Source organism: Ktedonobacter sp. SOSP1-85 (assembly GCF_016587415.1).
Taxonomy (GTDB): Bacteria; Chloroflexota; Ktedonobacteria; order Ktedonobacterales; family Ktedonobacteraceae; genus Ktedonobacter.
This window is the reverse complement of the sequence record NZ_BNJI01000001.1, coordinates 1-57671: the sequence shown is the minus strand read 5'-3', so window position 1 is coordinate 57671 and position 57671 is coordinate 1. Positions and strand designations below refer to the sequence as shown.

Here is a 57671-nt window from a genome sequence, read left to right as displayed (position 1 = left end):
GCGACGGGATGGGAGGCGCGGCGCCAAATTCGAGCGTTTCGTCCAGAGAACAACACCTATTTCTTGGAAGTGGTGGGAACGGAATTGCTGGATGATCCTTCGCCGGGCCTCATGTCAGAGCAGTTTCTCTGGTTTGGAGATGTGCTTCGCTATGATTTGTTGAGTGAAGGGCCCTGCTTAGGGACGCCAGAAGAGGTCAAGCGCAAGCAGGCGTATCTGCATTCATGGGGATATGAGATCGAGCGAAGGTGCAAGCCATTTAGTTCTGGGATTGCCGGTTTGCTGGCCTGGCCGTTTGAGCAAGCGAATTTTTTACGAAAAGCGCAAGCACGAGCGCAGGGACCGTTGTTGCTGGTGGAACCGCTCTTTGCCGCCGTGACCTTTGGCCTGGCGGCCCTCGATTTCTTTACCACGACCGGAGCGAGGATGAATGAACTTTTGCAGGTGCGATTGACAGCCGACTGTTTATATACCATGGTGGTTGAAGGGACGCAACGGCTCCTCGTGCGGCTTCTTCCCAAAGGGATGACTCGGCTTGCTGAGTATGTGGTGGGTCCAGAGACGCGTCGCCACTTTGAACGCGTGGCTCTGATGTTGCAGGATCACTATGGTTTACGGCCAGGGGAGCCAGTGCCTGCTGTGGCCTTCTGCAAGCATCATGGACGCGCAGCTCTGTTTCCGGGGCATCACCCCTATCTCTTTCAATATGGAGGGCAACATCTCTCCCCTTCGGCGATTACCGCCTGCCTCCGTTTTTTATGTCATGGGATGGTGTTTGAGACGGTGGAAGGAAAAGCTGTTGTGCTCAAGGCGCACTTGTTACGGCATGTGTTTGCGACGCATATCCATCATGTTGAGCAGGTTCCTCTCGATATTGTAGCAGTTCTGTTGCACCAGAAGAATACCCGCGTAACTGGGTATTATGCGGCTCCGCCCTGGCATCAGGTGTTGACATCGGCGAATGTGATCCTCGATCGTTTTGCCACGCATTTAGGATCGTTGGATGAGGCGTTTGTGCGTGCTCCTGCTGAATTGCAACGGCAATATGAAGAGGTCAAAGAGCGGGTGGGAACGTTGGCGAAGGTGCCTGGAGGTGATTGTACCTGCCACGGACAATGTCCCGTCTCATTTGCGTGTACCGGATGTGTCTTCAAAGTCCCTGACCCGCTGCGCCGAGAGGAGATTGAGGAACAGGAGCAGTGGGCGCTGATTCGACTTGAGCAGGTGAAGCGTCGTGGCCTTGGCCCTGAAATAGGAAAGATGCAAGCTTTACTGCAGCGATGCCACGTCGAAAAGGAAGAAATGCAGTTGATTGAAGCGTATCAAAAGGATGAGCACTATGAAGCAACCCTTCGAATTGAATCTTGACCATGCCACCCCTCGCCCGTGGCTGAAAACCTATCATGCGGCAAGAAAGCAGCGGACAGTCGACGTTGTGAGAGCGACGGTGGACCAACTGGTCCATGAAGGGTGTACCGTGACGATTGAGGCGATTTGTCGTCTAAGTGTGGAGGTTGATCCGCAAGGGAAAGGAGTGAGAAAGGCGGGGATCTTGGGGAATGAAGTCGCCTATGCCTATTATCGAGAGCATAGTCTATCTTACCAAAAGGCTCATCGACGAAAACATCCTTTGGCGAAAGGGAAGCAGAGAACGGCTTCCTCTGTATCTATCGATCCAAATCGCGATATCAGTCGTGCGCGTTCTCGATATCTATCGAGAACGAAGGTTGATCTTGTAGAGCGTCTTTTGATGGTGGAGCAGGCCTATGCAGAATGTCAACAGCAACTTGCTCGTCTTCAATTTGCGCTCGTTGATCTCCAACATGAGGCAAAAAAGCGATGAATGGGGAGAAAAAGAGAGATATCAGTTCTCACCGTGCGTTGTCGCCCATCTTACGTAAGATGACGTCAGTCTCAGAGATGGTGTCGTGGTGGTGTGCGAGAGGCGCGCTCCTGGTGAGCGCGAGAACGCCGGGAGCTGGTAGGAGGGGGCATTTGCGCGGGCAAGAGAGTGAGGTTGATGGTATGGATCTCCTGGGTGAGCTGTTGGCCTGAACTTCCTTCCCCATGGCAGAGTCTCTTCTCGCCGTATCATCTGTAAATTTGTATGTAAAAAGAAGGGGATAGTTGCGACTTATTGGGGCGGGCTATTTCTTATAGTCGTTAAAGAAAGGAAGAGGAGAGGCAGATCAGGGGGTGAAGGAGGAGTGTAGGGGAGGGAAAGACAGAGTGCATCGAGCAAAAAGCGTGCAAAAAAGAGAAGCAAAGAAAACGCATCGTGAGAGAGGGGAAGATATGGTATGAGATGTGCGAAATACTTGAATGAATTTTTTGCGAGGTAGATGCTAGGAAGTCCTAGAGCCATTGACAGGAATGGCTCTTTTTTTTCCGTTAGAGCAAAGAAGCCGACTGAGTAGCCTCCGACCAGCGTGATTCGAGCGAGGCCAGCGCGGAAGAACGCTTGTGACGGAAACGAAACCGCGTGAGCTGCTCCTGCTGGGCACGGGTGGTCTGCTGGCGCAGTTCTCTCCACCGGCCCCGGTCAAGCTGAGCAATCTGGCGCTGCAAGTGGTGGCGGTGGGTCTCATCTTGCTCCCACCAGGCCGCATAGGCCACACAGCGCCCATAGCGCAACAGATACGCATTCCAATTCTTGCGCCCGCTCACCCGGCGATACTGCGTTTTGAGCGCGCGAATGCTGCGCTCCATGTCATTGTTAGTGCGCGGAAAGTCCTCCCGCTCATAACACTGCGCCAGGTACGGGCGCAGATTCGAAAGCACCTGCAGCAGTTCCCGTAGGCTCTCCTGTTCCAACTCCGAGAGGGGGAACGTTTCCACAAGGTGGCCCATCTGCTCGCGCCACGCGTCCAGGCGCCGTCCCACGCTCTCATTGCTCATGGGTTCTGCGAGCGTGCGTGCCGCTTCTTTCGCCAGGATCGCTTCGACCTCACAAAGCCAGCCATACATCCGCTTGACCTGTGTCAGTTGCTCTGCCCAGGCTGCCCGTTCTGTCACAATTGCCTGCAGACGGGCGAGCTTCTGTTCACACCGCCGACTCACGGCGCCCCCTTTTTTACCAGCCGCTGGAGACTGGCTTCGATCTCCTCCAGCATCTGGCTTGCCTCGACCGTCGCAAAAGTCAGCGGCTGCACACCGTCGATATTGAGCGCGGTCAAGATCCCAGTGGCATACGCATCCAGCACGTGGAACTGCTCGGCCTCCTGAGGCGAGGCGCTCACGAGGGCCTTCTTGATCTGTTTGCGCACCTCACGAACCTTCGGCTGTAAGCGTTTGCGGATCGCCGTTTTTGCCGCTTTGTCTGCTTCAAAGGCGGTCTTGGAGGCATCACGCAGCGCATGGAACTGACACACCTGATGGGGTACCTCCGGCCAGAGCTCCTGGAGTGCCAGCAGCTCACTTTCCTGGGCATCGCTGATCGTCCCCAGCACCTTCACCCCCAGCTCAACCACCGGAGTCAAGAGCGCTTTCATGACAGCAGTCTCCGAGGAGAGCACATTCTCGGCTACCAGGACCCGCCCGGTCAGCGCATCGCGGACCAGGTACACTGTCTCATTGCCTTTGTCTGGTTGAATGCCGTCGATGGAGACAATGATGCCCCCGTTCTTCTCCACCTGGGTCAACCACTCCTGGTCCTTGTTGACCGCGCTTGCTGCCCGAAGCAACGTACAGTACGCGTCAAAGAGATAGAGCACTTCCCGCCGTGCGATCGTCACTCCTAGCGGGGCCAAGCAGGCCAGCAACTCCCGATGAATCTCATCGACCGTTCGGTGCTCGGTGAGCCGCAGTCGCCCCACCAACAAGACCACATCTATCCCATAGGTGAAGCGAGGCAGCGCAAGAGCGTCCGCACGTACACTGCGATACGTCCGTTGATGGCCCCCGCACTGTGCATCCGGGCAGCGGTAGCCTGCATGCACCAGTTTGATCACCTCCTGCAACGTGATCACGGTCCGCTCCGACAGGGTGACAGCCCGCTGCAGCCGCTTCTGGCAGTCAGCACAGTGATAGACCTCGGGACGGTAAAATCGTCGGGTGATTTGAGGATAGGTCCGGGCGGGTTTCATGCGCTTCTCTCCTGACTGTTTCTGAAGTCCTTTCCTGCTGGAGAGTGTACCACATGGGCTCAGTCGGCATCTCTGCCCCGACGGTTTTTTTTATCTTGTGCCAGCACCCAGGAGAGAAAGGAAAGGGAAAGGAAGCTGATGAGAACTCAGGCGAAGACGAGTGCGGAGTTGAGTGAAAGGCAACGGGAGCCGCGCATTGGAGCGGTTTGCGAAGATTCGGCCATGCGTGGAAGAAGGGGTGTCGCAAGCGGAGGTGGCGCGAGCGCATGGAGTGTCGTCCTCGACGGTGCAGCGGTGGATCAAGCGCTACCGAGAGCAGGGATTGGTGGGCCTGGCGCGAGAGGAACGAGCAGATCGTGGGCACAGTCGTGATTTGTCAAAGGAGGAGATCGAGCTGATCGAGGGATTCTATCTGAGCCGACCACGTCCGCAGCTGACGAGTGTGTATCGAAAGGTGTGTCGGGTGGCCAGGGAACAGGGATGGAAGGAGCCGAGCTATGATCAAGTGTATCGAATTGTGAGGAGGATGTCGCCAGCCTTGGAGACGCTGGCGCATGAGGGTGCGAAGGCGTATCGAGAGCAGTTTGAGGTCCTGACCCGTTTTGCGCGCGAGTCGAGGCAACGAGTTGTGGCAGGTGGATCATTGCCGATTGCATATCTGGCTGGTGAACGAGCGTGGAAGAGCGTGCAAACCGTATCTGACGATCGTGCTTGACGACTATAGTCGTTGTATTACCGGATATCGGCTGAGTTGGGGAGGGTTATCAGCCGCGCAAACGGCGTTGGCGTTACGGGGAGCGATTTGGTCGCGCGTGTGATGAGCGTTGGCCCATCTGCGGGATCCCCGAGAGCCTGTATAGTGATCATGGCAGTGACTTTACGTCGAATCATGTGCAAGCCCTGGCGGTTGATCTGAAGATTGAGTTGCTTTATTCCCAGCAGGGGCGACCCCGAGGGCGAGGAAAAATCGAGCGTTTTTTTCGGACGGTGGAACAAGAGTTGTTAGTGGATCTGCCCGGATATGCACGCGAGGGGTGGATTGGCGGTTGCAGGCGGAGAGTGACAGGCAGAGCAGACCAGGGGTGTGTCTGACGCTAGAGGAATTTGACGCGATATTTCGGACCTGGTTGCGCTCTGCGCTATCACACGCAGGTGCAGGAGGGGATAGGAGAGGCCCCGATGCGGCGCTGGGAGGCAGGAGGGGTGGTGCCAGTGATGCCCCCGTCGTTAGAACACCTTGATGTCTTGTTGCTGACGTTTTCCACGCGTCGAAGAGTCCAGCAAGATGGGATTGCGTTCCAGGGTCAGCGGTATTTCGATGTGGCATTAGCCGAGTATGTTGGGGAAGACGTGGTGGTGCGTTATGATCCGTCCAATCGTGAGGAGATTGCGGTGTATGTGCCAGAGCTCCCTCTGGCGAATGCATTGGAAGATGTACGAGAGCGGTTTGTGTGCCGAGCGAGGTGCTGGGAGGTGGGAAGAGAGGGGATTCGAGCACAGATCTGCCAAACGCTGGGCCGGGAGAGAGAAGCCTCACGTGCTCTGGAGAGCCTCGGACAGCAGGTAGAGGAAGCGTATCAGCGAACGGCAGCCCATGTTCCCAGCAACGCCGCCTTACAGATTGAGCAGAGGGATGGAGCGGATGTTCCCAATCTGGAACGTCTCGAACGAGTGGAGGAGCCGGAGAGCTTGCGAGGTTTGCGGGAGTATGTCGGAGCACGTTTGCCACCTGTCGATTTACCAGAAGTCATGCTCGAAGTGGCACAACAGACGGGCTTTTTCTCCCACTTTACCCATGTCAGTGACAGCAGTGCCTACGTGGAGGATTTGCCCTTTCCCTGAGTGCCGTCCTGCTGGCCGAGGCATGTAATATCGGCTTGAGGCCAGTCATTCGGCCAGAAATCCCGGCCCTCACGCGGGATCGGTTATCCTGGGTCCGGCATCATTTTGTCCGTGCCGAAACCATTACCCGCGCCAATGCCTGCCTGGTCCAGGCGCAGCGCACTATCCCGTTAGCACAGATGTGGGGTGGTGGATACGTTGCTTCTGTGGATGGTATCCGCTTTGTGGTCCCTATCCGATCCGCCAATACTGGCCCTAGCCCACACTACTTTGGACAAGGACGAGGCGTGACCTACCTCAACTACACCTCCGATCAATTTACGGGCCTGGGTGGATTAGTCATTCCAGGCACGATCCGAGATTCGGTCTACGTGCTCGAAGCCTTGCTCGAGCAGGAGAGCGGGCTGACGCCCACTGAAATCATGAGCGATTCCGGGTCGTACAGTGACTTAATGTTTGGGCTATTTTGGCTGCTTGGCTATCAGTTCAGCCCCAGACTTGCTGAGTTGAAAGAAGCTCGCTTCTGGCGTATAGACCCAACTGCCGATTATGGTCCCTTGAATAGTTTGGCGCGGCACAGGATTAATACGAATATCATCACCACCAACTGGGATGATATGCTGCGTGCCGCTGGATCTCTCAAAGTGGGAACGATCCATGCCTCCACGCTTGTGCAGGCATTACAGCGGGGAGGGCGCCCGACAACGCTGGGACGTGCTATTACAGAGCTCGGCCGCATTCCAAAAACGCTTCATTTACTCAACTATATTGACGATGACTATTATCGCCGACGTATTCAAACGCAGTTGAATCGCGGAGAGGGACGCCATAGTGTCGCTCGTCATGTCTTTCATGGACAGCGAGGAGAGCTTCGGCAGCGCTATCGCCAGGGTCAGGAGGACCAGTTAGGTGCGCTCGGGCTGGTTGTCAATATGATCGTTTTGTGGAACACCTGGTACGTACAAGATGCGTTGGATAAACTGCGCAACAGTGGGCAAGAGGTTCGATCAGAGGATGTGGAGCGGCTTGCTCCGCTTCGCTTCCAGCATATCAATGTCCACGGCACCTATCATTTCGTGCTTCCAGAAAGAGTGGCTCAAGGTCACCGCCGTCCCCTTTGTCCCCTGACCTCTTCTTCTGAAGAGCTTTTCTAATATGTTGTTGGGAAAAGCATAGTTCTTTTGGGCTGTTTTGCTATTCCAACTTTCTGTTCCAACGGTGGGCAAACCCCATTTTCGCCAGGATCCTAGAGTTATCTCAGGAACATGCTCCCGGTGGCTCATGGAGCATGGTAGGGGTCAGCGCATCCAAACCTGAAAACTGTACGCTAAGATTTGGATGCGCTGACCCCTCTATGACGAGATCTCAGTTTGATGTGGCGGGCAGATTATCCTTGGAAATGGTTCCTCCCAGCGAATAGGTAAAATCGTTATTGAGTTGCTGCGGATCGCGTTTGCGGAAATGCTGCATAGCGCTATCCGCCATTTCCTGCGTCATCTGGTTCGTGCTGACCAGCTTATCCAGCCCCGCCTGCATCGCGTCAAGCTCAAAGCTATGCAGTTGATCGGCGGAGAAGCCCTGTTGGGCCGCGATAGCGCTGATTTGCATATTTGACTGCAGCTTCGTTGTCAATTGCTCGGTTGAAAGATGGAGCGAAGTGGCAATCTTACTGCTCACCGTCGCGATAAAGTCCTGTTTGAGCCAGGGTGAGTCCGGTTTGGTGCTGGCATCCATTGTCGGCATGCTCTTCGCCTTGCCATTGTTCGCATTATTTGATGTGTTGGTGTTGGTTGAGGAAGCGTCGCTCATGTGCGAAAAGAATCGAAAGCCGAAGATGAGCAGTAGACCGACCACGAACAGGCCGCCCAGCGTTAGCAGAAGCGACGAGACATCTCTATTTGAAGCTCTCCTGCGACGGTTTCTGGCAGGATTGCGTGTCGCTCCTTCTGGTTTCTTTGTCGTCGGGGGATTCTGTTGCAGTACCTCTTTATTTATCCGCTGTGGCTCAACTTTACACTTATATTTTTTGTGTGCCATAGATGTTCCCTTTCCTTGCTATAGAGTGCGCATCATTTACTCGTAGCGCAGCGCCTCGGAAGGATAGACTCGTGCCGCCTGTCGGGCCGGGATGGCCGTCGCGGCAAAGGCGATCAGGTAGCAACCCAGCAGAATGAGCGCGATCAGCGACAGCGGAACCGAAAAATCCGCGCTCTGGGTGTTGGTAATCTTGTAGGCGGACCAGATGGCCAGCGCGGTTCCGACGAGCAGGCTGAGTGTGACAATAAAGCCTGCTTCTAGCAGGAACGACATCATCACCAGTCCACGCGAGAAGCCAAATGCGCGCATCATCCCTATGTGCTGGCGCCGCTCAATTACGGCCCTGCTCATGATGACGCCCAGCGCCAGCGTGCCAAAGATCAGTCCCAGGGTCAGGTAGCAGCTATAGAAAACGGTCAGATGGGACTGCGTGGCTGTTTGGATGCTGGAGGTGAGAGATTGCACCTGAAGGTTATAGGTCAAGCCAAAAGCGTGCATAAGATCCTGTGTGGCCCGCTCCTCGCTCACACCAGTTCTGAGACGCAGCAGACAGCTGTAGTGGTTGGTTAGCTGCGGATTCGCCCCATAAATGTCCGCCAGCGTGCGCTCAGAGACGTAGAGGTAGGGCCAGTTCGTTGTCGCAGAGACGATACCAATGATGCGTAAGGTGTGAGTGTGGCCAGAGCTATCGGGTACCTGAATAGTGAAGGGCTGGAAGTTGCCCTGATTGGGATTGAGGCCCGTTACAGTCGTCTCATAGCGCCAGACAGCGTAGCCTGGATGCGTCCGTACGGCATCCCATACAGCACTATTGGAGCCATAACCCTGCGCGCGTGCTTGCAGCGGCATTTTAGTATCGCTGAAGAAGTTATCGCTCATACCTGCCAGAGTGGCCTCTAGAGAGTAAGGTTGCTGACTAGGCAGCAGCAATTGCTTTTGCAGGACGTTGAGTTTGTTTGTTGAATTATTCATCGTGTGGATCGTGACGCTCTCTTGAATGTCTCGCTCAAGTGTCCTGTTGGCCTGGATTTGCTGTGAAAAATTTGCCGGTAGCGCCTGCGTGTTGACCTGCAGTTGAAACCCTCCTGTTGTTGTGGCAACATCTGCCTGCTGAATGGAACCAACATTAATCGTGACAACCAGCATAATGAGGAATACAATCATACCTAGTAGTGAAACCGTAACGGTCGTACGGAAGCGATAGGTGAGCGTATAAACGAGGCTTGTGCGGCTGATTGAGGCCAGGCCGCGTATGCGTGAAGTCAACGCCGTGATCATCGTTACCAGAACATCTCCATTCGCCATTATCAGTACGACTGCCCCGACTACCAGCAGCAAATTAGTGAGCACGATAGTCAAAGCACTTGTGCTCAGACTGTTTGAGCCAGCATTCCTGAAAAGCATTGTGCCTGTGGTGGGCTGGAAAATCGTGAACAGTGCTCCACCGGGCTGTATACTATATGCTAGCCAGCCTATGCCGATCAGGCTGAGGCTCAGCCGCGATGCCAGCACATTTGAAGGCACCTTGAGCGCACTGAGTACGCTGCGCACCAGCCAGCCCAATATCAAACCGGTTGCCGCAATGGCCAGGGCCATTCCTACCTGGCTGATCCACCCCAGGTTAGGGAGAGTTGCGACCCACAGTAGCAATCCCGCCATCAGTAAGCAGAGCGGACCCCGTGTGAAGAGGCCAAGAAGCAGCGCTCCCAGGGTCATACCACATCTACCCAGACGCTCCCAGGCCGAAGTACCGGTTGGTTTCAGCATGGCCTGTATCTCTCGCAGAAGTGGTCGCTGGTTCTTCGCTGGCTCGTCCAGATTGCGGATAGCGGTGACAATGTTCGTGTGGCTGATCCAGGTTGCCGTACACCCTACTACGACGATGGTGGTCAGGATGCTCAGACAGAAGGAGAGCAGCAGACTGTGCCAATCGATCCATACCTGAAGCGAGAGGTGCATGCTTGTCGTCGATGTCGATTCCAGATTGGTGGTTTGCAAAGGGATGGCGGAAAGCAACAGCAATTCCAACGCTACAAGTCCACTGCCAACCAGTACTCCAAGCAAGGACGCTATCAGTCCATAGCCGCCTCCCTCGATGAGCAGGGACTGTACAACGTGCGAACGCTGAAAGCCCAGAGCACGGCTGATTCCCAATTCGGTGCGGCGCTCGGTAGCCAGCAGGATGAACTGTAATGCTAGTAGCAGCATTCCTGTTCCGACGAGCAGAATTGTCAGAGCCGGTACGAGCTGCGTAAACTGGAGCGCTCCCTGCGCGCCGAGGCCATTCGTGAAGGATTGAGGTCCCAGGTAGTAGATAAGGTCGGGATTGAGAACATGTAACTGGCGTGTGATATAGTTGGGTGTGCTAGTGAGCTTCTTCCAGGTATCATCCCGCACGTGGAAAAGCTGCTGTAAAAAACGCGACATCTGGGGACTGTCGCTGGCCTGGTTAACGTTTCTGATTGCAAGTGTATTGACCGTCCCGCTTTGCTGCGTTATCTGCTGATAAGAGGAGAGAGGCATAACGATCAGGTTGGGATTGCCAAGGAGAATATCGTTCGCGTTCAGCGCTATATCGCTGCCAAGGATGGCTCGTACCCTTCCGGTTACTCGTCTCCCTGAAAGCGTGAGCGTGAGTTGATCGTCGACATTGGCCGCGAAGTTCTGTGCCAGTGTCGCACCTAGATAGATGTCGCCGTCTTGCAGATCGGCGAAGCGCACTGGTCGCCCAGTGCTGTCTTTGGCCTGTCCGAACACCTGGTCAAAGTCTTTTGGCACGGCAATGACGTTCAGGTGGTCCTGCGAAAAGCCGGTGAGTGGCGAGGCGATCGTAGTTGTTTGGTAGCTTTCCAGCAGCCCGGTGGCGGCCCGCACATGCTGATTTTGTCTGATCATGGCCAGATAGCTCGCGCTCTGTTCAGCGTTAAATGTGCCGGTAATGGTCTCATCGAGGCTGCCAAGGCTGTTGAGCAACCGCACATTGGAGGCGTTGGTGAGGCTGTCGTTGAGTCCCAGCGAAGCAGTAATAAAGGCTGAAGAGAGAACCAGGCCACTCATAAGCAGGGCACTCTGCTTGCGTCGGCGCAGCATATTGCGCAGCCCGATCTGGAGCAGCAAGCGCTGCCGAATTCCCAGGCCTATGATGATCAGCAGGAGCAGCGCCGTAACGGCTATCATCGCCAATTCTGTAGTTGGCCCAAAGACAATTGGCTTCATCGTACATCCTTTCTACGAGGAGATGCGTGCTGAGCTATCGATATGTTCCGCACTGACATGATGCGGCGAGGAGACGAGCGCCTGGTCCTCTACGATCTGACCATCGCGCATCAGAATGAGTCGCTGGGCCTGCTGAGCTACTTCCAGGGCATGGGTTACCCAGACAAAGGTAAGTTGGTGTTCACGATTTAACTGCAGCATTAAGTCGATGATCTCCTGACTGGTCTTGCTATCGAGCGCTCCGGTTGGCTCGTCAGCCCAGACGATTGAGGGCCGCGTGGCGAGCGCACGAGCGATGGTGACACGCTGCTGCTGTCCCCCGGAGAGTTCTGCCGGGCGATGTCGTGCCCACTCTTCCAGGCCGACGTGCTCCAGGCTGTCCCAGGCTCGTTCACGCGCCTCCTTCGGGTGCACGCCGCTGACCAGTAAGGGCAGTTCCACATTTTCCAGGGCTGTGAGCACCGGGAGTAGATTGTAGGTCTGGAAGATAAAGCCCATTGCATGTGCCCTGAAGGCCGTCAAGGCGCGATCGGAGAGATTGTGAATATCCTGTCCTGCTATCTGAATGGTGCCGGAGGTAACGCTGTCCAGCCCGCTCAGGCAGTTGAGCAGGGTGGTTTTGCCGCAACCGCTCGGTCCCATAATCGCTACGACTTCTCCTGGTCGTATGTCCAGGCTGACCTCTTTGAGCGCTGTGACCTTTACGTTGCCGGTATCGTATTTTTTGCACACCGCTCTAGCTTCGATAAGAAAGCGCGGCTTTTCAGCGTTTTTGACTGGCGTTCGCATCTTAAATCACTGACTCCTTGTTTGTTACTGGGAGAGGGAATGTTTCACTCCATCCTGAGTGTAGCGGGTTGGCACGGCGGACGCATCGTCAGTCCTTACAGCGTTTCTCAACATGCAGGTTTTAACATGTCAGAATATCCTGTCAGAAGACACAGCTTCTCGTGGTTTGCTCCCATGCTATAATGACATCCACAGCACAGAATAAGCAGTCAGTATTGAGGTTGGAATCATGAACGATAATCGTTACTTTCGTTCACTGCGCCGGCTCCTCCTGGTGTGGGTGGGTCTTGTCGCGCTCTGGGGCCTCTGGGGTGTCACTACGAACCGTAGTGCCTTTGGAGTAGGTATATGGCTCGATGCTTGCACCAAGCCTATGCTGCAGAAAGTGAACATTAATCCTCTCTCCGGGGTAATCTTTTTCGCTCTGCTTAGCCTGCACGGAGCTCTGCTCTGGCAGGGCCTCTCTGGTCGGATTGCGCGCCGTCATTACTGGTTCTATTTCGTGCTACAGGGCTGCCTGGTGCTGGTTGCTAGCCTACTTGTCCAACAGGTGAATGTGGCCATGAACCTCTATCTCGCACTGACGCTGGCAGCCATCAGCATGTTTCGCCAGGTGCGCTCAGCTGTCATCATCGCCGGAGGCTACTTGCTCCTCCTTATTTTCTGTACAATGCTCAATCTCTCGTTATGGGACCTTGTGAAATTGTCCCCTTTCGCTAATCGTTGGAATATTGCGTTGCTCAATCTCTGGAATACCTCTGATTATCTGGCGCTGCTCTTCTTCGTTATTGGTTATTTGATGCTCTACACCCATCAACTGCGCACACATGCGCAGCTTGCCTACGCGCATGCGTGCCTGGGTGAGTCAGCGGCGCACATTGAGGAGCTAACGCGTGTCACTGAGCGCCAGCGCCTTGCTCGCGAGCTTCACGATACGCTAGCGCAGGGTCTGGCAGGCATCAGGATGCAGATCCAGGTTGCCAGTTCGCATCTGGATCTACAGCATTACACACGGGCACAGCAGATTATGCAGCAGGCTATGACCTCCTCGCATGAGATGCTCAACGCCGCGCGCCGGGCCATTGACGATTTGCGGGTAACCTTTACCTCGCCAGAGAAGTTTCATGCGGTGGTACGCGAAGAAATACGCCGTTTTATAGAGACGACCGGGGTTATGTGCACAGTAAGCGGGCTTGATCTGTTGATGGAGCTTCCCGTTGCATTACATGAGCATGTCCTGCGTATGCTTGGCGAGGCACTGAGCAATATTGTGCGCCATGCCCAGGCACAGCATGTCTGGCTCAATGTAGAGGTGGGAGACGATATACTCATGATTACTGTGCGCGATGATGGTGCTGGCTTTGATCCGGTTGCGGTGAGGGCCCAATCGGGCCATTATGGCCTGCAGGGACTGATCGAGCGCGCATGCCTGGTTGGAGGTGATCTGGAAGTGACCAGTTCGCCCAGTCAGGGGACGACGCTGCACTTTACTATTCCACTCATCTTGGATGAGGAGTGAGTATGGAACAGACTGAGGAAAAACCGATTCGTGTGGTCATTGCCGATGATCACCCCGTTGTGCGTATGGGCGTGCGCTTGATGCTCGAAATGGGTGAGGGCATCGAACTGGCCGGAGAAGCCATTGATGGCGCTGCGGCCATCGAACTGGTCGAAGCGCTGCAGCCGGACGTGATTCTGATGGATCTGCGTATGCCGGGCATTGATGGGCTGGAGGCGATCAAACGCATCCGCTCCGCCTGGCCACAGGTGGGTGTGCTTATTCTGACGACCTATAACGAGGATGATTTGATGATTCGTGGCCTGCGAGCGGGCGCACAGGGCTACCTGCTCAAGGATGCGGATATGCACATGGTGCTGCATGCGGTGCGCGTAGTGGCACGCGGGGAGATGCTGGTGCAGCCGGAGATCATGGCACGTATCCTCTCGCACGCCGAACGTGGCCTCTCTCCATCTTCACCCCCCCTACGGCGCCAGCGCCATTCCACCCTGACTGCTCGCGAGCGTGAGGTACTGGCTGCCGTTGCACGTGGAGAGCGCAGTAAAGAGATTGCAGCGCGTTTTGGCATTACGGAGCGAACCGTGGGTGCGTGCCTGACCTCTGTCTACTCAAAACTCGGAGTTGATTCGCGTGCTGCGGCGGTCGCCGTCGCTCTCGAACGTGGCCTGCTCCCGCGCCAGGAATAGCCCACGCCAAAACAACGGCAAAACACACAACACAACGGGCTACAAACAAAAAATCAGATCCAGCCTGTTGATGAGCTTCCAAACTGTAACGATAGGTAGGGCCTCTCGGCCTTTCCCCCGTTCCAAACGGAGCAGGCGAGTTTCCCCGCACTCCGCTTTCCGTACTCGTTCCTGTGATCCGTTTTGGACCCTTTCCATGCAAGGCCGAAGCCCTGTCTTACTGGTAGACCACGCTCAAGTGGTTTCCCACCGACGTTTTGGTATCTAAAGATCTACTTGGATCGGTAACTTTCCTGGCGGGCCTTCGTCATGTCCAGTCCATTACAAACTGGCATTTGGCTACTATGCCGCCTCCGCGTTCTGTCCCGCGTGCTGGCATTCTCGCACCCCTTTCGGGTCAAGCGGTTTCAGAAGTCCCCAATTCCGTTCAGAAGTGTTCTAGCAACCCGTAGCTGCCTCCTATACGCCGGATGTTTTGTGGCCTACTCTCTTGTACACCAAGTTCGTATCCACGTTGGGATAATCTCCCATCTGAATTTACAGCAGATGAGACCAACATCATCGCCTTTTGGCTGAAGTGTCTCAACCGATTTCACTTCTTTTCCATAACGACGCTTCCAACAGAGGTTCCTCGCGTCAGCATAGGTCGCAGGGTTAGCCCGACTTCTCCGGTCGGTTCCAGATCATCGATACATTGTCAGCGGGCTTCACACCTCCAAGAGTGCCGCTCTTGGACGCATGCCGCTTCACCCTTCCATCGCTATCCAAATGGAGTCCTCATGGACAACACTTCCGCTCGTTAGAGGGCGCACGTAAATTTTGAAATTCTACGGGCAAAATCTGTAGAAGGGGGTTTTTGCATATCCCCCCGAAACGGTGTACACCGTTTCGGGGGGATATGCAAAAACCCCCACGTTGCGCCGCTGGTGTGTGTTGACCAACGTGTACTATCATGACAAGCCGCTCGCAGGCGAGGCGCTCGAAGTGTTTTTACGCGAGTCCAGTGATCGCAGACTGGCGCAATTCATCGAGTGGGGAGAGTCAAACTACTTCTCTAGCAAATGCCGGCGACGGCGTATCGCGCAGATTGCTGATGCGATCACGGATGGATGGGAATTGTTGTACCGAGGCGATCCTGATCGCGTGCTTACCTCTATCGACGAGCAAGGATACGTTGTTTTTCCAGATGGAGCGCGCACTTGGCTCGACCTGGACAGCATCAATCAGTTCTGGTCGTTTCTGGTGGTGGAGCAAGGCCAGAAGCATGTTGGGGGGAATGCGGTTGTTTCAGCGCTCCAGCAGTACCTTTGCGATCATCCAGGCCAGTCAATCCCGCTCCAGCGAAACGCGTCGACAGTGGAAGTTGTGCTGATCGACGATGATGCGCTCGCTATAACTGCCAGCTCGCGTCCTTTCCGCTTAAGCGATGAAGATCTGGAGAGGATGCATGCCTGGATTGCGAACAATCGTCACGACCTGGTTGACCAGGGGGTGTGGCAAGTTTTTTTGCGCGAGGCAGCGTCCAGGAGAAAGCTCCATGTTACAATAGAGCCATCGGCAAGATTCCAGTGAGAGGAGGAGCACCAATGGACGAACACGCCTGGCACGCAAAGAGTATCGAGATCCTGACGGACATCAAGGCGTGGCGACAAGCTCATCCCACCGCCACCTTTGTGGAAATCGAAGATCAAGTCCATACGCGCCTGATGGAATTGGAAGCACACGTCTTGCAAGATGCGGCTGCGGCGAGCAAGCATCAAGCATGGGGCCAATCAACGGACACGCTTGCTCCATTGTGCCCCACCTGCGCGATTCCTCTGCAGGCACGAGGCAAGCGAGAGCGAACCTTGCACGGCAATGGAGGTCAGAGCGTGACCTTGAGCCGCACCTACGGCACCTGCCCCAGGTGTGGATGCGGTCTTTTTCCCCCTCGATGAGGAACTCGCACTGCTGCCAGGCCACTTGGCACCTCGACAACAAGAGCATCTGACCCACTTAGCGTGCTTCATGCCCTTCGAGAAAGCCGCTCAGATGCTTGAAACGCTCCTGGGGGTGCGAACCACCAAGGAGACAGCCCGCTCTCTGACCGAGCGCATGGGAGCCTGCATGGAAGCAGCACACATGGCCGAAGGTGACACTCCCTCCCCTCCGACTACCGATCAGCCTGCTCCACAACGGTATGTCCTGAGTGCTGATGGGGCCATGATTTCTCTGGTCAACAAGCAGTGGGCCGAAGTGCGTACCCTAGCCATTGGAGAGCCTCACGTGGGGCCGGGTGCTGATGGTGAACCGGAGATCCATGTGGGCCACCTCTCGTATGTGTCTCGTCTCTGCGATGCCTTCACCTTTCTCCAACACGTCGCGGGAGAGATCCAACGGCGCAAGGTTCTGGAGGCGAGGGACGTGTGTAGCATCACCGACGGAGCCGAGTGGTGTCAACGCTTGACGGCGAGCTATCGACCTGACGCCTTGCGCATCTTGGATTTTCCGCATGCGGCAGAACACCTGAGCCAATTGCTCGAAGCCTTGGAACATGCTGGCTTGCGTTTTCCTGATCGCATGCTCTCGCGCTGTTTGCATGTGCTCAAGCACCGAGGCCCTCGTGCGTTACTGCGCATGTCAGGCCACTTGGAGAACGATCTCACGCAGCAGAAGGGGATCGGGGAACATCTGGACTACTTGCGCAAGCGCGAGGCATTGATGCAGTATCCCGTCTTTCGCACACAGGGCTGGCCCATCGGCTCAGGCATGGTGGAAAGTGCCAACAAACTGGTCGTGCAAGCACGTCTCAAAGGCTCGGGCATGCATTGGGAACGAGGAAATGTCAATCCCCTGCTGACTTTACGCATGGCCGTCTGCAATGACCGCTGGCAGGAGATGTGGCAAAAGGCTATCCGTCAGCAACGTATGGGGGACGTACGCCAACGGAGTGCCCTTGATGAGCCTGAGGTCCAAGCTTCCCATCAGGGGACCTCTTCTCCTTCGGTTCCCGCCCTTCCTCTCGTTGCGACATCGAGGCCTCGCGCGCTTCCTTCTGAGCCCCCGTCACACGCCGAGGCTGCCACTCCTCCTCCTCTCACACCCCTTCCACCGGTCGATCCCATCCTCCCACCTCCTTCTCCTCGTCCTCTCGCGCATCCACAGGTGCCTGTTGTCCCTCAACAGTCAGATACCTGCCCTTGTGGGATGCCTCTGATCCGCTTCAAGGGACACCGCACCAAGGAGTACTGTTCTCATCGATGTCGCCAACGGGCGTACTGTCAACGGCAAGCGATGAAGCACTGGGGACAATGGAGATTGATCGTGTCCTCCTGATCAGGAGAGGCTCTGCGCAAAAAAACTTGCTGCACCCCAGATAAGTTCGCCGAAACGGGGAGATATGCGTCATGAGTAGAAATTGGCGAATTTATGGGTCAACCCCTTTTACGCCCATGTCCTCGGCTGGTCCAGCAGCGATCCACGTGAAACCGCGGCGACTCAGCCGAGTTCTTGGGCCAGCCCGATGAGAAGTCCTTCAGGTCCGCGGATGTAGCAGAGCCGATATGCGTCTTGGTACTGGACCACTTCGCTGCTGACAAGCTCTGCGCCGTGCTTGCGGAGCCGGACGAGCGTATCGTCGATGTCGTCCACGGCAAACATGACGCGTAGGTAGCCCAGAGCGTTCACTGGGGCGTTCCGGTGATCAGCGGCCACAGGAGGCGTGATAAATCGCGAGAGCTCAAGCCGGCTGTGGCCGTCTGGCGTGCGCATCATGGCGATCTCAACGCGCTGGTCGCCCAGTCCAGTGACGCGCCCTGCCCACTCGCCTTCTACCATGGCTCGCCCTTCGAGCTCGAGGCCGAGCTCAGCGAAAAAAGAGATAGCAGCATCGAGGGATTCCACCACGATGCCGATGTTGTCCATTCGTTTAAGTGCCATGTGTCCATTCTATAATGTGTCGTCCGTTCTGTCAACGAACGCAGACCAGGACGCTCGTCGCTGGTCCAGCGTCACGCTCTCGCTCTCGCCAGCGTTTCATGGTGAAACACTGGCGACGAACTGAGACGACGTATCGACGCATCGCCGGCGATGATCACCCCCGCGACCAGCTCTCCCTTATGAAACCTCACCAATGATCTGGGATCTTGCTCACTCTCGCTAATCGTGCCCTTGGTTTAAACGCAGATAGTCATTCGTGCCATCAGCACTCTGATTGCGTGTGCTGTTACAACCAAACTGACGTATCCTACTTGGCCCTGTTTGAAGCGAAGTGGTGCCCAGCGAAACCAAGAGGGCGATCAGCGAGAGTGAGTAAGAATCAGTTTTTATGATCTTTCTGACAGTGGCATTGGTGACAGGGGCCAGCAGCGGAATCGGTGCGGCCACCGCGCGCCTTCTGGCCGCGCGAGGGATGCGAGTGGTGGTCAACTACCTCCGCAGCGGCACGGCAGCCGAGGAAGTCGTGGCCGGCATCAAGGCCGCAGGCGGCCAGGCCATGGCCATGCAGGCCGACGTGCGCGAGGCAGCGAAGGTCGTGTGCATGATCGAGCAGGTCCAGGCGGCATAGGGCGGCATCGAGGTGCTCGTGCATAACGCGCTCACCCCGTATGTGGTCAAGCCGTTCCAGGACATGACGTGGGAAGAGCTGGGCGGCAAGCTCGACGACGAGATGCGTGCGGCGTTCGCGGTCACCAAAGCCGTCCTGCCCGCCATGACCGAACAGGGTTGGGGACGCATCATCTATCTCGGTACCGTCCTCAGCCATCGGCCCCGTGAGGGTATGATCGCACTGGGTACGGCCAAGGCCGCATTGACGCAGTTCGCCCGGTACCTCGCCCAGGAACTGGGCCCGCGGGGCATCACCGTCAACGTCGTCGAGCCCGGCCATGTGGAGGACACCAGCCATGCGGGTCTATTCGGCGAGGCACACAAGCAGCAGCTGGTGGCCGCTATCCCCCTGGGCCGTCTGGCATACCCGGGCGACGTTGCCCAGGTGGTTGCCTTCTATGCCAGCGAGGACAACTCCTTCATGACCGGCACCACAGCTGCGGTCAACGGCAGGACGCACATGTAGTAACGTCCCGCTGTCCTCCGCACACGGGGCCATACCGTCACCACAGCAGCCGGGCCCGCGGCACGCGCGGGAGCATGGCGGTGACACAAGAAAGGAAAAACGTTATGGACACGATTGATCTCGCCTACGTCGGACGGGGCCTGCACGAGGAGCTGGTCGCCTACATCGCCGACCAGCAGGACTACTACGCCGATGAGGGCGTCCACGTCGCGCTGCGCGATGGCATCCCCTGGAACAAGGAGCGGCTGCGACCCAGGGGATGCCATCGGTCAGTCGGGACAGCAGTGTCCCGCCGAGCCCGATGACGGCTCGTGACGAGCGAAGGTGTCCGCAGGAAATAGGTCCGTGATGGCGGCGCGCATCCGTGCGCATCCGTGTCGACACGGCTTCTGCCGCCATCATCGTCTCACATGATGTGCATGTGGAGGTCGTTCCCGGGTCAGCCATCCCTCTTCTTGGGCAGGGTCACCTGGAAGGTGGAGCCTTTGCCGACTTCGCTCTCCACCATCAGGGTTCCCCCATGATGCCTGACGATCTCCGCCACAATGTGTAACCCCATGCCCAGACCGGGAATCGCCTTCTGCTTGGGATCTGTGACCCGATAGAATCGGTCAAAAATCTTGTCGTGCAGCTCGCGCGGGATGCCCAGCCCATGATCCTGCACCTGGACCACGACCGCATCTTTGGAGGTCGAGAGTTTCATCTCAACCGCCTCTGCGCCGGGAGAATACTTGATGGCATTGCTGAGCAGGTTGGTGAAGACCTGTCCGAGCCGGTCTCGGTCCCCCAGCAGGCTGACCTCTGCTGTACCATGTACCAGAATGGTATGGCTCGGGTTGGTTTGCTGCATGGTGTCGACGATCTCCCGCAGCAAGGCATCGAGATCCACCGATTCCTGCCGGTACTCCAGCCTCCCTGCCTGGATCTTGGAGACATCGAGCAAGTCTTCTACCAGTCGGGTGATTTTGTTGATCTGGGTTTGCATGCTCGAGAGAGCTGGAGCCTGGAGGCCTTGCTTGACCAGTTGCCGGTGCAGCAAGGAGGTCTGCATTTTCAAGGCCGTGAGTGGGTTCCTCAGTTCATGGCCGGCCATGCTGATAAAGTCATCTTTGCGTTGTTCGAGTTCCTTGCGGGCCGAGTTATCCAGCACAAAGCCTATCGCTTGGAGTGGGTGATGCTGTAAGACGACGCGACCCACGACCACCGGAAGGCGACTGCTGTCTTTACACACGTACTCTTTCTCATAGGGCGTCATTGACTGTTGGGTGGCAAGTTCCTGCTGGGCTTGCTGAGTACGAGCTAGATATTCTGGAGGCGTCATGTGCATCCAGTTCATGCGCCCTTCATGCAGATCTTCGCGGGTATAGCCGGTCATGCGCAGAAAGGTGTCGTTCGCGTCTACAATCTGTTCACCTTCGATGATATGAATCCCGATAATGCTGGAGTTCATCAGGATGCTCGCTTGTTCCTGACTCTGGCGTAAAGCTTCCTCGACGCGCTTCTGGTCATCAATATCAGTGCCAGTGCCGAACCACTTGATGATCTGACCCGCTTCATCGCGCACTGGGAGCGCACGGGTTAAATACCAGCGGTACTCTCCAGTCCGTCCATCCTTAAGACGATATTCGTTCTCGTAGATTTCCCCTATTCTGAGTAATTGGTGCCGGATCGCCAGTGTCCGCTCAATGTCCTCTGGATGCACGAACTGACGCCATATATCGTCTCCTTCGAGGGTAAGATTGGCCTGCGTTACGTCGCGATAACGCTGATTCGTGTAGTCTAGACGGCCGTCGGGCCACATGGTCCACACCAGTTGCGGCACCATTTCGGCGAGCGTGCGAAAGTTCTGCTCACTGGTTTTGAGCTGTTGCTCAGCCTGTTTCTGCTCCTCTATGTCAGTGCAGGTGCCAAACCATTTGAGGATCTGACCGGTTGCATCGCGCACCGGCAGCGCGCGGGCTAAAAACCAGCGATACTCTCCAGTTCGCCCATCTCTGATACGACATTCGTTCTCAAAGAGTTCACCGGTGGCAAGGGATTGCTGCCGAAGCGCAAGCGTGTGCTCGGCATCTTCGGGATGCAGGAATTGACGCCATCCATAGTCCCGTATCTGCTCGAAATCGGCCTGCGTCAGGTCACAGTAGCGCTGATTACAGTAGTCAACACGGCCATCGGGCTGCGTTGTCCACACCAGTTGCGGCAGTGTTTCAGCCAGCACTCGCCAGTTCTGCTCACTGGCTTTGATTCTCTGTTCAGCCTGTTTCTGCTCGTCAATGTCGGTAGCAGTCCCAAACCATTTCAGGATCGTCCCCTGATCATCCCTGTATGGCGCTCCTCTAACAAGGAACCAGCGATACTCCCCGGTCGTGCCATGGCGCAGGCGCTGTTCCGCTTCATAGGGCCTGCCAGTCTGGACGGCATACTGCCACCTCTCCAGGACACGTTGTTGGTCATCGGGGTGGATGGCCTGGAGCCAACCATCCCCTTGAGCTTGTTCAGAAGTCATATTGGTAGAGTCACACCAGCGTTGGTTAGAGTATTCACACGAGCCATCGGGGCGCATCATCCAGACGAATTGGGGAATGGTATCGATCAGGACACGGAGTCCTTCTTCGGCTCGTTTGCGCGCGGTGATATCCAGCCCGGTATAGATGAGGTACTCGACCTGTCTGTCAGCATTCAGATGCGGGGTCATCGTCACCGCAAGATCCAGATACCACCCCTCTTGTGGGCGTATCCTGGTCTCAAAGTGCACGATTTCGCTCCGACTGGCTTGTTCAATCGCTGCGCGTAATTGCTGCTGGACAGGTGGAGCATACGACCACCAGGGAGTTTCGGTGAACGGTTTCCCGACCACTTCCTCTCGCCGGAGGTGTGCGTCCTCTAAGGGGCGCTGACTGATGGTCAGGACCATCCCATCAGGGGTCAAGATCACGAGCCGGTCAGAGATCGTCTCCAGGATATCAGCGTAGAGATGTTCGCTGAGGGGAACCATCTCCTGGCGTCGCGTTGATGTTCTCACTTCGTGGAACTGCAAGGTGAGTCCCCCCATGGTCGGAGCGAGCTGCACATGCAGCCTGGTCTGGGTTATGGGAGACCAATACTCCACTTCGGTCGGCTCTTGGGTCTGCCTGGTCTTGAGCACTGCCTGATAGAGTGAGGGGCTCACGAGTTGTGGAGCACTGCGCCAGAAGGGGCTCCCCAGGAATTGCTCTCGTGATGCGCCGAGCATGGTCTGCGCGCTCGCATTGGCATACACAATCGTTGTGGCGTCATCGACGACAAACAACGCATCAGGAAGCGTCTCAAGTGTGCTGAGGAGCGTTTCACGCGATGTGAGCATGCTGGACTCGCTGCTTTGTGGATTGAACATCATACTGTCTCCATCCCTTTCATATGGCCCATGTCTCGGTGAAGAGGTTTTTCGCCTCTGACATCAAGCTATATTGTTGTATGGTGGTTGTCGACCTACCTTCTCTTTGTGGGCAGAATTATCGAGTACAAGGGATCATCGAGCAGGGCCGTGCGAGTTCCTCATGTGCCTGCTCGGTATAGGCTTTGTCTTCTGGAGGGGTCATCTGCATCCAATTGATCTTTCGTTGACAGAGATCTTCCCGGGGATAGCTGGTCATGCGTAAAAAGGCATATTGGCCTCCACAATCACATCGTCTTCGCCAATGGTGATCCCGATACTCGTTGCGTTTATCAGTGTGCGCACCCGTTCCTGGCTCTGGCGCAGGGCCTCTTCAGTCTGTTCGGCCCGCTTTAAACATCGATGTCTGTACATGTGAAATCCAGTGCAGAATCGTCCCCTGCGCATCTTTGTAGGGAATCCTTCGAGCGTGGCGCACACTGCCAAACAGCTTGCCAGGCAGTTCGTGGCAGTTCGTGCTTGTCCCAAGCATGGTGGCGGCTCTTGTATTAACCTACTGGATCATGGCTCTCTGATCTAGAAAGATCGGCGCATCAGGAGGCGTATCCAGCAGAGCAATGAGTTTCAGGTAGAGCGCAGACGAATTGCCCGAGGGTACATCCTCATCTATGAAGCGTTAGGTGGTCAACTGCTCTCATTATTGTGTGCTTGTCTGGCTGCATCCATCGCTATGATGCTCATGGTGGCAGCAGCCAGCACGACATCCTTTAAGAGAAACTCACCATACAGGGTGAGCGCGGGAAATCCGGTCACTGCTGGCGCAATCACAAAAATGGTCAGCGTTCCAGTAAACAAGACCAGGCAAAGCAGGCCGACGTAACGCAGCCATACACCTGCAATGAGGGGAATGGCGGCAACGATCACCATCCCTTACCAGAAAGGGATGATACGATCACCATCTCTTTCTGGTAAAAAACTATTGTTTTTCTCATGCAAGAAGATTTGCGATCAATTGCAGCAGCGTCTCCAGATCAAAGGGTTTTTGCAGTGTTCTGAGATGATCCAGGGCGCCGTTTTCTTGTGGCAAATCGGCACTCATCAGGAGGATGGGTGTTTGCTCACCTCCTTCTCTACGCTGCAACTGGTCGGCGAGTTCCAGCCCATTCATCCCAGGGAGATGATAGTCTAGGAGAAACAAATCAGGCGTGATCGTTTGCAGCATATTCAGCGCCATCTCGCCGCTTGGAGCAAGATGCCCTTGATAGATTGCCTCCTCCTGGAGCGCTTCCAGCAGGAGATTGCCAAGGATGGGATCATCTTCGACAATGAGAATACTCTTGACAACTATAACATCACTACATGCCTGTGGCTGGGACGTATACATGTGCGCTCCTTATGTTCTTCTCAGGGGAAGTGTCACCTGAAAGGTCGACCCTTTTCCCATTTCGCTCTCGACCGTGATGGTTCCCCTATGGTGCTTGACGATCTCCGAGGCAATGTGCAAGCCCATTCCTAAGCCTGGAAAGGCGCGCTGATGTGGAGCAACCGCCCGATAGAAGCGCTCAAAGATTTTCTCGCGCTGCTCTCGTGGAATGCCGATACCCTGATCATGCACGCTGAGCATCACGGCCTCTTCGGATGTCTTGATATCCACCTCTATCGTGTTGGCTCCTGGGGAATATTTGATCGCGTTGCTGATCAGGTTTAGCAACATTTGCTCGAGCCGGTCCTTATCCCCGACCAGAAGAGGGGGGTGCGCGGCACGATGCACGACGATGGTATGGGTCGTCTGCATCTGTTGCATGATCTCAACGACCTCCTGGAGCACGTCGCCCAGATTCACCGTTTCCTGGGCATATTCCAGCGTGCCAGCCTGAATTTTGGAGAGGTCGAGCAACTCTCCGACCAATCGGGTAACCATGTTGAGTTGTGCCTCCATCCGGGAAAGAACGGTATCCGCGTTGTAGATGCCTTGCTTTCCCAGTTGCTTTCGTAATAGTTGCGTTTGCAGCTTCAAGGACGTGAGCGGTGTCTTGAGTTCATGGCTGACCACCCCTAGAAAGTGATCTTTGCGCTGCTCCAGCTCCTTGCGGGCAGAGTTATCCAGCACAAAGCCGATGCCCTGGAGCACCTCCCCATGAAAGGCCACTCCTCCCATTAGCACGTCCAGGCGGCTGCCATCCTTACACACGAGTTCGGCTTCAAAGGGCGTGGTATCTTGCTGCACGACCAGTTCCTGGTGCGCTTGCTGGAACAGCGAGGCCTTCAAGGCTGGCAGGGTGAAATCGCCCCAGTTGATACACCGCTGGCACAGCTCGTCCCGGCTATAGCCCGTCATCCTCAGGAAGGTGTTGTTCCCTTCCACCACCACGTCGCCTTCAGCGAAAAAGATCCCGATCACGCTGGAACTCATGAGATGGTTCACGCGTTCCTGACTCTGGCGCAAGGCGTCCTCGGCTTGTTTCTGCCTCTGGATATCGGTGCAGGTGCCAAACCATTTGAGGATCTGACCGGTTGCATCGCGCACCGGCAGCGCGCGGGCTAAGAACCAGCGATAGCTCCCTGCGTTGCTGTCCTTCAAACGATATTCGATCTCATAGGGGTCACCCGTTTCCAGTGAGCGGTCCCGGACTGCGCGCACGTGGTCATACTCCTCTGGATGCAGGAACTGACGCCAGCCATACCCTCGTAACTGCTCTGGCGTCGCATGGAAATAGTTCGCAAACCGTTGATTCCAGTCTTCCGTCAAGCCGTCCGGTCCTGTGCTCCACACCAACTGCGGCACCGTTTCGGCGAGCACGCGCAAGTGCTCCCGGCTTTCTTTGAGTTGCTGCTCGGCCTGTTTCCGGTCCTCGATGTCGGTGTTGGTGCCAAACCATTTGAGGATCTGGCCTCTTTCATCACGTACCGGCATGGCGCGGGTTAAGAACCAGCGATACTCCCCGGTCGTCCCATGACGCAGGCGCAGTTCCGTTTCATACACCCCACCGGTCTGGACGGCGCGCTGCCATGTCTCTAGGACGCGTTGCCGGTCCTCCGGATGCGTACACTGCATCCATCCCTCCCCCTCCTGGGCCTCTTCGGTGTTCAGGCCGGTATAGTCGCGCCAGCGTTGATTACACGAGTCCTGAGAGCCGTCGGATCGCCCGGTCCAGACCAGCTGGGGGATAGCATCGATGAGGGCATGGATTTCGGCTTCGGCGCGCTTGCGCTCAGTGATGTCGGTCCCGACATAGACGAGGTACTCGACGTGGTGGTCCACGTCCCTGCGGGGAATGATCGTTGCCTCAAGGTGAAGGTCCATCCCTTCCCTGGGGTGAACCACCGTCTCGAAACGCGCGGTTTCTCCCCTGCTGGCTCGCGCGATGGCGGCGCGTAGCTGCTCTTGACTGGGAGGAGAACAGGACCACCACCGGGTTTCGGCGAGCGGTTTGCCAATCACCTCCTCACGTCGGATGTGCGCATCGTCTAACGGGACCTCATTGATCTCCAACACAATCCCCTCGGGGGTCAAGACCCCGATCCTGGTATGCAAGCCATTCAGGTCATCGATGTAGAGACGCTCGCCTTGGGGAACCGTCTCCTGGCGTTGGGCTGCTGTTCTTGCTGCTCTCCCCTGGTGAAACTGCAGCAGAAGCCCCCCAACCGTCGGAGCGAGTTGCACGTGCAGCCAGGTCCCCGTCACGGGAGAACGATACTCCACTTCGCTTGGTACTCGGGTCTGGGTGGTCTTCTGGACGGCCTGGTAGAGCGCGGTGCTCACCAGCTGTGGAGCACCGCGCCAGAAGGGGTTCCCCAGGAATTGCTCTCGTGACGCGCCGAGCATGGTCTGCGCGCTCGCATTGGCATACACAATCGTTGTGGCGTCATCGACGACAAACAACGCATCAGGAAGCGTCTCAAGCGTGCTGAGGAGCGTTTCACGCGATGTGAGCATGCTGGACTCGCTGCTTTGTGGATTGAACATCATGCTGTCTGTCTCCCTTTCACGTATCCCCATCCCTGGTGGCAACGATGTTTTCCCGCTTTGAACCTCAAGAAATATCATGCAATGGAGATGATCCCTCTTCTGTCACATCGGTTGGAACAAGCGATGAAAAAGTGTGTGTATGCAATACGTGCGTTTCCCGGAGAGGCCAGGAGCAATGAGCATCTGCCCCGGGCCTTTCAGGGGCGGCTTTTAGGGCTATCCGTTGCAGCGCGTATGTACAACGGAAAACCGTCTCTCCAAGAAAACACATGGTGAAGGATGGTTCTGTCGCCATGATGGTATCTCCCTTCGATGCTCTCGAGCAGAGCCAGGGCACCGCGTAGAGCCTTGTCCATCTGCTGTGGATCTTGTAACGCTCGTGCCAGGACATATCCTCCTTGCACGATGGCGACGAGCGTTGTCGCCACATCGGTCGTGTCGATGGTCTCGCTGAGCGCTCCCGCACATTGGGCCTGCTCAAGGGCTGCGCTGATTTTCTGTTCGGTAGAGAGAAAGGAGGAGGAGAGAGGATGGCGTAATGCTTCTTGGCTGAGGACCTCTTCCTGAGTCATTCTCCCCAGGCGACAACCGCGGGTAGTGTCAACGTCCATTTTTCTCTTGATGAGCTTTTACCACTGAACCTTCATTTGAGGTCTTTCAGAGGGCTTTCTTCCGAGAAGATTTTGGGCCGGCGCGCACTTCTCTCCAGAATTTCTGGCGATAAACGCAATAATTGTCCTTGCGTTGATAAGACCTCCCCATGGTTTTTTAGGACTTGACCAGAGAGGGTCTTCATCCTGGTACATTGAGCACGATTTTTCCTTGATGGTGCCGCGTCTCCAGTCGCTCATGAGCCTGCCCGGCCATGACGAGGGGAAACACCTGATCAAGGTGAACCGTCAACTGACCATGGTCCACCAGCTTCGTCAGTTCGGCCAATTGTCGTCCATCAGGGCGGAAGTAGAGTACGTGCGTGTCAATATGACGGGTGGGTGTCACCTGCTCAAGGTCGACAATGCTGACGAGCCGTCCCCTCTCGCGTACCACCTGCATACTTCTTGCCGCTGTTTCTCCCCCAACACAGTCCAGGAGCGCATCGATGCCCTCAGGATGAGCTGCGTGGACAGCCTCCGCGAAGTCCGTTTGCGTATAATCAATGAGTTCGCTTGCTCCCAGTTGCTGAAGGTATGGGTGGTGCTCGCTCCTTGCTGTGACCATGACGTGTGCTCCAACGCGCGCAGCCAGTTGGACAGCAAACGTGCCGGTTCCTCCCGCCGCACCGGTAATCAAGAGCGTTTCTCGCGGTTGGATCTTCAGCAGTTCGAAAATCGCCTGGTAAGCGGTCAGCCCGTTGACGGGAAGGGCAGATGCGTGCAGGGCATCGAGCGAGGAGGGCATTGGAGCGACGAGATTCGCAGGGACAGCCACGGCAGAAGCATAATGACCAATGCCGACCTGGTAGGTCGCGCAGATCACGTGGGTTCCCACATCCCATCCCGTGACTGCCTCTCCCACCTTTGCAATGATCCCTGCTGATTCCCAACCAAGCACGAGCGGAAACTGTTGCCCTTCTAATACGACGCTTCCTTACCGCACTTTCACATCCCACATCCCGACGCCGGCTGCCTGGACGCTGATGAGGACCTGCTCTGGACCACAGGGTGGCACAGGCAGATCCACAAGCTTGAGTTGATCAGGGCCGCCAAAGGCGGTAATGGCGATCGCTTGTATGTGTTGCCCTTTGTCTATCACTGTTTTCTCTTCTTTTTGCAATGCAGCGTTCGTGCTCTTGTCTTTTACTGACACCAAGAAGTATACTCTTTTTCGTGTCCAGCCCACGTCACGGATGGCGCGGCTCATAGTCGCCGTACTCACCCGTTGCCCATGCTCTTCTTCCATCGCTTTCCGCACGCTTTTTTCGGTTCGTAACGACATCCGTGGTGTTCCCCTTTCACCTCCCGCATCCCTTATCAAGCACGCTCCTACTTTCTTCAGGAAAAGGAGCATCCAGCGCGTCTCCCCAGCGTTTTTCTCGTAGGTGCCCTCTGACTCTCAAAGTATACAGGAAGCGTAGAGAGGACGTCATGGGTCCAAAGAGCTATTGGAAGGAGAGAGGTGACAAATGGAACCCGGCACCAAAGTGCTAGTGCGCAACTCGATTTCTCTGGTCAGCCTACTCTATTCGAGTTAGATCTGCCTGATAGACCTGCCTCTGGCAAGCACGCCCTCAGTCAAGGGGGGCTGAAGAAAGGAGGCCAAGAGCCCGCGCACGGGCTATCGCCTGGGTGCGATTGGTAACGTCAAGTTTACTGAGGATATTACTGACATGATGCTTCACAGTGCTGGTTGCGACCACCAATACTTCCGCGATGTCCTGGTTCGAGGCCCCACGCGCGAGCAAGCGGAGCACTTCCTGTTCACGCGCGCTTAACGGGTCCAGCAACGGTTGGGGTGGGCTTGGGGATGGCTCGCTTTCCAGATGGGTTGGCTGGGCCACTGGCTTCTGGTTGAATGCACGCACAAGCGTTTCCAGATACGGGTGATCTTCCTCCTGAAGCTCCTGTTCTCTGAGCTGGAAGAGCAATCCAGCGATGGCGGCCCCCCCAGCCACAAAATGACGGATGTACTCTACAAGCTCAACTGTTTCTCTCAGCATTTGGTCCGATCCTGGATCACTTTCGGCCCAAACGGCATCGCCTCACAGCCAGAGATTACCGTGCCCTCATACGGGGTCGCTTCCTGGCATGGAATGAGGTTACCAATGGAAAAGCAGTCGCCTAACACGACACCATCCCCTGCAATTCTCCGCTTCTTTCCTCTCTCTTTTCCCTTCCCTTCAAAAAGCTCTTCCTTTCATTCGTTAAGTTGACAATACCGGTTTCAGGCCACTTGCTGTCTGTGCTCATGTAGAATGAGACTCCCTCCTAAACTGGCGCTCAGGCAGAGAGGAAGAATCCCACTCTACATGAGCAAAAAACATTTTGGCCAGAGATCCTGTTCACCTATCGCGAACACCTGGCAGAACAGTGGCGCGAGCGGGCAGTCGTCCGAGGAGAAGCCGTTGCAGCCTGGAGTCGCTGGCCTGATGGGCACCTTTTTCTTGGCCAGCAAGGGCCTCTGGCTGAGCGCGGCATTCGGGAGATCATTGCCAAACTAGGTCAAGCTGCAAAGCTTCCTTCTCCGCTTGGTCCTCACGATCTGCGTCATACGTTCGCTAAAGCGCTGCTTGATCCTGCTGCTTACGGACTGGATCGCCCCTGCTGCCCCTTCCAGCCATTCAGCAGTTGCTTGGGCATGCAGATATTGCCACCACAACTATCTACACACGGGTGTCTGCTGATGACCTGGCGCGCATGATGGGTACATCTGATGTGCTCTAAGCGAAAACTGTGCCGCACTTATCTACTTTGCGGCTACGAAGCGTTTTCCTTAACGCAGGGCCTTGTGCGGTTCTTAGAGGGCTTGAGGGCGGCAACGCCCTCCGGCTACTCGGCGGGGCAACAGAAAAGGTCCGTCAGGAACCTCGCTGGTGCCCTACTTCATTCTTTGACGATGGGCAATGTAAACCAGAAGGTGGAACCCTTCCCAGGCGCACTTTCCACGCCGACCTCTCCATGGTGCTGGGTGATGAGGGCCTGACAGATAGCGAGGCCCAAACCAAGGCCCTTCCCCGTACTGCTTTGCGCAGGCACTTCCTTGACCTGATGAAAGCGCTGCCAGATGTCCTTTTGGACCTCTTTTGAAATGCCTGGTCCCTGGTCCCGTACCCAGACGCGAGCGACCTCCTCCTGGCAGGTCAATCCAATATCGATCGGTTGACTGGGAGATGAGTATCGGATCGCGTTCGTGATATAGTTGATGATCACTTGGCTCAGGCGTTTGTCATCGGCTAGGACGGTGACCGTTGTGTGCTCTGGCAATGCGAGCCGAAACGCGCGTTCTGGCGCGAACCCCTGCAGATCCTCAACCGTTTCGCGTACCACGGGGACCAAGTCACAGTAGCCCAACGACAGTTCCAGGGTGTTGGTTGTAATGCGTGAGATATCCAGCAAATCACGAATCAACCGGGTTTGGGCATCGATCTGCCGGATGGACGTTGCCAGATCTCTAGTGAGAGCATCGAAAAAAGCGCTCATCTCTGAAGAGAGCGGCTCTAGGGCGGTGGCTACGCGTGTCACACGCCGTTGAATCAATTGGATCGTTCCTTTGAGCGCGGTCAGCGGCGTTTTTAGTTCGTGTGAGACCATACTCAAGAAGAAATCCTTGGCTGCATTGGCCTCGACCAATTCGATGGTACGCTCGGCGACAATCTGCTCAAGCTGGTGGGTATAGTGTTCCAGCGTTTGCTGCTGTTCCGCGATCTGGCGACGCATCTGGTGGGTTTGGATCGCGCGTTGGAGCGACGAGATGAAATAGTCGCGGTTAATGGGCTTCTCAATAAAGTCGTAGGCACCCGCGCGTAAGGCACGAATTGCCAGATCATGATCGCCATAACCAGTAATCAGGATTATCGGCGTATCTGGACAGAGTGCCCGGAATTTCTCAGCCAGAGTAATCCCATCCGTGCCAGCCATCTTGATATCGCTGACTATAGCGTCATATTGGCTCCCTTGAACCTGTTGTAAGGCTCCGAGCGCTGAATTGGAGGTATCTATGTGTATATTTTTTAGATGCAATGCAATTGTTCCTGGCAGTGCTTGGAGATCAACAACATCGTCATCAACAATCAGAACACGCAATTTCTCCATGAAAATGATCCCTTTCTGTAACCGCGCGAGCGTGCGTCTAGGTGGGCGACGAACACATACTACAACAGCGATGGGTCATCCTGGCGAATGGACGGGCCTTTAACCAATGCTTGCTATCTTTTGTTGGTAATTTGGGTGAGGGGTCTGTAAATTTTGAGATTAAATGGCTCATGGTCACTTCCGGGTATTGGTTGACGAAGTCGAAAACAATGCTCGTTTTGTATTTGCGTCTGTTCATTCCGAACGTGAAATTTGACCTCGCCACCAGTACCCGGAAGTGGCCATGAGCCAAGATAGCCGTCCGGCCACCCGGTCCAGACCAGCTGGGGAATGGCATCGATGAGGGCATGGATTTCCGCTTCGGCGCGCTTGCGCGCGGTGATATCGATCCCAACATAGACGAGGTACGCGATGTGGTGATCCGCATCTTTGTGCGGGGTGATCTCGACGTCCTGGTGACGGTCCAGGCCTTCCCTGAACTGAACCAGGGCCTCGAACCGCACGGTTTCTCCCCTGCTAGCTCGCGCGATGGCGGCACACAACTGCTCTTGACTGGTTGGAGAACAGGACCACCACCGGGTTTGGGCGAGCGGGTAACCAATGACCTCCTCGCGTCGGACGCGCGCTTCCGCCAAGGGGACCCCATTGATCTCTAGGACGATCTCCTAGGGGGTCAGCACGCCGATCCTGCTAAACAAGCCATTCAGGCCCTTGATGGAGAGACGCTCGTCCTGGGGAACCGGCGCCTCTTGTCGGGCTGCTGCTCTGTCCTGGTGGACCTGCACCATCAGCCCCCCAATCGTGGGAGCGAGCTGCACGTGCAGCCAGGTTCGGGTCACGGGAGACACATACTCCACTTCGCTTGGCGCCTGGGTCTGTCTGGTCGGTATTGTCAACTTAATTAAAATTGTAGAGCTTATAGAAGAGAAACAGGCCTCAACGTGTGGATTGCGCCCTTTTTCTTGCCTTGGTTGCTCGAGAATTCTGGTTGATCTGGCATCGAAGTGGTGAAAGCTCATCAACGAAAATTTTTAAGTTGACAATACCCTTTCCCTTGCTCTCTTGAAATCGCTGCGGGGCAGCCAGGCATTCATGCTGGTCTGCCCCTCCTTTGCAATCTTCCTGATCATAGGAGTATGGCTTGAGCACCATGGCTGTCAGAGAACGTTTTTCCGCACCAGGGACACGCTTTGCTGCTCAAGCCAGCAGTTCCGCGACGATGAGCAGCAGGGTTTCCAGCTCAAAGGGTTTCTGCAGCGTTCTGAGGGGCTTGTTGCCACTGACTTTCTGCGGCACATTTGCACTCATCAGCAGGATGGGGATATTATCATATTCCTCCTGGTTCTTCAGCCTATCTGCGAGTTCCAGACCGTTCATCCCAGGAAGATGATAATCCAGGAGCACTAACGCGGGAACATCCGTTTGTAGGGTGGTCAGTGCCATCTCCCCACTGAGAACATGGCATGCTCGATAGGCTTCCTCCTCCTGAAGGGCTTCCAGCAGGAGGTCGCCCAGGAGAGGATCATCATCGACGATCAGAATATGTTTGTGGTGCGTCTGTCCACCATCGGGCTGCTGGCTCTTGCCCATCGCTCTTCCTCACTCTCTGCCTTGGGGAACCGCATCCCGCGAGGAGGCAAGGGGGAATGTGAGATGAAAGGTTGAGCCTTTTCCTTTTTCGCTTTCGACCCGAATCGTTCCCCCATGATGCTTGACAATCTCCGAGACAATATACAAACCCATCCCGAGGCCTGGAAAGGCACGCTGCTGGAGCGGGACCGCTCGGTAGAAGCGTTCAAAGATCTTCCCTTGCAGTTCTCGTGGAATCCCAATCCCCTGATCACGCACACTGATGGTGACCGTCGAGACCTCGGTGGTGAGCACCACGTCGATCAGCGGAGCATTTGGAGCATATTTGATCGCATTGCTGAGCACATTCTGGAAGACTCGTGCGAGTCGATCTCGATCTCCAACGACGATAGCGGGTGACGAGGCACGTTGCGCTACAATGGTATGAGTCGTGTGCATACTCTGAATCATGTCAACCACTTCCTCGAGTATCTCGCCTAGATCGACCGTGTCTTGCGCATATTCCAGCGTCCCTGCCTGGATGCGTGAAAGGTCGAGTAACTCGTCGATCAGGCGAGTGACAGCATTCAGCTGTGCTTCCATACGAGCACACACCACCTCCACATTGGGAAGGTCTCGTTTCTCAAGTTTCTTGCGCAAAAGCTGCGTTTGCAGCTTCAAGGAGGCAAGAGGAGTCTTCAGTTCATGGCTGGCCATACTGAGAAAGTCATCCTTGCGCTGCTCCAGTTCCTTGCGCGCCGAGTTATCCAGCACAAAGGCGATCCTTTGGGGTGGGGAATGCGGTAAGACAACCTTGCCCACGAGCACCGGCAGGCGACTGCCATCTTGGCACACGTACTCTTTCTCATAAGGTGTCAGCGATTGCCGGGTGGTAAGTTCCTGCTCGGCCTCTAAGGTGCGAGCCCGACCTTCTGGAGGGGTCATGTGCCACCAACTCATGCGTCCTTCACGCAGGTCTTCGCGAGTATAGCCGGTCATGCGCAGAAAGGTGTCGTTGGCGTTCACAATCTGCTCGCCTTCGCTGATATAGATCCCGGTAATGTTGGAGTTCATCAGGGTGCCCGCGGTCTCCTGGCTCTGGCGTAAGGCTTCCTCCGTCCGTTTCTGTTCATCGATATCGGTGCTGGTGCCAAACCATTTAACGATCTGGCTTGCGTCATCGCGCACCGGCAGCGCACGGACTAAGAACCAGCGGTACCTCCCTGTTTTGCCGTCCTTGAAACGATATTCAATTTCATAGGGGCTCCCCGTTTCGAGTGAGTGCTGTCGAACCGCCAGGGTATACTCCAAATCATCCGGGTGCACAAAGTGCTGCCATCCAGAGCCCAAAACGTCTTCCGGGGAGGCACCAACGTAGTCGAGATAGTGCTGATTACAGTAGGTCGCCGAGTCATCTGGCGTCGTTGTCCACACGAGCTGTGGCACCGTTTCAGCCAACAGCCGCCAGTTCTCCTGGCTTTCTTTGAGTTGCTGCTCGGCTCGTTTCTGCTCCTCGATATCGGTGCAGGTGGCCAACCACTGGACAATCTGCCCTGCTTCATTGAGCAGTGGCACATGCTGTGATAAGAACCAGCGATACTCGCCCGTGCGTCCATCCCTGAGGCGATACTCAAACTCGTAGGGTTCATCCGTTGCCAATGCCTGGCGCTGCAGTTCCAGGACACGCTCTTTATCCTCAGGGTGGAGATTTTGAAGCCAGATCTCTTTCTCAGGGCAGGAGTCCGCGTGGGGCAGCATGGGCTGCTTGTCTTGAACGGGTGGGCAGCCATCGAAAGGCGGATGCTAGCACTCCGTCTGCTCTCCAGCACGTTGGGACAGCAGACGGCGATAGTCGCGCCAACGTTGGTTCGTGTATGCGATAGAGCCATCAGGTCGGATGATCCACACAAATTGGGGGAGCGCATCAATCAACGCACAGTGCTCTTCTTCCATCACTTTCCGCACTCTTTTTTGGGTTCGTAACGACATACTCTGTGCTCCCCTTTCACATACCTCATCCATTATCAAGAAGAACGCCCCTGCTTTCTTCAGGAAAAGAATCATCCAGCGAGCCTCCCCAGCGTTTTTTCTGGCGGGTGCCCTCTGGCTCTAGGAGTATACAGGAAGCGTAGAGAAGACGTCATGGGTCCAAAGAGCTATTGGAAGGAGAGAGGTGACAAATGGAACCCGGCACCAAAGTGCTAGTGCGCAACTCGATTTCTCTGGTCAGCCTACTCTATTCGAGTTAGATCTGCCTGATAGACCTGCCTCTGGCAAGCACGCCCTCAGTCAAGGGGGCTGAAGAAAGGAGGCCAAGAGCCCGCGCACGGGCTATCGCCTGGGTGCGATTGGTAACGTCAAGTTTACTGAGGATATTACTGACATGATGCTTCACAGTGCTGGTTGCGACCACCAATACTTCCGCGATGTCTTGGTTCGAGGCACCACTTACGAGCAAGCGAAGCACTTCCTGCTCACGCGCGCTTAACGGGTCCAGCAACGGTTGGGGTGGGCTTGGGGATGGCTCGCTTTCCAGATGGGTTGGCTGGGCCACTGGCTTCTGGTTGAATGCACGCACAAGCGTTTCCAGATACGGGTGATCTTCCTCCTGAAGCTCCTGTTCTCTGAGCTGGAAGAGCAATCCAGCGATGGCGGCCCCCCAGCCACAAAATGACGGATGTACCCTTCTGGCGCACCCAGATGCACCGCCTGTGCCAGCAGAGATAGGGCTTCTCGCTGACGCTGAAGCATGTGATACGCCTGGATCTGCAAGAGCCACATTTCTAACACATGGTTCCACCGCTGCGTGACCGTTGCCCGTTCTACCAGGGGGATGAGCAGGTTCAACGCCTGGTCCGCTTGGGATTCGGCAAGCAGTAAGTGCGCAAAGGCAACATTCTGTCGTTCCCGTGCCAGCGGAGAGTCCAGCGGATCTTCCAGTTTCACCTCTCTCGCCCAGCGTCGTGCCTGCTCCAGATCGCCACCTGCCAGCCAGAAACGCATCTGATCGACGCTGCTCCAGATCGCTGCACGATAGGGGGACGGTGAGTTTCGCCAGGCATATTCCAGCTGCCGAGAGGCTTTTCTGGCCTCCTCCAATCGCCCTTGCGAGAGGGTAATTCGCAACAACAGGGTATAGGCGAGGGGTAAAAATGCCAGAAGTTCGGTCTGTTCGCCGAGCTCGATTGCCTGTTCAGCGAGCTGGTGGGCTTCCTCTAATCGGTTCCACTCATGCAAGATCCTGGCTTGATAGGTATAGGGCCAGCATACCTGCGTTGGCTGGGGCCCCTCAAGAGTTTGGAGTGCGTGAATCGCTTGCTGGCTCAAGTGCCATGCCTGGTGGAGTTTCCCCGCCATCGTGCTTTCCCAGACGGCCTCGCGCCAGTAGATACTCTCGAGTGTTTGATCGCCCTTCGCTTTGATCCGGCTCCATTCAGCCTGCAGTTGCAGGACACCGCGCTCGACATACCCCTGAGAAACGTTCGCCCGCGCCTGGGCAAACGCCATCTGGACTCGTGCGGCCCATTGCTGCTTCTCAAGATGGGTCAGGGCCTCCTGACAAAAAGCTCGCGTTGCTCCCGCATCCCCATGATAGAAACCCGCAATCGTGGCCTGCAAGGCGGCGATTTCCCCCAGAAGATGGAGTGGAGCCTCCGGTCCGTGTGCATCTCGCGCCATGGGTGTCTGTTCTTCCCGGAGATGAGCTCGTGTCCAGGCGCGTCTGGCATCGCGCACCCAGCTTTCGGTGACGTCTGGCGGAGCGATCCAGAACAAGCTCTGGGCAGAGGCCAGGCATAAACGAGGCCGCTCACGCAGGACCTCGCGGGGAAGTTGCTCCATCCAGGAAGGGAGCAACGCGTACTCGAGCTGACTCCAGAGGTCCTGACGGGGAATCTGCTCCATCAGCCACGCGGCCCAGGACCACTCGTGCGCCTGCAGTGCGTGCTGAATCGCTTTGCCGCGCATCTGCTGGGCTGCATACCACTGACTGGCCCGCAGATGCAGGCCAGGCACCTCAGCGGGAGCGGTCTGCTCCAACTGCGCACGCAGGACCGCGGCCCAGAAGGGGTGGTAGGCATACCACTGGTGTTGATTGTCGAGTGGACTGAGAAAGAGATTGGCCCGTTCTATTTCCTCCAGGAAGTGCTGGCTGTCCTGCTGCTCAAGGACAGCATTGCACAGGGAGGTGTGCAAGCAGGATAAGATGGACGTTCGCAGGAGGAAGTTCTGCACCTGCGCTGATTGGCGATGAAGCACCTCCTGCACCAGGTATTCGAAAAGCTCATGCTGCGTTCCCTGGAGCGCTTGCAGCAGGTCGGTAGGGTGTGCCTTCTCCTGCAAGCTAAGCGCTGCCAGCTGCATGCCCGCCCACCAGCCCTGCAGGCGTGCGTCCACTGCCTGGCTGTCTTGCTCGGAAAGCTGAAGATTCATCACCTGGCGCAGAAAGGCGGTCATTTCCTCGCTCGTTGCTCGTAATTGCTCGGTGCGCACTTCCAGAACCTGGGCCTGCGCGCGCAGCCGGGCAAGGGAAAAGGGAGGGTCTGTCCGTGTTGAGAGGACCACACGCAGCGTGGGCGGCAGGTGCTCAAGCAGGAAGGCAAGCTGGGCTTGGATGGTGGGCTCTGTCATCTCCTCATAATTATCCAATACCAGCACCAGGGGTTCGCTTTGCCGGGCCAGGTTATTGACGAGAGCCGTGAGCATAGCTTGCCAGGAGGGTTGTGGCTGTTCGGACAAGGAGGCAACGGGGAGAGGCGAGAGCCCGGGCCGGCACTGTTCCAACGCACTCAACACATACATCCAAAACTGCAGGGGGGTGTTGTCGCCTGCGTCAAGCGACACCCAGGCCACTGGCGGGTGGTCTGGAGGAAACGTGCGAACCCAGCTTGCCAGCAGCGTGGTTTTCCCAAAGCCTGCGGCGGCGGAGATGAGCATGAGGCGTCGGTGGAGGCCGGCATTGAGCAAGGCCAGGAGACGTGGGCGAACAATGATCTCATGGGTGGATACGGGGGGAAGAAACTTGGTCGCAAGTAGAGGATAAGGGGATGAGCGTAGGACCGGCTCTGGCGCGATGTTGTGGGGGGTATGGTTCTCGTGGCCCATACTCGTTCTTCCTTTCTGCTCCCTGTTGTTTGCCTTTTGGCGATGAGCAGATCAACTCCTTGGAACATGCATGCGGTGCCACTGTCCATGAAAGAGCTCTCTGTTCCTCTCACTGTGGCATGACTCTTCTGATTGGCTGCATTCCTGCGCATTCGCTTCAACTGACCAGGAACGTCAAGTTGCGCACTAGAACTTTCGTGCCAGGTCCCGGCGGTCACTGCTCCCAACAATAGCTCTTTCGACCCATGACGTCCTCTCCTCGCTTCCAGTATACTCCGGGCGTCAGAGGTCATCCGCCAGCAGAAACACTGCTGCGACGCGAGGGATGACACCATTAGCCACATCAAAGCAGGACAGATTCTTCACCAGGGAAGGGTCACAAGTCCACTACATTATTGCTATAAGTAAGGAGAGATATTTATGCGTTTGCAGGGGAAAACGGCTCTGGTCACTGGAGCCACTTCAGGGATTGGACAGGCGATTGCTGAAGCATTTGCTCGCGAAGGAGCCCAGGTAGTGATTCCCGGACGCAACGCGCAACGGGGAAGGGCTGTCGTCGAGGCAATCCAGGCTGCTGGTGGGTCAGCAAGGTATTGTCAACTTAAAAATTTCTGTTGATGAGCTTTCACCACTTCAAGGCCATATGAGCTAAGATTCTTCGGCAACCAGGCCAGAAAAAGGGCACGACCCTCACTTTGAAGCTCTTTTTCCGTATATAAGCTCTGCCGTTTTGTTTAAGTTGACAATACCAACGCTTGTCGTCGGGAGAGATGCTGGCTGCATTGCTTGCCGAACCGGCACACGCATGTGTGACGACACAATCAATCATGCTGTATCACCTGACTTGATGTGTGTGGCCACACGACCGAAACCCTAACCTTACGTTTATTAATGGAGGATTTTCCTATGAGAGTTTTTGTTACCGGCGCGACTGGTGTTATCGGCTCCGCCGTCGTCCCCGAACTGATCGAGGCGGGCCATCAGGTCCTCGGCCTGGCGCGCTCAGATGCAGCCGCTGCCTCGCTTGCTGCCGCCGGCGCACAGGTGCATCGTGGTTCCCTCGATGATCTTGACAGCCTGCGCAGCGCAGCGGCGGCATCTGACGGCGTCATCCACCTCGCGTTTATCCACGACTTCGTCGCGGACTACGAGGGGATCTTCTCGGACTACGAGGGCGCTGTGCGCACGGATCTGCACGCCGTCCAGACAATCGGAGCAGCGCTCGAAGGCTCCGGCAAGCCGTTCGTGATCACCTCGGGAACAGTGATGCTCACATTCTTTCTCCCGCAGGGGCGTCTCGGGACGGAAAAGGACGTGGCCGACGCCGGGTCGGTCGCGCCCCGGCTCGCATCGGAGAACGTGGCGCTCGCTCTCTCCCAGCGCGGCGTGCGCTCATCGATCGTGCGACTGTCTCCCTCGGTTCACGACAAAAGAAGAGGCGGCTTCACGGAGATCCTGATCGCTATCGCCCGTGAGAAGGGCGTCTCCGGCTACGTCGGCGATGGTTCTAACCGCTGGCCCACTGTGCACCGGCTCGATGCCGCTCGCCTGTTCCGTCTGGCGCTGGAGAAGGCCCCAGCGGGATCGGTGCTGCACGGAGTCGGGGAAGAGGGCGTGCCGACCCGCACCATCGCCGAGGTGATCGGTCAGCATCTCGATCTCCCGGTGGTCTCCATCTCCCCAGAGGACGCGGGCAAGCACTTTCGCTGGCTCGGACCCTTCTCCTCAATAGACAACCCGACGTCGAGCGCGCTGACCCGCGAGCTGCTGGGGTGGCAGCCAGTACACCCCACGCTGATCCAGGATCTCGAAGATGGACACTTCTTCTAGAACAGGAGGATGCGCATGACTGAGATCCATGACTTGAACGACTAGGATCGTCAGATCATCGAAGAGTTCCGTGCCAACCTGGACAAAAAGTGGCGAACCTCGCACCCGCCCGACTTCCATACCTGTCGAGGGAGGTCCCATCTACGTTTTCGCTGGCAATAGGGGCGCGCTAACCAATCCGGTAGTGTTGCAAAAAAAATTAAGCTCATCAAAATAAGAGTGAGATTTGTGGTAGAAGAAGCCTTTCTTGATAAAAGATGCGCACCTTTTGCATTTTTTACATCGATACGATTTTCGAGTATGCATCATTTTGATGAGCTTACATTTTTTGCAACACTACCATCTGAGCTGCTGGAAAGGAGGAATAGGATCTATTGGACTGATAAGAAGATGACTCGCATACCGATGTTGTTTGAGAGAAGATGTCCTTTGAAAGAAACGTTGAGCTTTCTCGCATGTGCTCTCAAATCGAGATAAAGATAACCAAGGAGACGAAGAATGAAGACAAGCCACAATGTAGGGGTGTCAGCACTGATTGGTGGTCACGGCCCTGATCGCTACAGTGATGGGGTGGAGGTCCCAGGCAATGCTCGCTGGTTGTATGCGTCCGGAACGCCCGGCATCAAGCTTGATGGGACCGTGCCAGAGACGATTGAGGAGCAGGCCGACCAGGCCTGGAAGAATATTCTGGCCATCCTGGAATCTGCTGGCATGGGGGTAGCTGATATCGTGAAGGTCAATCAGTATCTGATTCACGCGGAGGATAAATCGGCCTATATTCAAGTTCGAGGCCGTTACCTGGGTGGGGTTTCTCCAGCACCAGCAGGCATGTTTTCTGTGGTTACCGAATTGATTTACCCGGAAATTCTCGTTGAAGTTGAGGTCATTGCGGCAAAAGCGTAAGAAAGCCAGAGCCAACAGAGAGCCATAAAAAAATACAAGTGTGGAGATGAATGCTGAGGCTGCAGATGTACGTTTTAAAGATGACATCCATTCGATCCACCTCTTGAAAGCAGGGCAGCGTACATGCAGAAAAATCCGTGCATCGACACAAGAGAGCGAAGAAGACAAAAGTCTTCCACGCGAGTGAATGGGCAGTCGTTAGAGTGAAGAGCTCTTCAGCCCAGGAGCCTGGTGTAAAAGCCTTGCCGGAAATAGAGAAACGATGCGTCCAGCTTTTTCAGTTGTTCTCACGCTGAAAAAGCTGGACGCGTTATGAGCAACATGAATAAAACAGGCGTGACAGCAAGGATCACTCCCGTTAATGATAGAATTGAAGTTTCAGGCAATACTCGTTGGATGTCGACGTAAAAAATAGATACGTATATAAGATAGCCATAGCACCCAAAGCAAGCGCAAACCGGCGGGGAAGGGGTAAAAATAAAGGGAGAGGATGAGCATGGTGGCATTGGTGCTCAAACAGAGGCTATGGCGATGAAGGAAAAGATTGGCATGGAAAACAATTTCATAGAAACACAAAGTCATGAGTGGCCTCAGAAAACAGTCCGCTCTCTTTCATGGGCCATCTACGCGCTGATGCTCAGTGCGTTTGCTTTCGGTATGGCCGAGTTTATAATCATCGGTCTGCTCCCAAATGTCGCGCACGATCTGAACGTCTCGATCTCATCGGCGGGCTTCCTGGTCACAGGCTACGCTCTTGGTATTGTCATTGGAGCGCCACTTTTAACCGTCGTCACCGGCAAACTTTCCCGTAAAAGCGTGCTCCTGCTGCTCCTTGCTCTTTTTACGCTCGGAAATGTGCTGGCGGCAATTGCGCCGAATTATCTCACACTCCTGCTTGCTCGTATCATTGCCGCCTTTGCGAATGGAGCCTTCTTCGGCATTGCTACGGTTGTCGCAACCGAAATGGTCGCCCCGGAGAAACGTGCCAGCACCTTTGCAACGATGTTCACTGGTCTGACCCTCGCCAATATCATTGGTGTTCCTCTGGGCACCTTTCTCGGTCAACAGGCTGGCTGGCACTCACCATTCTGGGTGATTGCCGCCTTGAGTCTACTCGCCTTTATGAGCATCACGTTCCTGATTCCACGCACGCAACATACAAGCACCTCTGGCCTGGGTCAGGAATTTCGCATCCTTGGCCGCAAACAGGTCCTGCTGGCACTGCTCATGACAACATTCGGCTATGGAGGAGTTTTCACAATCTTCACCTATATCACCCCTTTTCTTGAGCGCATTACAGGCTTCTCGCCCACAGCTGTCAGCCTGATTCTGGTTCTTTTTGGGGTGGCAAGCATGCTTGGAACCATTATCGGAGGCAAAGCCGCAGACTGGAAGCTGATGCGCTCCCTGCTGGTGAGCCTTGTCTTCCTCCACGTTGCAATCACCCTCCAGAATCATCCTGTTTAGTGATGCCCAATCACCCAGCGGCCCTCTATACTCCTTCTTGAGGCTCAACAAACGGAACAGGGAGGCTGCAAGAGGTGTACTGCCGAATCTATCTGAAAGGGCATCTGGACCCATCCTGGCAAGAATGGCTTGCGGGATTGACCGTTCTCCACCAGGACGCAGGCACCACGCTGCTCACGGGCACACTGCCCGATCAGGCAGCGCTGCACGGGGTCCTGGTCACACTCCGCCGTTTGAATCTCAGCCTTCTTTCCCTGGAAACGCATGACGTCTCCCATGGGGATGAAAGACCAAAAGTATGAGGAGGTCCTATGGACAACACGATTGAAAACGCGATCGAGCCATGAGCCGGCCCTGTTGTTGGATGGCACGGCTCACCCCCGATTCATGTCGTACACAGAGTGGAGGATACACGACGTATGTCAAATCTTCAGAAAAAAGCCATTCTTATTGGTTGTGGCCTCACTGGCCCTGCACTCGCGCTTTTCCTCAAACGAGCGCATTTTGACGTTGAAATCTACGAAGCACGCACACAGCCAGAAGGGTATGGCCTGTCGCTCGCCAGCAACGGATTGAAGGTCCTAGAAGAACTTGGTCTGGCAGAAGCTTGAACCGCATCTGCCTCCTGTTTCTTTCAAACAAGCGAGAAGAGAGCTGTTATTATTCTGATTCATTCATTATCTCTTTAGAAGAGAGAAATAATGCAATGTTCTTGATACAGGAAGAAAAGATGCAGTTGGAAGAAGCAGGCGCTGTCCGCCCTTGTGCAGGGAGGCTTTGGACTGCAGAGGAAGCGACTGAGGACACGCGCTTTGTGCGCTCTTGCAAGGAACGCAAGCGGTGCAGCGCCCGTGCTTGCTGAACCATGTACTCCACAAAGCGGGCAAAGGAGCATGAGCCTCCAGAGAAGCCGCGTAACGGCACCGTTTTGAGCAATGACCCTTCGTGCCAGATGAGCAAGGAACGGCTTGCCACCTCAATTTGCAGTGTCACGCGTTGGCCTGCTCGATGCACGTCCACGTAGTACCCCCGCAGGTCCAGATGCACTTGCCCGTGAGTATCGACTTTGCGCTCCACATGAAACCCCTCAAATTGCTTCAACCAGCCATCGACCTCCACCTGCTTGGGAGGCCGAGGCAAGGGCACGAGGTCCGGAAAGGCCACCAGTGGAGGACGGTTCTCACAGGAACGTGCTTGGTTGGGACGCTCGGCATTGTAATGGTCCCTGAAGGCTTGCGTGGCAGTCCGGGCCTGCTCCAGGGTCGAAGGCCGTTCCACGCTCACACATTCCTGCTGATACGTTCGATGATACCGCTCGACAAACCCATTGTCTTGGGGGTGACGAGGAGGGCACACATGCATCTCAATGCCCAGGCACGCTCCAAAGCGCAAGAGGGCCGAAGGGAAATCACTGCCTTGCGGAGCACCAACCGAGCGTGGATCGCGATCCAGCATGATGCGGCGGGGCACCCCGTAGCGTTCGATCGCTTGTGCGAGGGATGCGAGCAAGGTCTCTGCCGTGAAATCAGTGCGCGGCTCGACGCTGCAAGAGGTCACGACGGAGCGAAAGCAGAAGCTCGTGGGGCTGTTCCCGAATGAAATGCCGATCATTCACCAGATGATCAACGCCACTCAGGAGATGTTCCCCGATTTCCCGACCTATATCATCAAGCAGAAGCCGCGCTGGCATACGAGCAAAGTCTCTCTGATTGGAGATGCCGCCCATGCCGTCTCGTCAAGTTCTGGTCAGGGGGCCTCAATGGCGATGGAGGATGCGCTGATCATGGCGAAATGTCTGCGCGATATCCCGCAGACAGAGGAAGCATTCTCCACCTTTGAGCGGCTGCGAGCGAAGCGTGTGGAGAAAATCCTGGATCTGGGCCTCAAGGGCGATTCAGGGAAATTCTCGAAAGGCGACTTCCAGGTCTGGATGCGTGATGCGATGACGAGTTTCTTCCTGACCTTTTTCGCCAACGAGAAAGGGATGCGCTGGGTCTACGATTATCCGCTGGAATGGGGGACCCCCATAGAAACGGCGAAATAATCCACCTTCTCGCCCTCAATGTGTCACGCGCCATGAACGCCAGCAAGGATATCGCATTCGTATTGAACGCGAGTCCTGGCTCAGCCGATCCCCTCCGGTGGGAGAGAAGAGAGGTGTTGTACCACCTCTCTTCTCTCCCACCGGAGGGGTCTCTTCCATTTCATCGACTCCACCCCGCTGCAGGTGTGCTATCCCAAACGGATCAGCCAGCATTGAGTGTTTGCTGGAGAGGCGGTGCGTGGCAAAAGCTCGATGGGTTGGATCTTTGGGGGATTGATCGCCTTCAACTTGCTGGTGGTCGCATCGGCTCTCGACCGTCGGGCCGGTTCATCCTGCTGCCCTGGTCTCGATCGCCGCTTTCGCCTGCGCGTTGCCGCTCGACGTGGTCGGACTCTTCTTGCTGAAGCTGATCCAAGAAAATGAAGGACGCTGGCATTGATGAGCATCTGCTGCACGCCTTCCAGAAGGCAGCCAGATAAAAACTGACCTGTACTCCTGCTGCCACCAGAGATGAAGAAGGATACGTGCATTTCGTCTGATGCAGCCCGAAGTTACTCAATACCTAATGCGAGCGACGGTGGAACTGGCCGAACTGCTTGGGATTGCCGTGCAAACAGCTCCGCCGGATCTGGGTTGATGGTGGCTATCGCGGCCAGTTGCTTGAATGGGTGATCCTGCATTTTCACTTTGTTCTCCAACCCGTGCTACGTAGCGATGATCAGAAAGGCTTTGTTGTCCTGCCCAGACGCTGGGTCGTCGAACGAACCTTTGCCTGGATTACCCAATGTCGTCGCTTGGGAAAGGATTACGAGACGTTGACAGAAAGCAGCGAAGCTATGATCTACCTTGCTATGACTCGCTTGATGATCCGACGTTTGGCGAGAAAATGACCTTTTCAAACAAGCTCTTAGATCTCGCAGAAATCCGGGTCTTTTTTCGAGGATCGTTTTGTGTGTCGGGCGATTTGCCCAGAATTGTCTGGGCAGACGGTGAGCTTGAAGGCGCATTGTAGCGGCGCGTCAGGCCCAGAGAAGGCAACTGCGAGGGGAAATTGTGGAGAGAGAGGCGCTGGTCAAACGCTACGTGAAGGAGAGCATGAGGGTAGACCGAACCGTGAGGCCGGAAGCAGAGATGGGGAAGGAGACGCAGCGATCGGAAGCTGCAGATCCGCCATTGGTGACCTCGCTTGAGCAAGAGGCGGAGGTGGCTCCCAAACGGCTGCGGAGGTATCGTGATGAGTAAAATGGCGCAGACGAGGGAGGTGATGGGGCTGGCAGAAGCAGCGGTGGCGCAGTTCCGCAGCGGGAGGGAAGAGTCAGACCTCCTGGTCGGGGAGCGTCGGCCAGGAATGACGTTTGTGGAGACGAAGGAGTATCGACGCTTTGTGGAGATGTGCGAGGAATGTCGCCGTTCCCAGCTCATCGGACTGTGTTATGGAGCGGCAGGGGTGGGCAAGACGGAAGCAGGTCGAGCGTATGCGCGGCTTCGATGAGGTTGAGCCGCTCTTGTCCTGGCATGGGGTGGTGCAACCACGTTTGTCAAAAGACGAATCCGCGCCCGTCAGCGGCCTTCTCTCCCCCGACGGCGACGGTGACGGCCCGGCAGATCGAGCGTGACCTGGCGCTGTTGCGCTGGAGTTTGCGGGTGATTGGAGAGGCCGCGCGCTCGGTGCCGAGAGGCCGGTGGAGACGGTGGAGGGCCTGGTGCGTCCGGGGCAGGTGGAACTGCTGATCGTGGATGAGGCAGATCGGCTGAAACCGCAGGCATGAGAGGTGGTGCGCGACGTGTACGACCGGAGCCCGATGGGGGTGATTCTGGTGGGGATGCCAGGGCTAGAGAAACGGCTGGCGCGGTATCCCCAATTGTATTCCCGCGTGGGGTTTGTGCATCAGTATCGGACGCTGGACCGAGCCGAACAGCAAGAGATCATTGCCCAGCAGATGCAGCAGTTTCCCAGCCCAAGCGGTGCCGAGCGTACGATCGAGAAGGAAGCGCTGGCCCAGATCCTGCGGATGACTGGGGGAAACGGATCGCGCAGATGGAGCGGTTGCTGACGCAAATGAAGCGGATTCTTGTGCTGAACCCGGAGGTCGAATTGGTGAGTAAGGAGGTCGTGGAAGTCGCGCGCGAACACCTGGTCTTTGGAAAGGGAATCTGACTTCAGCATAAAATCCCAAAAATCAGGTCCTGGACAGGGGTCAGATCCTTCAAAAGATTCCTCAAAGGTGGCCTGCGCGTCCAGCAACCTCGTCTTTGGGCGGCCTTTTTCCCAGAAACCCTGCCTTTATCTTTTTTGACGCGAAGAGAACTTGCCCAAAGATGGGTTCCCTCAATTTGCTCATAGTGTCATTGCCTCTTGCCTGCGTCATCAGGGACTCACGCCAGTTTTGTATGAGTTTATCCGGCATGGCTTGCGCGCATCTTCGCGGCAGTGTGGCGGAATTGGTCACGGTGTGCTTACGGGAGGGGGGAGCGTGTGCGCGGAGGTGATGACCTTGGAATCGGGTGTACCGGCTGTTGCTGGTACTGCTGCCAACGGTTCACGCGAGGAGGGCGAAAAGCCGTGCGTCGCGCAAAAAGAGCATGGGAGGGGGTGTTCTTGCGCAAGGAGAGGGAAAAGAGGGAAAAAAAGAGAGAGCCCAACTGGTCTCTCAAAAAAGCTGACCTAGTAAGTGTACCTGAAGAGCGGAGAAGAGTCAAGTGCTTCATATAGTCACAGATTCTGGCGCAGCATGGAGGGACGGGGGCACAACCATTTCTGTGTGCTCTGGTGCTTTTGGGGGCAAGGCGCGGATCCGGGGAAAGAGCAAAAGGGATGCTCGACATGATCAGTGTTGGCATGATCAGCCGTGTCTGGTCCGCAACTGACGAGAGAAATCATCTGCTTCTCTCGTCAGTTGCGTGTCTGTTTGCGGGGCTCTCTCTCTGTCCCCTTGGAAAATGGCGCCTGCTTGCTTTGACGCCTGGGGCAGGCATTCACACCATGGACGAATGCCTCTTTTCATCTTTACTGTAGCATGAAATGCCGCGATGTGCAATCCCCGAGAGAAAAGCGCGGAAATGTGTGGAAGAGCTGTTTCTGTATGGGGTTGGGAGTGAGACAGGATGAGTCGATATCCATCCTTTCCTGGTTGATGTCCTGACTGCTGTTGTCTCCAACGTTGGCGAAGCTCTGCACAATTGGTGCACCCCCCCCTGGAAAACTTCGTGGAAAAAGGGGTTGTGCGTTTGCCTCTGGCTCAGGTATGCTTTGTGTGAACGAATGCTGTTCCCCCTCTTCGCGATGGCTCAGGCCTCTCTATTTCTTCTGTGTCCTTGTTGTGTTTTGCTTGTCAAAGGAGGGAACCATCATGCCTACAACCATCGGGGGAGAGGAGCCTCGTCTGGCTCCACGCAGTCTTGTTGTCCGTCGGCGTCCGAGGCCCTCGCCGGCCAAAGCGCCAGCGGTTCAGACGGCGCGCGCCTCTCAGTTGGCCAAAGCGCGAGCGCGGCGTCCCACGACCCCCGAAGAGGTGCCAGAGTTCGTGCGGGAGGCGGCGGCAGAGCCGAAAACGTGGCGAGGAGGGAGCTGGCTCCTGCCCCTTGGGCTAGGCATGTTGTGTGCGTTGCTTCTGGCGCTTGTCGGATCTGTGGCGATGAATTGGAGTGGCACGCTCATTGACACCGTTCGCTATGGCTATCCGCGAACGACGCAGGTAGATCACCTCGTGGGCCATGAGTTGGATCCCCATGTGCCAACCCATTTTACCGCTCTCAATCTCAAGGGGCAGGTGTTGATCTTTGAGGTGCCCGGCGGCGATGGCGCACAGGCTCGTCTTCTGCAAGGGCCTCATCTTGTTGGGACTGGCGCGGATCTGGCCCCGGTTCTGCTGACCTTCTCAGGCGATGCAACGCATCCTGATCTGGTGGTGACGGTCAATGGGTTGCAGGTGCTGTTTCACAACACAGGAACGAGCTATGCGCCAATGCGGTAGAGAAAGGAGGACAATCGGCACCACACCAGCAGGGTCTTGCCCCTCACGGTCATCGTGGAGTGTGGTGCCTTCGAAACGCACGTTTCCAGTTTCCTCTGTCTCCCCATGCCTCAAGGCTGGCACGTATACACAAATATGTGATCTTGAGAAAGAACACGGAAGCGATGCGCTGCAGGTGCCTCGTTTTCCCCCATACGAGAGGTGACACACTTTTGGTGAAAAAGTCGCTTGTCTCGTCAAGCTGAAAGCACATCATTGTGCATCAAGGGGCGTTTTTTTCAACACCTTTCCCTCGCACCATGCTGAGGATCTTCTGCAAACGTTCATATTTGTGTATACGTGTCATGCCTCAAGGCAGGGGTCTTCCGCTCAGTCTCCTACGTCTTCTCGCCGTAGCATCTCCATGCCTCTTTTTCTGCGTTCCGCTCTTGCGGAGGGAGCGTATGTTCCTTCGTTCCTCCTTGACAGTAACGGAGGAACATTTTATACTAAGGAGAGAAGAAGATGATGCCGTGATGGCGAAGAAGGAGGTCGGCAGATGGCGGCGATCTTAGGCTGGGTGCAGCGGCGCTGGAACGAGGTCTTGGAACCAGTGGTGAGCCGTGCAACGGTGGACCAGGAGGCACAGTTGCGCGAGGTGTGGGAACGTGAACTGGACTGGTGGAAGCACGAGCGGGGGCTGGCGGGCGATTCGTTGCGCAAACCGATCACGCAGGTGCGGCACTTGATCAAAGGGCTGCCTGTCACGGAGGAGAATAGCTGGGAGAATCCGCGGACGGGGGAGCCAGAGCATATCGGGCTGCGGGTGTTCAACCTCTCGGAGGGGGAGTGGGTGCAGATGAATGCGCGTACGCAGGGCGTGACGCAGGATCGACTCACGCAGCAGGTGTTACTGAAGGACCCAGATGCGTTGGTCGAGCGGGCCTTGTCGTTATTATTTTCGCCGGAGTGGTCCGACCTGGTCGTGGGCATCGCGGTGTGTACGGGTCGTCGGCTGGCCGAGATCATGAAGACGGGACGCTTCACGGTGAAGGAGGCGTCGACGGTGTGGTTTGAGGGGCAGGTGAAGGGAAGAGGGCGCGAGCCAGAGCGCTATGAGATCCCGACGCTGGTGCGGGCGTTCCTGGTGGTGGAGGCGGCGCAGCGTTTGCGTGGGCTGGTAGACACCATGGGCCTGGAGATCGAGCAGGTGAGCCAGAAGTATGGCAAGGCGGTGAACGAGGCAGTTGAGCGCCGCTATGGCGATCTGGAGGAGCTGGTGCGTGCCACGCGCGAGAAAGTGAGCGTGCATAACTTCCGTGGGATGTATGCTCGCATTGCCTGTTTCTGGTATGCGCCGCCGACGGTGGCCGACATCTCCTACATGGCGCAGATTCAAGGGCATCGGTTTGTGCTGGAGCCGCGCGTGGAAGCTGGGATGGCAGAGGAAGAGGTGGAGAAGATCCGCCTCAACTATGCCAGTCATGCCAATTACGCGGATTATAAGATTGCGGATAAGGATGGCAACATTGACGGGCGCCAGGGCGTGCGGTTAGGGCAGCCCGGTGTGAGCGTGCTTGATGTGTTCCGCAAGGAGTATGACGCGTGGGTGGAGAAGGCGCATCCAGACCAGATTCAGCCCACGCCCATGCTGAAGAAGGGGCGAAAGAAAGCGGCCAAAGAGAACAAGACGGGATACTCGACGTTCAAGCCAACGATCCAGACGCGAGCCTGGGGTGATGATCTGCGGGAAGAGATTGCTCGTCACGTCAAGCGTGAGGTCAAGGATGATGAGCTCTTGCGGCGAGCCTTTGCGGCCTATGAGAAACAGGAGCGCCTGGGGGATCAGATGCAGGGCAGTGTGGTGCGCCAGGAGGGGAAGGTCTCGCTTTCCTTGGAGCAGTTGAATCTGTCGGCGGAGACGACAGCCCTGTTACGGGAAGGGATGGCTCAGACGGGTGCCTCCGATGTGTTGACCTATCTCCTGGCAGCAGGCGAGCGGGAGGCGCGCCAATTGCGCAGTCAGGCGAGACGACATGACAGTGAACGCTATGCTGCTCTGCCCACCTCCAAACTCGCAGGGATGAAGGCACCTGAAGCGGGCAATGAGCGCTATCGTCGTGCGGTGTATACCTTAACGCAATGGAACGAGGCACACCGTCCGTTAGAGCGCTGGTATATTACGACTCTGGCGATCCAGAAACTGGTCGGTGGTCGCAAGGAAGCCATTAACGCCTATCTCGAGACGCATGAGGATGAGATCAAGGCCCATCATGAGCGTCTGGAGATCAAGCCTTCCTTCAACCGAAAGCCTGAACCCATCACGGAGATGATTCATATTGCTGAGGAGCCGGAAGCTTTCCCCTGGGGGCAAGCTCAACCCGTTGGGGAGTCGTGACCTGGTTGGCAAAGAGCGAGAGAAGGAGCAAGCCAGAGGAAATCTGCTCTCTGGCTTGTAAATTTTTATGAAAGATGAAGGATATGTTTGCGAATTCTGTGAAGGGAGTGTATTTCATATAGTCACTAAATGAAATGATGTGAGAGGCTGAGAAGCGGGATGAAGGAGGCCTCGAGCGTAGGGGAAAAACAGGTCGCTTCGTGAAAGAGTGGAGAAAGAAGTGCGTGAAAGAGTGGAGAAATTGATTCCGTTTTTTTGTCTCGTGATGTACATACATTGTTATGAATAGAGTGAAGTATGAAGATAGTGTCACGTGTATTGATTGACAGAGTATGTTTTGCTCGATAGAGTGGGAGAAATGCGAGGGAGAGGTGAGAATGAGGTGAGAATGAGGAGGAGGAAGGAAAGGGGATGGAAGAAGAGCTGTCGGTGAAGTTGGCGGGGTTAACGCCGAGGCAGCGAGAGTGTGCGCTGGAGCGGTATGCGTTGCTGCGACCCTGTCTGGAAGAGGGGATGACGCAGTCGTGGGTGGCCAGAGAGCAGCAGGTGTCCTTGTCGAGGGTGCAGCGCTGGATGCGAGTGTATCGGGAAAAGGGGCTGAGCGGTCTGGCGCCAGGAGGGCGTGCAGATCGAGGGCAGGTGCGAGGTGTGCCGGAGGAGTTGATCGCACTCATTGAGGGACTGGGGCTGGAGAGGATTGAGCGGGAAGTCGGGTGCGATTCACGCGCTGGTGAGTGAGGTGGCAAGGGTGAAAGACTGGCCGCAGCCCAGTTATGGACAAGTGTATCGCATTGTGCGTGGATTGCCGGAGGACGTGAAAACGTTGGCGAGGGAGGGACCAACGGGGTACCGAGAGACGTTTGACGTGCTCTATCGGCGAGAAGCGTCGAGAGCAAATCGGATCTGGCAGGCAGATCATTGTAAGTTGTGCATCTATCTGTGCAAGGGGGATGGTGGGAAGGGAGAGCGAGCCAAGCCGTGGGTGACGGTGATTTTGGATGACTATAGCCGAGCGATCGCCGGGTATCAACTGGGCTGGAAGACGCCAACGAGTTCTCAAACGAGTCTGGCCTTGCGGCAGGCGATTGGGGTGAAGGAAGATCCGCGCTGGCAGATCTGTGGGATCCCGGAGCGATTTTATAGCGATCATGGGGCAGATTTTCGGTCGAAGCATCTGGAGGCGGTGTCGATTGATCTGAAAATGGGATTGGTGTTTTCGCAGGTGGGCAAGCCACGAGGGAGGGGGAAGATCGAACGATTTTTTCGCACGATGGAGGAGATGCTGTGAGCTCGGTTGCCTGGGTACGCGCCAGTGGTGAAAGATCTGAGAGAGCAGGGGGAAATCAATGCGTGTGCGAAGAAGGAAGCGTGTTTGACGCTGGAAGAACTGGAGACGATTCTGCGCAACTGGCTGCTGGAGACCTATCAGAAGCGAGTGCATACGGAGACGCAGATGGCCCCTGAGGAACGTTGGCTCAGAAGTGGAGTGCTGCCCCGACTGCCGGAAAACGAGGAGCAATTGGATCTGTTGTTATTGCACCCGAGGCGCCGGTATAAAGTGCACCAGGAGGGAATTCGATTTGAGGGGGCGTGGTATCAACATGCGCTGCTTGGGGAGTATGTGGGAGATGCGGTGACCATTCGATACGATCCGATGTGTCTGGCCGCGGTGCGTGTATATGTGGCTGACACTGGAGGAAGGGAGCGGTTGCTGTGTGAGGCACAGTGCGTGGAACGAGGAGGAGAGGAGATGACGTACCAGGACCTGGTGGCAGCGCGAACGAAGCGGCGCAAGCGAGTGGGCAAGGTGCTGCGAGAGCGCAAAGAGGTGGTGAAGCGTTATCGTGCGGACGTGCAGTATGCGAAGCATGCGTTAGAACAGGGGAGAAGAGAGGAGGAGCGATCGGAGCAGGTGGGATCCATGAAGGAGGCAGGAGTGACATCATTGCCGCCAGCGACTGAGGGAGGAAGCCGAAGGAGAAGAGGATGGTACGATGAAGAACGAGAAGATTGAGGGGAGAGACGTTGCGGCGGCCCAACCAGTGGCTCATCCGCTGCGGCAAGGAGCAGAGATGAGTCGGTGGGAACCATTTCCGGTGCGTTCGGCGTTTGCGGACACAGTGGAATATCGGCGTTTTGTGCAGGTGTGTGAAGCGGCGAGGCGCTATCGCTCTATCAGCGTCTGCCTGGGAGCCTCAGGGGTAGGAAAGACCAGCGCAGCGCGTCACTATGCGCAGTGGGAGTATTTTGAACCGTTATTGTGGGGGAATGGGGTGGTGGTGTCTCCTGAATTTTCGTCTGACGTGCCCATGCCGCGAACCGCATTTTATACGCCGAGAGCGACAGCGACGCCAAAGAACATTGAGCAGGACCTGGCGATGTTGCTCTGGGGGTTGCAGATGATTGCTGAGGCAGCCGGAAGCGTGGTGCAAGAGACGGTGCCGAGATCTGGACGGGTGCGGGTTGAGGGTGTGGATTTGTTGGTGGTGGATGAGGTGGATCGTTGTTCGCATATCAGCCTGGAGGTGCTGCGCGATCTGTTTGATCGGTATCCGATTGGATTGGTGTTACTGGGTCGGACGGATTATGCCAAGACGTTGCTGAACCAACATCCTGTAGCGTCACGAGTGGGAGTGTTGCATGAGTTTTGTGCAGCGAGCAAAGCGGATGCATCCGTGTTCATTCGAGAGCAAGTGCGAGCATTGGGGCTCTCCATTGAAGAGTCAGCGTTGGATGTCTGTCTGGAGAAAACCCGGGGAAATTTGAGCAAGATCTATTTGATATTGACGCATCTTGACTCTCTGGCCCGTCGTGACGGGCCATTCACGGTAACTCGTGACGATATTGAAGAAGCGCAGGCCCGTTTGTTGACGGAAAAGAATGTGCACGCCCTGCAAGAAAGGAATCGGTAGTGCCTGATGCTGATATTGTTGGCGAATTAACTTCCCTAGCTCAAACAGTGGAGAGATTATCTCCTGTTGCAAGCTCAATTTTTGATTTCGCCAACAATATCATGCTGTGGTGGTATGGAGAGGATGGAGAGATCAAGGTGTTTGTGAGCGATGATTGGATGTGGCTTGGAAGAAGGAGTAAGGAAACCGATGGTGAGCAGGTGGTTAGAAGAACGCTGGGAGGTGTTGTTGCCTGCGCTGGTCCCACTGGGAGTGGGGCAGGAGGAGCAAATCAAGCGCTTGTGTGAAGAGGAATTGGAGGGATGGCGTCAGCGCCCCAGTCTGAGGAAAGCGAACTCGCTGCGGAACCCGTTAACGCAGACGCGCAATCGGATTCGAGAAACGCTGGTGGTGACGCAGGAGAATGGGTGGATGGATCCGAAATCGGGAAGCCGAGAACACCTGGCGCTCAAATATTTGAATGTGCCCGAGGCCGAATGGATGCAGATGAATGGGCGCGCGCGAGCAGGAGCAGCGAGGGAGGGAACCCCTCCTGCTGTCGAAGGCATCGGCCTTGCTGTCCAAAGCGGAAGAACTCCTAGAGATGAAGAGTTGGCCGGAGATCGTGGTTGGCCTTGGCCTGGTCACGGGACGAGGGCTGGTGGAAGTGCTCAAGACGGGACAGTTTCGTGAGGAGTCGGCGTATGCGGTGTGGTTTGCTGGTCCTATGACGATCGCTGAGCAGATGTGCGAGCCGTTTGAAGTGCCCACGTTGGTAGACGCGAGCACCGTCATAGAGGCCCTGCAGCGAGTGCGAGCGTTCTTCGGAAGTCATTTTCGCTGGGTCGACCGTCGTGATATCAGTCGGCAATGTTCTGAGGCGGTCGGGGACGCGATCTATCGACATCTGCTGAGAGTGATGCCGGTGCGTGCGGGTGAGAACGGGTGTGACGACTCCCCACGGCTCAAGCCGGGGGCTTCTCAGGAGGCTTGCACTTCCTGAAGGCTCCGTCCGAGCCAAAGAGCTTTGATGTTTCTGGCAGCATTGTGGTCACGATCCAGATCACAGCCACATTCGCAAGAGTGCCACCTCTCAGAGAGCGTCTTCTTGCGAACCGTCCCACAACCGCTACACACTTGGCTGGTCATACGAGGGTCAACCTTTACCCCCTGTACCGTACCAGCGTTCTCAGCTTTGTACTGACAGAAGGCGATGAATTGACTCCAACCAGCATCCAATATACTTTTATTCAAGCCAGATTTCGCACTGGCCCCATTAGGAAGAGACTTGCCTGTCTCTTCATCTTGTTTGGGCTTTGCCCGTCTGGAGAGATTGGCAGGCGCGATATCCTCAAACACGATGGTTTCATAGGTGTTCACTAGACGCCGTGACCACTGGTGCAAGTAGTCATTGCGCTGATTTCTCACCTTCCTGTGAAGCTTCGCCACACGCTGTACGGCCTTCTTCCGTCTCTTGGACCCTCGTTTCTTTCTCGCAAGGGCCTGCTGTGCTTTGGCAAGCTTCTTCTCTACACGTCGATAGTGTTTGGGGTTTTCAATCACGTCACCAGTGGAGAGGGTTGCTAGCTTGGAAACACCCAGATCAATACCCACTGCCTCATCGGTGTAAGGCGTGCGTGGCATCGCCTCCACTTCACAGGCTAGGCAGGCGTACCAGCAATGTTCCTCCCTCTTGATGGAGCAGGTTTTGATGGTCCCTAGCACCTTGCGATGCAGTTTGATCTTCACATGCCCTATCTTGGACAAGGCTAGACACCCGTTCTCAAGTGAGAAGCCTGCTTGTGGATAGGTGAAGCTATCATAGCGGTTTCTGCTTTGAAACCTGGGGTAGCCCGGTGTCTTGCCTTCCTTCACACGGCGAAAGAAGGCTTTAAATGCTCCCTGCACTCGCTTAAGCGTATCCTGCAAGACTTGAGAGTGGATGCCCTTGTACTCTTCCCTGATCTCCTTGATCGAAGGCGAGTTGGTTGGCTTGTGCGTTGTAGGTAGTGCCTTTGCCCGTGTACTTGTACATCTCACGACGCTCTTGTAAAGCGGCATTGTACAACTCGCAACATCTGGCAAGGGTCCAATCGAGCTTCTCAGATTGCACTTTGGTGGGATAGAGGCGGTATTTAAAGGTTTTCAGGCCCACGCTTCACACCCTCCCATTCAGCAAGTCTTCTCAGTGCGATCTCGATGACAGCACTTTCACTAATTCCTAATTTCTCTGCGAACAACTTACGCAATCGCTTGCCTTCGTCACTCAGACGGATACTCGTTGGTGTTTTGTCTTTCATGTATTACATTGTAGCATATATTGCACTACAAGACAGGGGGATATTTCACCTCCCTATCCGCCCCAAAACAAGGAACGGGCCTTCTATCCCCATGGCTAAAGCCAGGGGTTTTACGGCCCGTTTTGATAAAGATACGCGATGAGACTGCTGAAGAAGCCGACAGATGTACAATGCACGAGAGTCACCAGACCCCACGGCTAAAGCCGGGGGCTTGTATCTCTCCTCACGCCTACCCGTGGATCAGGGAAGGATACGTTAGCCTTCAGGACAAACCTGAACACCACTAGGACGGGTGACAAGCGGTTCAACCAACCGCCACTTCCTGGAGGAAGTCGCCCCACACGGAAAAGGGTACACAGGTTGAGCTAGCGTACAGGGCGTTGGCCCTCATGCCGATCCGTGCATGCTGAACAGTTCGACCGATGCAGGTATCCATGCATCACAAACAGTTTCTCTTGAGTCAGAGGAGTGCCTTTGTGCTGACCTGTTCGCGAACATCTACACATCTCTTCTTAGGCAACACAGGAAAACCGGAAAGGAGAGGGCAGGCCCCGCCACCCATGCGCCTGAAAAGGACTCGGCATTCCTCCCCGCGCATGAATGCGGGGGTCTCCTGCCTCGATTTGATGAGATGTGCTGTGAGGAAGAGGGCACAAAAAAAGAGAGATCAATGTGGATCTCTCAAAAAAGCTGACCTAGAAAGTATACCTGAGTATCGCGAAAAAATCAAGGGGGCGGTGAAACTCTAGAGCCGTCGAATCTCACGCAGCATGGAGAGACGGGGGGCAGAACCATTGCAGTGCTCTCTCCACGCTTTCTCCTTCTTGCCTCGAAAGGCGAAGAGCCAAAGGGATGCTCGACATGATCAGTGATGTGCTGATCAGCCGTGTCTGGTCCGCAACTGACGAGAGAAATCATCTGCTTCTCTCGTCAGTTGCGTGTCTGTTTGCGGGGCTCTCTCTCTGTCCCCGTGAAAAATGGCGCCTGCTTCCTTTGACGCCTGGGGCAGGCATTCACACCATGGACGAATGCCTCTTTTCATCTTTACTGTAGCATGAAATGCCGCGATGTGCAATCCCCGAGAGAAAAGCGCGGAAATGTGTGGAAGAGCTGTTTCTGTATGGGGTTGGGAGTGAGACAGGATGAGTCGATATCCATCCTTTCCTGGTTGCTGTCCTGACTGCTGTTGTCTCCAACGTTGGCGAAGCTCTGCACAATTCGTGCACACCCCCCTGGAAAACTTCGTGGAAAAGTGGGTTGTGCGTTTGCCTCTGGCTCAGGTATGCTTGGTGTGAACGAATGCTGTTCCCCCCTCTTCGCGATTGCTCAGGCCTCTCTATTTCTTCTTCGTCCTTGTTGTGCTTTGCTTCTCAAAGGAGGGAACCAGTATGCCTGCAATCATCGAGGGAGAGGAGCCTCGTCTGGCGCCACGCAGCCTTGTTGTGCGTCGCCGTCCGAGGCCCTCGCCCGCCAAAGCACCAGCGGTTCAGACGGCGCGCGCCTCTCAGTTTGCCAAAGCGCGAGCGCGGCGTCCCACGACACCCGAAGAGGTGCCAGAATTCGTGCGGGAGGCGGCGGCAGAGCCGAAAACGTCGCGAGGAGGGAGCTGGCTCCTGCCCCTTGGGCTAGGCATGTTGTGTGCGTTGCTTCTGGCGCTTGTCGGATCTGTGGCGATGAATGGGAGTGGCACGCTCATTGACAACGTTCGCTATGGCTATCCGCGAACGACGCAGGTCGATCACATCGTGGGCCATGAGTTGGATCCCCATGTGCCAACCCATTTTACGGCTCTCAATCTCAAGGGGCAGGTGTTGATCTTTGAGGTGCCCGGCGGCGATGGCGCACAGGCTCGTCTTCTGCAAGGGCCTCACCTTGTTGGGACTGGCGCGGATGTG

The 57671-nt window shown here is 55.9% G+C and carries 53 protein-coding genes and 9 pseudogenes (1 of these 62 running past the window's edge); 36 read left to right on the top strand and 26 right to left on the bottom strand.

What is annotated here, in order from left to right; translation table 11 throughout:
• Positions 1-1368 carry the 3' portion of a hypothetical protein gene (locus KTE_RS00290; protein WP_201377163.1) on the top strand. 795 nt of this gene lie to the left of the window's left edge, so only the last 1368 of its 2163 coding nucleotides appear in the window; the start codon falls outside the window, past its left edge; its stop codon occupies positions 1366-1368.
• Complete coding sequence (locus tag KTE_RS00285; RefSeq protein ID WP_201377162.1) at positions 1340-1843, top strand: hypothetical protein; 504 nt, start codon at positions 1340-1342, stop codon at positions 1841-1843. The genes KTE_RS00290 and KTE_RS00285 overlap by 29 nt, the downstream gene beginning before the upstream one ends.
• 548 nt (positions 1844-2391) lie before the next feature.
• On the opposite strand, the gene KTE_RS00280 is transcribed toward KTE_RS00285, so the two are convergent.
• Positions 2392-3060: a transposase gene (locus KTE_RS00280; protein ID WP_201377160.1), complete on the bottom strand. Its 669-nt coding sequence runs from the start codon at positions 3058-3060 to the stop codon at positions 2392-2394.
• The gene (locus tag KTE_RS00275; RefSeq protein WP_201377158.1) at positions 3057-4085 is read right to left on the bottom strand and encodes a hypothetical protein; all 1029 of its coding nucleotides are present in this window, start codon (positions 4083-4085) and stop codon (positions 3057-3059) included. Before KTE_RS00275 ends, KTE_RS00280 begins: the two co-directional genes overlap by 4 nt.
• A 172-nt stretch (positions 4086-4257) precedes the next feature.
• Here KTE_RS00275 and KTE_RS00270 point away from each other — a divergent pair, with 172 nt between their 5' ends.
• A complete protein-coding gene (locus KTE_RS00270) occupies positions 4258-4800 on the top strand; it encodes a helix-turn-helix domain-containing protein (protein ID WP_255552781.1) in 543 nt (180 codons plus the stop codon).
• 17 nt (positions 4801-4817) lie between these two features.
• On the opposite strand, the gene KTE_RS47165 is transcribed toward KTE_RS00270, so the two are convergent.
• On the bottom strand, positions 4818-4976 hold the full coding sequence (locus KTE_RS47165; protein ID WP_236600203.1) for a hypothetical protein: 159 nt from the start codon (positions 4974-4976) through the stop codon (positions 4818-4820).
• Positions 4977-5189: 213 nt separating this feature from the next.
• Here KTE_RS47165 and KTE_RS00255 point away from each other — a divergent pair, with 213 nt between their 5' ends.
• On the top strand, positions 5190-5927 hold the full coding sequence (locus tag KTE_RS00255; RefSeq protein WP_201377153.1) for a Mu transposase C-terminal domain-containing protein: 738 nt from the start codon (positions 5190-5192) through the stop codon (positions 5925-5927).
• A 35-nt stretch (positions 5928-5962) separates the two neighbouring features.
• Positions 5963-7081: a transposase gene (locus KTE_RS00250; RefSeq protein ID WP_236600202.1), complete on the top strand. Its 1119-nt coding sequence runs from the start codon at positions 5963-5965 to the stop codon at positions 7079-7081.
• A 211-nt stretch (positions 7082-7292) separates the two neighbouring features.
• Here KTE_RS00250 and KTE_RS00245 read toward each other — a convergent pair whose 3' ends face one another.
• The 3 genes from KTE_RS00245 to KTE_RS00235 are packed head-to-tail and all read right to left on the bottom strand — an operon-like array spanning position 7293 to position 11969.
• Complete coding sequence (locus tag KTE_RS00245) at positions 7293-7964, bottom strand: hypothetical protein (RefSeq protein WP_201377147.1); 672 nt, start codon at positions 7962-7964, stop codon at positions 7293-7295.
• 36 nt (positions 7965-8000) lie between these two features.
• Entirely contained in the window at positions 8001-11180 is a 3180-nt protein-coding gene (locus KTE_RS00240) for an FtsX-like permease family protein (protein WP_201377145.1), read from the bottom strand.
• A gap of 12 nt (positions 11181-11192) precedes the next feature.
• Positions 11193-11969 carry an ABC transporter ATP-binding protein gene (locus KTE_RS00235; RefSeq protein ID WP_201377144.1) on the bottom strand — a complete coding sequence of 259 codons (777 nt, stop codon included), beginning with the start codon at positions 11967-11969 and terminating at the stop codon, positions 11193-11195.
• 229 nt (positions 11970-12198) lie between these two features.
• Here KTE_RS00235 and KTE_RS00230 point away from each other — a divergent pair, with 229 nt between their 5' ends.
• The 5 genes from KTE_RS00230 (at position 12199) to KTE_RS00210 (ending at position 17489) form a co-directional block, all read left to right on the top strand.
• Positions 12199-13488: a sensor histidine kinase gene (locus tag KTE_RS00230; protein ID WP_201377142.1), complete on the top strand. Its 1290-nt coding sequence runs from the start codon at positions 12199-12201 to the stop codon at positions 13486-13488.
• 2 nt (positions 13489-13490) lie between these two features.
• Positions 13491-14174, top strand: coding sequence for a response regulator transcription factor (locus tag KTE_RS00225; protein WP_201377141.1), 684 nt, complete (start codon positions 13491-13493; stop codon positions 14172-14174).
• Between the two features lie 942 nt (positions 14175-15116).
• Positions 15117-15746, top strand: a complete 630-nt coding sequence (locus KTE_RS00220; protein ID WP_201377139.1) for a hypothetical protein — start codon at positions 15117-15119, stop codon at positions 15744-15746.
• A gap of 14 nt (positions 15747-15760) precedes the next feature.
• Positions 15761-16111, top strand: a complete 351-nt coding sequence (locus tag KTE_RS00215; protein ID WP_201377138.1) for a hypothetical protein — start codon at positions 15761-15763, stop codon at positions 16109-16111.
• A gap of 94 nt (positions 16112-16205) precedes the next feature.
• A complete protein-coding gene (locus tag KTE_RS00210) occupies positions 16206-17489 on the top strand; it encodes an ISKra4 family transposase (RefSeq protein WP_201377136.1) in 1284 nt (427 codons plus the stop codon).
• 162 nt (positions 17490-17651) lie between these two features.
• Here the strand turns inward: KTE_RS00210 and KTE_RS00205 are convergent, their stop codons facing one another.
• Positions 17652-18092, bottom strand: coding sequence for a VOC family protein (locus tag KTE_RS00205; RefSeq protein WP_236600201.1), 441 nt, complete (start codon positions 18090-18092; stop codon positions 17652-17654).
• Positions 18093-18480: 388 nt separating this feature from the next.
• Here KTE_RS00205 and KTE_RS00200 point away from each other — a divergent pair.
• Positions 18481-19227: pseudogene (locus tag KTE_RS00200) on the top strand (SDR family NAD(P)-dependent oxidoreductase).
• 104 nt (positions 19228-19331) lie between these two features.
• Positions 19332-19478: pseudogene (locus KTE_RS00195) on the top strand (ABC transporter substrate-binding protein); the annotation flags it as partial.
• 188 nt (positions 19479-19666) lie between these two features.
• On the opposite strand, the gene KTE_RS00190 reads toward KTE_RS00195, so the two are convergent.
• The 10 genes and pseudogenes from KTE_RS00190 to KTE_RS00155 form a co-directional block, all read right to left on the bottom strand.
• Entirely contained in the window at positions 19667-22600 is a 2934-nt protein-coding gene (locus KTE_RS00190) for a PAS domain S-box protein (RefSeq protein WP_201386898.1), read from the bottom strand.
• A 255-nt stretch (positions 22601-22855) separates the two neighbouring features.
• A complete protein-coding gene (locus KTE_RS00185; protein ID WP_201377133.1) occupies positions 22856-23014 on the bottom strand; it encodes a hypothetical protein in 159 nt (52 codons plus the stop codon).
• A 270-nt stretch (positions 23015-23284) separates the two neighbouring features.
• The gene (locus KTE_RS00180) at positions 23285-23527 is read right to left on the bottom strand and encodes a DUF417 family protein (protein ID WP_201377132.1); all 243 of its coding nucleotides are present in this window, start codon (positions 23525-23527) and stop codon (positions 23285-23287) included.
• Positions 23528-23588: 61 nt separating this feature from the next.
• A complete protein-coding gene (locus tag KTE_RS00175) occupies positions 23589-23984 on the bottom strand; it encodes a response regulator (RefSeq protein ID WP_201377130.1) in 396 nt (131 codons plus the stop codon).
• Positions 23985-23993: 9 nt separating this feature from the next.
• A complete protein-coding gene (locus KTE_RS00170; RefSeq protein WP_201386897.1) occupies positions 23994-26567 on the bottom strand; it encodes a PAS domain-containing sensor histidine kinase in 2574 nt (857 codons plus the stop codon).
• A gap of 200 nt (positions 26568-26767) precedes the next feature.
• A complete protein-coding gene (locus KTE_RS00165; RefSeq protein ID WP_201377128.1) occupies positions 26768-27181 on the bottom strand; it encodes a TetR family transcriptional regulator C-terminal domain-containing protein in 414 nt (137 codons plus the stop codon).
• Positions 27182-27362: 181 nt separating this feature from the next.
• Positions 27363-27968 (bottom strand): NADP-dependent oxidoreductase, encoded by a 606-nt coding sequence (locus KTE_RS00160; RefSeq protein ID WP_255552956.1) that lies wholly within the window; start codon positions 27966-27968, stop codon positions 27363-27365.
• Positions 27969-27974: 6 nt separating this feature from the next.
• A pseudogene (locus KTE_RS49365) lies at positions 27975-28127 on the bottom strand (alcohol dehydrogenase catalytic domain-containing protein); the annotation flags it as partial.
• A 30-nt stretch (positions 28128-28157) separates the two neighbouring features.
• The gene (locus tag KTE_RS47160) at positions 28158-28505 is read right to left on the bottom strand and encodes a hypothetical protein (protein ID WP_236600199.1); all 348 of its coding nucleotides are present in this window, start codon (positions 28503-28505) and stop codon (positions 28158-28160) included.
• A 292-nt stretch (positions 28506-28797) separates the two neighbouring features.
• On the bottom strand, positions 28798-29226 hold the full coding sequence (locus KTE_RS00155) for a response regulator transcription factor (RefSeq protein ID WP_236600198.1): 429 nt from the start codon (positions 29224-29226) through the stop codon (positions 28798-28800).
• On the opposite strand from KTE_RS00155, the pseudogene KTE_RS47155 reads away from it, so the two are divergent.
• Both KTE_RS47155 and KTE_RS00150 read left to right on the top strand, forming a co-directional pair.
• Positions 29202-29351: pseudogene (locus KTE_RS47155) on the top strand (IS6 family transposase); the annotation flags it as partial. The gene KTE_RS00155 and the pseudogene KTE_RS47155 sit on opposite strands and share 25 nt — an antisense overlap.
• A gap of 184 nt (positions 29352-29535) precedes the next feature.
• The gene (locus KTE_RS00150) at positions 29536-29727 is read left to right on the top strand and encodes a hypothetical protein (protein WP_201377127.1); all 192 of its coding nucleotides are present in this window, start codon (positions 29536-29538) and stop codon (positions 29725-29727) included.
• Positions 29728-30109: 382 nt separating this feature from the next.
• Here KTE_RS00150 and KTE_RS00145 read toward each other — a convergent pair whose 3' ends face one another.
• From KTE_RS00145 to KTE_RS47145, 5 genes and pseudogenes are all read right to left on the bottom strand, one after another.
• Positions 30110-31318, bottom strand: coding sequence for a cell wall metabolism sensor histidine kinase WalK (locus KTE_RS00145; protein WP_201377126.1), 1209 nt, complete (start codon positions 31316-31318; stop codon positions 30110-30112).
• A 290-nt stretch (positions 31319-31608) separates the two neighbouring features.
• Positions 31609-32202, bottom strand: a pseudogene (locus KTE_RS00140) (PAS domain-containing protein); the annotation flags it as partial.
• A gap of 313 nt (positions 32203-32515) precedes the next feature.
• Positions 32516-32908 (bottom strand): response regulator, encoded by a 393-nt coding sequence (locus KTE_RS00135; RefSeq protein ID WP_201377125.1) that lies wholly within the window; start codon positions 32906-32908, stop codon positions 32516-32518.
• Positions 32909-32917: 9 nt separating this feature from the next.
• A pseudogene (locus KTE_RS00130) lies at positions 32918-34951 on the bottom strand (PAS domain-containing protein).
• A gap of 181 nt (positions 34952-35132) precedes the next feature.
• A complete protein-coding gene (locus KTE_RS47145; RefSeq protein WP_236600195.1) occupies positions 35133-35345 on the bottom strand; it encodes a response regulator transcription factor in 213 nt (70 codons plus the stop codon).
• Positions 35346-35423: 78 nt separating this feature from the next.
• On the opposite strand from KTE_RS47145, the gene KTE_RS49360 reads away from it, so the two are divergent.
• Positions 35424-35561 carry a hypothetical protein gene (locus KTE_RS49360; RefSeq protein WP_374226792.1) on the top strand — a complete coding sequence of 46 codons (138 nt, stop codon included), beginning with the start codon at positions 35424-35426 and terminating at the stop codon, positions 35559-35561.
• A 35-nt stretch (positions 35562-35596) separates the two neighbouring features.
• Here the strand turns inward: KTE_RS49360 and KTE_RS00125 are convergent.
• Positions 35597-37822 (bottom strand): annotated as a pseudogene (locus tag KTE_RS00125) (AAA family ATPase); the annotation flags it as partial.
• 588 nt (positions 37823-38410) lie between these two features.
• Here KTE_RS00125 and KTE_RS00120 point away from each other — a divergent pair.
• The 6 genes and pseudogenes from KTE_RS00120 to KTE_RS00095 form a co-directional block, all read left to right on the top strand.
• Positions 38411-38584, top strand: a pseudogene (locus KTE_RS00120) (SDR family NAD(P)-dependent oxidoreductase); the annotation flags it as partial.
• A gap of 312 nt (positions 38585-38896) precedes the next feature.
• Complete coding sequence (locus tag KTE_RS00115) at positions 38897-39820, top strand: SDR family oxidoreductase (RefSeq protein ID WP_201377124.1); 924 nt, start codon at positions 38897-38899, stop codon at positions 39818-39820.
• A 498-nt stretch (positions 39821-40318) separates the two neighbouring features.
• Entirely contained in the window at positions 40319-40723 is a 405-nt protein-coding gene (locus KTE_RS00110; protein WP_201377123.1) for a RidA family protein, read from the top strand.
• A 549-nt stretch (positions 40724-41272) separates the two neighbouring features.
• Complete coding sequence (locus KTE_RS00105) at positions 41273-42190, top strand: MFS transporter (RefSeq protein WP_236600193.1); 918 nt, start codon at positions 41273-41275, stop codon at positions 42188-42190.
• A gap of 74 nt (positions 42191-42264) precedes the next feature.
• Complete coding sequence (locus KTE_RS00100) at positions 42265-42492, top strand: hypothetical protein (RefSeq protein ID WP_201377122.1); 228 nt, start codon at positions 42265-42267, stop codon at positions 42490-42492.
• 117 nt (positions 42493-42609) lie between these two features.
• On the top strand, positions 42610-42801 hold the full coding sequence (locus tag KTE_RS00095; RefSeq protein WP_201377121.1) for an NAD(P)/FAD-dependent oxidoreductase: 192 nt from the start codon (positions 42610-42612) through the stop codon (positions 42799-42801).
• Between the two features lie 49 nt (positions 42802-42850).
• Here the strand turns inward: KTE_RS00095 and KTE_RS00090 are convergent, their stop codons facing one another.
• On the bottom strand, positions 42851-43645 hold the full coding sequence (locus KTE_RS00090) for a transposase (protein WP_236600192.1): 795 nt from the start codon (positions 43643-43645) through the stop codon (positions 42851-42853).
• A 64-nt stretch (positions 43646-43709) separates the two neighbouring features.
• On the opposite strand from KTE_RS00090, the gene KTE_RS00085 reads away from it, so the two are divergent.
• From KTE_RS00085 to KTE_RS00065, 5 genes and pseudogenes are all read left to right on the top strand, one after another.
• A complete protein-coding gene (locus tag KTE_RS00085) occupies positions 43710-44234 on the top strand; it encodes an FAD-dependent monooxygenase (RefSeq protein ID WP_201377119.1) in 525 nt (174 codons plus the stop codon).
• Between the two features lie 234 nt (positions 44235-44468).
• Complete coding sequence (locus tag KTE_RS00080) at positions 44469-44657, top strand: hypothetical protein (RefSeq protein WP_201377118.1); 189 nt, start codon at positions 44469-44471, stop codon at positions 44655-44657.
• A 185-nt stretch (positions 44658-44842) separates the two neighbouring features.
• Positions 44843-45124 (top strand): annotated as a pseudogene (locus KTE_RS00075) (transposase); the annotation flags it as partial.
• 205 nt (positions 45125-45329) lie between these two features.
• Complete coding sequence (locus tag KTE_RS00070; protein WP_201377117.1) at positions 45330-45476, top strand: hypothetical protein; 147 nt, start codon at positions 45330-45332, stop codon at positions 45474-45476.
• Positions 45469-45726, top strand: coding sequence for a hypothetical protein (locus KTE_RS00065; RefSeq protein WP_201377116.1), 258 nt, complete (start codon positions 45469-45471; stop codon positions 45724-45726). The genes KTE_RS00070 and KTE_RS00065 overlap by 8 nt, the downstream gene beginning before the upstream one ends.
• Positions 45727-45794: 68 nt before the next feature.
• Here KTE_RS00065 and KTE_RS00060 read toward each other — a convergent pair whose 3' ends face one another.
• Positions 45795-46001: a hypothetical protein gene (locus KTE_RS00060; protein ID WP_201377115.1), complete on the bottom strand. Its 207-nt coding sequence runs from the start codon at positions 45999-46001 to the stop codon at positions 45795-45797.
• Between the two features lie 17 nt (positions 46002-46018).
• Between KTE_RS00060 and KTE_RS00055 the strand changes: the two genes are divergently transcribed.
• The 9 genes from KTE_RS00055 to KTE_RS00015 all read left to right on the top strand — a co-directional run bounded on the left by KTE_RS00055 (position 46019) and on the right by KTE_RS00015 (position 54479).
• Complete coding sequence (locus tag KTE_RS00055) at positions 46019-46288, top strand: hypothetical protein (protein WP_201377114.1); 270 nt, start codon at positions 46019-46021, stop codon at positions 46286-46288.
• A gap of 1296 nt (positions 46289-47584) precedes the next feature.
• Entirely contained in the window at positions 47585-48208 is a 624-nt protein-coding gene (locus tag KTE_RS00050) for a hypothetical protein (protein ID WP_201377113.1), read from the top strand.
• A gap of 538 nt (positions 48209-48746) precedes the next feature.
• A complete protein-coding gene (locus tag KTE_RS00045; RefSeq protein ID WP_201377112.1) occupies positions 48747-50585 on the top strand; it encodes a protelomerase family protein in 1839 nt (612 codons plus the stop codon).
• 411 nt (positions 50586-50996) lie between these two features.
• A complete protein-coding gene (locus KTE_RS00040; RefSeq protein ID WP_201377111.1) occupies positions 50997-51323 on the top strand; it encodes a helix-turn-helix domain-containing protein in 327 nt (108 codons plus the stop codon).
• 10 nt (positions 51324-51333) lie between these two features.
• A complete protein-coding gene (locus tag KTE_RS00035) occupies positions 51334-51873 on the top strand; it encodes a DDE-type integrase/transposase/recombinase (protein WP_201377110.1) in 540 nt (179 codons plus the stop codon).
• Positions 51874-51957: 84 nt separating this feature from the next.
• A complete protein-coding gene (locus KTE_RS00030; RefSeq protein ID WP_201377109.1) occupies positions 51958-52599 on the top strand; it encodes a Mu transposase C-terminal domain-containing protein in 642 nt (213 codons plus the stop codon).
• The gene (locus KTE_RS00025; RefSeq protein ID WP_201377108.1) at positions 52580-53497 is read left to right on the top strand and encodes an AAA family ATPase; all 918 of its coding nucleotides are present in this window, start codon (positions 52580-52582) and stop codon (positions 53495-53497) included. Before KTE_RS00030 ends, KTE_RS00025 begins: the two co-directional genes overlap by 20 nt.
• Positions 53497-53784: a hypothetical protein gene (locus tag KTE_RS00020; protein ID WP_201377107.1), complete on the top strand. Its 288-nt coding sequence runs from the start codon at positions 53497-53499 to the stop codon at positions 53782-53784. Before KTE_RS00025 ends, KTE_RS00020 begins: the two co-directional genes overlap by 1 nt.
• Before the next feature lie 203 nt (positions 53785-53987).
• Positions 53988-54479 (top strand): protelomerase family protein, encoded by a 492-nt coding sequence (locus tag KTE_RS00015; protein WP_255552777.1) that lies wholly within the window; start codon positions 53988-53990, stop codon positions 54477-54479.
• Here KTE_RS00015 and KTE_RS00010 read toward each other — a convergent pair.
• Complete coding sequence (locus tag KTE_RS00010; protein WP_236600190.1) at positions 54458-55516, bottom strand: transposase; 1059 nt, start codon at positions 55514-55516, stop codon at positions 54458-54460. The two genes, KTE_RS00015 and KTE_RS00010, sit on opposite strands and share 22 nt — an antisense overlap.
• A 1648-nt stretch (positions 55517-57164) precedes the next feature.
• On the opposite strand from KTE_RS00010, the gene KTE_RS00005 reads away from it, so the two are divergent.
• A partial coding sequence (locus KTE_RS00005) for a hypothetical protein (RefSeq protein ID WP_201377105.1) occupies positions 57165-57671 on the top strand: 507 nt, incomplete at its 3' end.

Bases quoted from the DNA above. Each gene is read 5' to 3' on its own strand.
- KTE_RS00235 (WP_201377144.1), bottom strand. From the start codon at position 11,969: ATGCGAACGCCAGTCAAAAACGCTGAAAAGCCGCGCTTTCTTATCGAA.
- KTE_RS00105 (WP_236600193.1), top strand. From the start codon at position 41,273: ATGGAAAACAATTTCATAGAAACACAAAGTCATGAGTGGCCTCAGAAA.
- KTE_RS47160 (WP_236600199.1), bottom strand. From the start codon at position 28,505: ATGTCGTTACGAACCGAAAAAAGCGTGCGGAAAGCGATGGAAGAAGAG.
- KTE_RS00275 (WP_201377158.1), bottom strand. From the start codon at position 4,085: ATGAAACCCGCCCGGACCTATCCTCAAATCACCCGACGATTTTACCGT.
- KTE_RS00240 (WP_201377145.1), bottom strand. From the start codon at position 11,180: ATGAAGCCAATTGTCTTTGGGCCAACTACAGAATTGGCGATGATAGCC.
- KTE_RS00145 (WP_201377126.1), bottom strand. From the start codon at position 31,318: ATGGAGAAATTGCGTGTTCTGATTGTTGATGACGATGTTGTTGATCTC.
- KTE_RS00175 (WP_201377130.1), bottom strand. From the start codon at position 23,984: ATGTATACGTCCCAGCCACAGGCATGTAGTGATGTTATAGTTGTCAAG.
- KTE_RS00015 (WP_255552777.1), top strand. From the start codon at position 53,988: ATGGGCGCGCGCGAGCAGGAGCAGCGAGGGAGGGAACCCCTCCTGCTG.
- KTE_RS00185 (WP_201377133.1), bottom strand. From the start codon at position 23,014: ATGTACAGACATCGATGTTTAAAGCGGGCCGAACAGACTGAAGAGGCC.
- KTE_RS00150 (WP_201377127.1), top strand. From the start codon at position 29,536: ATGAGCAAAAAACATTTTGGCCAGAGATCCTGTTCACCTATCGCGAAC.
- KTE_RS00165 (WP_201377128.1), bottom strand. From the start codon at position 27,181: ATGGACGTTGACACTACCCGCGGTTGTCGCCTGGGGAGAATGACTCAG.
- KTE_RS00045 (WP_201377112.1), top strand. From the start codon at position 48,747: ATGGCGGCGATCTTAGGCTGGGTGCAGCGGCGCTGGAACGAGGTCTTG.
- KTE_RS00190 (WP_201386898.1), bottom strand. From the start codon at position 22,600: ATGTTCAATCCACAAAGCAGCGAGTCCAGCATGCTCACATCGCGTGAA.
- KTE_RS00225 (WP_201377141.1), top strand. From the start codon at position 13,491: ATGGAACAGACTGAGGAAAAACCGATTCGTGTGGTCATTGCCGATGAT.
- KTE_RS49360 (WP_374226792.1), top strand. From the start codon at position 35,424: ATGGGTTGGCTGGGCCACTGGCTTCTGGTTGAATGCACGCACAAGCGT.
- KTE_RS00070 (WP_201377117.1), top strand. From the start codon at position 45,330: ATGAGGGTAGACCGAACCGTGAGGCCGGAAGCAGAGATGGGGAAGGAG.
- KTE_RS00135 (WP_201377125.1), bottom strand. From the start codon at position 32,908: ATGGGCAAGAGCCAGCAGCCCGATGGTGGACAGACGCACCACAAACAT.
- KTE_RS00170 (WP_201386897.1), bottom strand. From the start codon at position 26,567: ATGTTCAATCCACAAAGCAGCGAGTCCAGCATGCTCACATCGCGTGAA.
- KTE_RS00090 (WP_236600192.1), bottom strand. From the start codon at position 43,645: ATGCTGGATCGCGATCCACGCTCGGTTGGTGCTCCGCAAGGCAGTGAT.
- KTE_RS47165 (WP_236600203.1), bottom strand. From the start codon at position 4,976: ATGATTCGACGTAAAGTCACTGCCATGATCACTATACAGGCTCTCGGG.
- KTE_RS00210 (WP_201377136.1), top strand. From the start codon at position 16,206: ATGCTTGAAACGCTCCTGGGGGTGCGAACCACCAAGGAGACAGCCCGC.
- KTE_RS00065 (WP_201377116.1), top strand. From the start codon at position 45,469: ATGAGTAAAATGGCGCAGACGAGGGAGGTGATGGGGCTGGCAGAAGCA.
- KTE_RS00285 (WP_201377162.1), top strand. From the start codon at position 1,340: ATGAAGCAACCCTTCGAATTGAATCTTGACCATGCCACCCCTCGCCCG.
- KTE_RS00040 (WP_201377111.1), top strand. From the start codon at position 50,997: ATGGAAGAAGAGCTGTCGGTGAAGTTGGCGGGGTTAACGCCGAGGCAG.
- KTE_RS00215 (WP_201377138.1), top strand. From the start codon at position 15,761: ATGGACGAACACGCCTGGCACGCAAAGAGTATCGAGATCCTGACGGAC.
- KTE_RS00115 (WP_201377124.1), top strand. From the start codon at position 38,897: ATGAGAGTTTTTGTTACCGGCGCGACTGGTGTTATCGGCTCCGCCGTC.
- KTE_RS00060 (WP_201377115.1), bottom strand. From the start codon at position 46,001: ATGCCTGCGGTTTCAGCCGATCTGCCTCATCCACGATCAGCAGTTCCA.
- KTE_RS00230 (WP_201377142.1), top strand. From the start codon at position 12,199: ATGAACGATAATCGTTACTTTCGTTCACTGCGCCGGCTCCTCCTGGTG.
- KTE_RS00110 (WP_201377123.1), top strand. From the start codon at position 40,319: ATGAAGACAAGCCACAATGTAGGGGTGTCAGCACTGATTGGTGGTCAC.
- KTE_RS00050 (WP_201377113.1), top strand. From the start codon at position 47,585: ATGCCTACAACCATCGGGGGAGAGGAGCCTCGTCTGGCTCCACGCAGT.
- KTE_RS00025 (WP_201377108.1), top strand. From the start codon at position 52,580: ATGAAGAACGAGAAGATTGAGGGGAGAGACGTTGCGGCGGCCCAACCA.
- KTE_RS00095 (WP_201377121.1), top strand. From the start codon at position 42,610: ATGTCAAATCTTCAGAAAAAAGCCATTCTTATTGGTTGTGGCCTCACT.
- KTE_RS00180 (WP_201377132.1), bottom strand. From the start codon at position 23,527: ATGGTGATCGTTGCCGCCATTCCCCTCATTGCAGGTGTATGGCTGCGT.
- KTE_RS00160 (WP_255552956.1), bottom strand. From the start codon at position 27,968: ATGCCCTCCTCGCTCGATGCCCTGCACGCATCTGCCCTTCCCGTCAAC.
- KTE_RS00155 (WP_236600198.1), bottom strand. From the start codon at position 29,226: ATGCTGAGAGAAACAGTTGAGCTTGTAGAGTACATCCGTCATTTTGTG.
- KTE_RS00205 (WP_236600201.1), bottom strand. From the start codon at position 18,092: ATGGCACTTAAACGAATGGACAACATCGGCATCGTGGTGGAATCCCTC.
- KTE_RS00245 (WP_201377147.1), bottom strand. From the start codon at position 7,964: ATGGCACACAAAAAATATAAGTGTAAAGTTGAGCCACAGCGGATAAAT.